Source organism: Photorhabdus noenieputensis (assembly GCF_018448935.1).
GTDB classification, from domain to species: domain Bacteria; phylum Pseudomonadota; class Gammaproteobacteria; order Enterobacterales; family Enterobacteriaceae; genus Photorhabdus; species Photorhabdus noenieputensis.
On record NZ_RCWC01000002.1, the window covers coordinates 57,672 to 109,643 of the forward strand.

The 51,972-nt window shown below is 42.6% G+C and carries 46 protein-coding genes and 1 pseudogene (1 of these 47 cut by a window edge); 12 read left to right on the top strand and 35 right to left on the bottom strand.

Annotated features, from left to right (window positions below; translation table 11 throughout):
- On the top strand, nucleotides 1-174 hold the 3' portion of the coding sequence (locus EAE91_RS02335) for a class I adenylate cyclase (RefSeq protein ID WP_214087084.1). The gene continues 2,403 nt to the left of window position 1, outside the view; the window shows 174 of its 2,577 coding nt (coding positions 2,404-2,577); the start codon falls outside the window, past its left edge; it ends in the stop codon at nucleotides 172-174.
- A 31-nt stretch (nucleotides 175-205) separates the two neighbouring features.
- Here the strand turns inward: EAE91_RS02335 and cyaY are convergent, their stop codons facing one another.
- The gene (gene cyaY / locus EAE91_RS02340; protein ID WP_214087085.1) at nucleotides 206-523 is read right to left on the bottom strand and encodes an iron donor protein CyaY; all 318 of its coding nucleotides are present in this window, start codon (nucleotides 521-523) and stop codon (nucleotides 206-208) included.
- A gap of 78 nt (nucleotides 524-601) precedes the next feature.
- Between cyaY and lptM the strand changes: the two genes are divergently transcribed.
- The 7 genes from lptM (at nucleotide 602) to corA (ending at nucleotide 7,296) form a co-directional block, all read left to right on the top strand.
- Nucleotides 602-787, top strand: a complete 186-nt coding sequence (gene lptM, locus EAE91_RS02345; RefSeq protein ID WP_214087086.1) for an LPS translocon maturation chaperone LptM — start codon at nucleotides 602-604, stop codon at nucleotides 785-787.
- Between the two features lie 48 nt (nucleotides 788-835).
- Nucleotides 836-1,660 (top strand): diaminopimelate epimerase, encoded by an 825-nt coding sequence (gene dapF, locus EAE91_RS02350; protein WP_214087087.1) that lies wholly within the window; start codon nucleotides 836-838, stop codon nucleotides 1,658-1,660.
- Nucleotides 1,661-1,692: 32 nt separating this feature from the next.
- On the top strand, nucleotides 1,693-2,397 hold the full coding sequence (locus EAE91_RS02355) for a DUF484 domain-containing protein (RefSeq protein ID WP_214087088.1): 705 nt from the start codon (nucleotides 1,693-1,695) through the stop codon (nucleotides 2,395-2,397).
- Nucleotides 2,397-3,305: a tyrosine recombinase XerC gene (gene xerC, locus EAE91_RS02360; protein WP_214087263.1), complete on the top strand. Its 909-nt coding sequence runs from the start codon at nucleotides 2,397-2,399 to the stop codon at nucleotides 3,303-3,305. The genes EAE91_RS02355 and xerC overlap by 1 nt, the downstream gene beginning before the upstream one ends.
- Nucleotides 3,305-4,021: a 5-amino-6-(5-phospho-D-ribitylamino)uracil phosphatase YigB gene (gene yigB / locus EAE91_RS02365; RefSeq protein ID WP_214087089.1), complete on the top strand. Its 717-nt coding sequence runs from the start codon at nucleotides 3,305-3,307 to the stop codon at nucleotides 4,019-4,021. The genes xerC and yigB overlap by 1 nt, the downstream gene beginning before the upstream one ends.
- Nucleotides 4,022-4,087: 66 nt before the next feature.
- A complete protein-coding gene (uvrD, locus tag EAE91_RS02370) occupies nucleotides 4,088-6,250 on the top strand; it encodes a DNA helicase II (protein ID WP_446676312.1) in 2,163 nt (720 codons plus the stop codon).
- Nucleotides 6,251-6,345: 95 nt separating this feature from the next.
- On the top strand, nucleotides 6,346-7,296 hold the full coding sequence (gene corA, locus EAE91_RS02375; protein ID WP_214087091.1) for a magnesium/cobalt transporter CorA: 951 nt from the start codon (nucleotides 6,346-6,348) through the stop codon (nucleotides 7,294-7,296).
- A 412-nt stretch (nucleotides 7,297-7,708) separates the two neighbouring features.
- Here the strand turns inward: corA and EAE91_RS02380 are convergent, their stop codons facing one another.
- The 13 genes from EAE91_RS02380 to EAE91_RS02440 all read right to left on the bottom strand — a co-directional run bounded on the left by EAE91_RS02380 (nucleotide 7,709) and on the right by EAE91_RS02440 (nucleotide 24,413).
- The gene (locus tag EAE91_RS02380; protein WP_214087092.1) at nucleotides 7,709-8,161 is read right to left on the bottom strand and encodes a GNAT family N-acetyltransferase; all 453 of its coding nucleotides are present in this window, start codon (nucleotides 8,159-8,161) and stop codon (nucleotides 7,709-7,711) included.
- 7 nt (nucleotides 8,162-8,168) lie between these two features.
- Nucleotides 8,169-9,059: an EamA family transporter RarD gene (gene rarD / locus EAE91_RS02385; protein ID WP_214087093.1), complete on the bottom strand. Its 891-nt coding sequence runs from the start codon at nucleotides 9,057-9,059 to the stop codon at nucleotides 8,169-8,171.
- A gap of 111 nt (nucleotides 9,060-9,170) precedes the next feature.
- A complete protein-coding gene (locus EAE91_RS02390; protein WP_214087094.1) occupies nucleotides 9,171-9,641 on the bottom strand; it encodes a thioesterase family protein in 471 nt (156 codons plus the stop codon).
- Between the two features lie 297 nt (nucleotides 9,642-9,938).
- Nucleotides 9,939-12,356, bottom strand: a complete 2,418-nt coding sequence (locus EAE91_RS02395) for a GNAT family N-acetyltransferase (protein ID WP_214087095.1) — start codon at nucleotides 12,354-12,356, stop codon at nucleotides 9,939-9,941.
- A complete protein-coding gene (locus EAE91_RS02400; RefSeq protein WP_214087096.1) occupies nucleotides 12,356-13,657 on the bottom strand; it encodes a lysine N(6)-hydroxylase/L-ornithine N(5)-oxygenase family protein in 1,302 nt (433 codons plus the stop codon). Before EAE91_RS02400 ends, EAE91_RS02395 begins: the two co-directional genes overlap by 1 nt.
- A 30-nt stretch (nucleotides 13,658-13,687) precedes the next feature.
- Nucleotides 13,688-15,232, bottom strand: coding sequence for a pyridoxal phosphate-dependent decarboxylase family protein (locus tag EAE91_RS02405; protein WP_214087097.1), 1,545 nt, complete (start codon nucleotides 15,230-15,232; stop codon nucleotides 13,688-13,690).
- Between the two features lie 176 nt (nucleotides 15,233-15,408).
- Entirely contained in the window at nucleotides 15,409-16,185 is a 777-nt protein-coding gene (fhuF, locus tag EAE91_RS02410) for a siderophore-iron reductase FhuF (RefSeq protein WP_214087098.1), read from the bottom strand.
- Nucleotides 16,186-16,364: 179 nt separating this feature from the next.
- On the bottom strand, nucleotides 16,365-17,177 hold the full coding sequence (locus tag EAE91_RS02415; protein ID WP_214087099.1) for an ABC transporter ATP-binding protein: 813 nt from the start codon (nucleotides 17,175-17,177) through the stop codon (nucleotides 16,365-16,367).
- Complete coding sequence (locus EAE91_RS02420; RefSeq protein ID WP_214087100.1) at nucleotides 17,177-18,220, bottom strand: FecCD family ABC transporter permease; 1,044 nt, start codon at nucleotides 18,218-18,220, stop codon at nucleotides 17,177-17,179. The genes EAE91_RS02415 and EAE91_RS02420 overlap by 1 nt, the downstream gene beginning before the upstream one ends.
- Nucleotides 18,207-19,220 (bottom strand): FecCD family ABC transporter permease, encoded by a 1,014-nt coding sequence (locus tag EAE91_RS02425; RefSeq protein WP_214087101.1) that lies wholly within the window; start codon nucleotides 19,218-19,220, stop codon nucleotides 18,207-18,209. The genes EAE91_RS02420 and EAE91_RS02425 overlap by 14 nt, the downstream gene beginning before the upstream one ends.
- Nucleotides 19,217-20,233 carry an iron-siderophore ABC transporter substrate-binding protein gene (locus EAE91_RS02430; protein ID WP_214087102.1) on the bottom strand — a complete coding sequence of 339 codons (1,017 nt, stop codon included), beginning with the start codon at nucleotides 20,231-20,233 and terminating at the stop codon, nucleotides 19,217-19,219. Before EAE91_RS02430 ends, EAE91_RS02425 begins: the two co-directional genes overlap by 4 nt.
- Nucleotides 20,234-20,301: 68 nt before the next feature.
- Entirely contained in the window at nucleotides 20,302-22,539 is a 2,238-nt protein-coding gene (locus EAE91_RS02435) for a TonB-dependent siderophore receptor (RefSeq protein ID WP_376744730.1), read from the bottom strand.
- 50 nt (nucleotides 22,540-22,589) lie between these two features.
- The gene (locus EAE91_RS02440; protein ID WP_214087103.1) at nucleotides 22,590-24,413 is read right to left on the bottom strand and encodes an IucA/IucC family protein; all 1,824 of its coding nucleotides are present in this window, start codon (nucleotides 24,411-24,413) and stop codon (nucleotides 22,590-22,592) included.
- A 449-nt stretch (nucleotides 24,414-24,862) separates the two neighbouring features.
- Between EAE91_RS02440 and recQ the strand changes: the two genes are divergently transcribed.
- The 3 genes from recQ to yigL are packed head-to-tail and all read left to right on the top strand — an operon-like array spanning nucleotide 24,863 to nucleotide 28,525.
- Nucleotides 24,863-26,689 (top strand): ATP-dependent DNA helicase RecQ, encoded by a 1,827-nt coding sequence (gene recQ, locus EAE91_RS02445; protein WP_214087104.1) that lies wholly within the window; start codon nucleotides 24,863-24,865, stop codon nucleotides 26,687-26,689.
- 14 nt (nucleotides 26,690-26,703) lie between these two features.
- Nucleotides 26,704-27,702 (top strand): lysophospholipase L2, encoded by a 999-nt coding sequence (gene pldB, locus EAE91_RS02450; RefSeq protein ID WP_214087105.1) that lies wholly within the window; start codon nucleotides 26,704-26,706, stop codon nucleotides 27,700-27,702.
- A 22-nt stretch (nucleotides 27,703-27,724) separates the two neighbouring features.
- Complete coding sequence (gene yigL, locus EAE91_RS02455) at nucleotides 27,725-28,525, top strand: sugar/pyridoxal phosphate phosphatase YigL (protein WP_214087106.1); 801 nt, start codon at nucleotides 27,725-27,727, stop codon at nucleotides 28,523-28,525.
- A gap of 42 nt (nucleotides 28,526-28,567) precedes the next feature.
- Here the strand turns inward: yigL and EAE91_RS02460 are convergent, their stop codons facing one another.
- Genes EAE91_RS02460 through EAE91_RS02550 form a run of 19 tightly spaced genes read right to left on the bottom strand, consistent with a single transcriptional unit; the run spans nucleotide 28,568 to nucleotide 51,043 of the window.
- Nucleotides 28,568-29,536: a hypothetical protein gene (locus EAE91_RS02460; RefSeq protein ID WP_214087107.1), complete on the bottom strand. Its 969-nt coding sequence runs from the start codon at nucleotides 29,534-29,536 to the stop codon at nucleotides 28,568-28,570.
- Complete coding sequence (locus tag EAE91_RS02465; RefSeq protein ID WP_214087108.1) at nucleotides 29,533-30,501, bottom strand: hypothetical protein; 969 nt, start codon at nucleotides 30,499-30,501, stop codon at nucleotides 29,533-29,535. The genes EAE91_RS02460 and EAE91_RS02465 overlap by 4 nt, the downstream gene beginning before the upstream one ends.
- A complete protein-coding gene (locus tag EAE91_RS02470) occupies nucleotides 30,498-31,466 on the bottom strand; it encodes a hypothetical protein (protein ID WP_214087109.1) in 969 nt (322 codons plus the stop codon). The genes EAE91_RS02465 and EAE91_RS02470 overlap by 4 nt, the downstream gene beginning before the upstream one ends.
- Nucleotides 31,463-32,431 carry a hypothetical protein gene (locus EAE91_RS02475; RefSeq protein WP_214087110.1) on the bottom strand — a complete coding sequence of 323 codons (969 nt, stop codon included), beginning with the start codon at nucleotides 32,429-32,431 and terminating at the stop codon, nucleotides 31,463-31,465. Before EAE91_RS02475 ends, EAE91_RS02470 begins: the two co-directional genes overlap by 4 nt.
- A complete protein-coding gene (locus tag EAE91_RS02480; RefSeq protein WP_214087111.1) occupies nucleotides 32,428-33,396 on the bottom strand; it encodes a hypothetical protein in 969 nt (322 codons plus the stop codon). The genes EAE91_RS02475 and EAE91_RS02480 overlap by 4 nt, the downstream gene beginning before the upstream one ends.
- Nucleotides 33,393-34,361: a hypothetical protein gene (locus EAE91_RS02485; protein ID WP_214087112.1), complete on the bottom strand. Its 969-nt coding sequence runs from the start codon at nucleotides 34,359-34,361 to the stop codon at nucleotides 33,393-33,395. Before EAE91_RS02485 ends, EAE91_RS02480 begins: the two co-directional genes overlap by 4 nt.
- Entirely contained in the window at nucleotides 34,358-35,326 is a 969-nt protein-coding gene (locus EAE91_RS02490) for a hypothetical protein (RefSeq protein ID WP_214087113.1), read from the bottom strand. Before EAE91_RS02490 ends, EAE91_RS02485 begins: the two co-directional genes overlap by 4 nt.
- Entirely contained in the window at nucleotides 35,323-36,291 is a 969-nt protein-coding gene (locus tag EAE91_RS02495) for a hypothetical protein (RefSeq protein WP_214087114.1), read from the bottom strand. The genes EAE91_RS02490 and EAE91_RS02495 overlap by 4 nt, the downstream gene beginning before the upstream one ends.
- Nucleotides 36,288-37,256: a hypothetical protein gene (locus EAE91_RS02500; RefSeq protein ID WP_214087115.1), complete on the bottom strand. Its 969-nt coding sequence runs from the start codon at nucleotides 37,254-37,256 to the stop codon at nucleotides 36,288-36,290. Before EAE91_RS02500 ends, EAE91_RS02495 begins: the two co-directional genes overlap by 4 nt.
- The gene (locus EAE91_RS02505; protein WP_214087116.1) at nucleotides 37,253-38,221 is read right to left on the bottom strand and encodes a hypothetical protein; all 969 of its coding nucleotides are present in this window, start codon (nucleotides 38,219-38,221) and stop codon (nucleotides 37,253-37,255) included. Before EAE91_RS02505 ends, EAE91_RS02500 begins: the two co-directional genes overlap by 4 nt.
- A complete protein-coding gene (locus tag EAE91_RS02510) occupies nucleotides 38,218-39,186 on the bottom strand; it encodes a hypothetical protein (RefSeq protein WP_214087117.1) in 969 nt (322 codons plus the stop codon). The genes EAE91_RS02505 and EAE91_RS02510 overlap by 4 nt, the downstream gene beginning before the upstream one ends.
- Nucleotides 39,183-40,151 (bottom strand): hypothetical protein, encoded by a 969-nt coding sequence (locus EAE91_RS02515; protein ID WP_214087118.1) that lies wholly within the window; start codon nucleotides 40,149-40,151, stop codon nucleotides 39,183-39,185. Before EAE91_RS02515 ends, EAE91_RS02510 begins: the two co-directional genes overlap by 4 nt.
- Nucleotides 40,148-41,116 carry a hypothetical protein gene (locus EAE91_RS02520; RefSeq protein WP_214087119.1) on the bottom strand — a complete coding sequence of 323 codons (969 nt, stop codon included), beginning with the start codon at nucleotides 41,114-41,116 and terminating at the stop codon, nucleotides 40,148-40,150. The genes EAE91_RS02515 and EAE91_RS02520 overlap by 4 nt, the downstream gene beginning before the upstream one ends.
- Nucleotides 41,113-42,081: a hypothetical protein gene (locus tag EAE91_RS02525; RefSeq protein ID WP_214087120.1), complete on the bottom strand. Its 969-nt coding sequence runs from the start codon at nucleotides 42,079-42,081 to the stop codon at nucleotides 41,113-41,115. The genes EAE91_RS02520 and EAE91_RS02525 overlap by 4 nt, the downstream gene beginning before the upstream one ends.
- Nucleotides 42,078-43,046, bottom strand: a complete 969-nt coding sequence (locus tag EAE91_RS02530) for a hypothetical protein (RefSeq protein ID WP_214087121.1) — start codon at nucleotides 43,044-43,046, stop codon at nucleotides 42,078-42,080. The genes EAE91_RS02525 and EAE91_RS02530 overlap by 4 nt, the downstream gene beginning before the upstream one ends.
- A complete protein-coding gene (locus tag EAE91_RS02535) occupies nucleotides 43,043-46,057 on the bottom strand; it encodes a toxin VasX (RefSeq protein ID WP_214087122.1) in 3,015 nt (1,004 codons plus the stop codon). The genes EAE91_RS02530 and EAE91_RS02535 overlap by 4 nt, the downstream gene beginning before the upstream one ends.
- Nucleotides 46,054-47,286, bottom strand: coding sequence for a DUF4123 domain-containing protein (locus EAE91_RS02540; protein ID WP_214087123.1), 1,233 nt, complete (start codon nucleotides 47,284-47,286; stop codon nucleotides 46,054-46,056). The genes EAE91_RS02535 and EAE91_RS02540 overlap by 4 nt, the downstream gene beginning before the upstream one ends.
- Nucleotides 47,283-49,295, bottom strand: a complete 2,013-nt coding sequence (locus EAE91_RS02545; RefSeq protein WP_214087124.1) for a type VI secretion system Vgr family protein — start codon at nucleotides 49,293-49,295, stop codon at nucleotides 47,283-47,285. Before EAE91_RS02545 ends, EAE91_RS02540 begins: the two co-directional genes overlap by 4 nt.
- Before the next feature lie 14 nt (nucleotides 49,296-49,309).
- The gene (locus EAE91_RS02550) at nucleotides 49,310-51,043 is read right to left on the bottom strand and encodes a type VI secretion system baseplate subunit TssF (protein ID WP_244868629.1); all 1,734 of its coding nucleotides are present in this window, start codon (nucleotides 51,041-51,043) and stop codon (nucleotides 49,310-49,312) included.
- 268 nt (nucleotides 51,044-51,311) lie between these two features.
- Between EAE91_RS02550 and EAE91_RS02555 the strand changes: the two genes are divergently transcribed.
- Nucleotides 51,312-51,575: a PAAR domain-containing protein gene (locus EAE91_RS02555; RefSeq protein ID WP_214052259.1), complete on the top strand. Its 264-nt coding sequence runs from the start codon at nucleotides 51,312-51,314 to the stop codon at nucleotides 51,573-51,575.
- Nucleotides 51,576-51,628: 53 nt separating this feature from the next.
- Here the strand turns inward: EAE91_RS02555 and EAE91_RS02560 are convergent, their stop codons facing one another.
- Both EAE91_RS02560 and EAE91_RS24880 read right to left on the bottom strand, forming a co-directional pair.
- Nucleotides 51,629-51,808, bottom strand: coding sequence for a PAAR domain-containing protein (locus EAE91_RS02560; RefSeq protein WP_214087126.1), 180 nt, complete (start codon nucleotides 51,806-51,808; stop codon nucleotides 51,629-51,631).
- A 2-nt stretch (nucleotides 51,809-51,810) separates the two neighbouring features.
- Nucleotides 51,811-51,972 (bottom strand): annotated as a pseudogene (locus EAE91_RS24880) (Imm52 family immunity protein); the annotation flags it as partial.

Below are 51,972 nucleotides of genomic sequence, written 5' to 3' on the forward strand. Positions count from 1 at the left end.
TCAAGTTTTATCAACTTTAATTTGCCGCAGTTTTATCAGATCGTCCAAATGGAAGGCCAGATTCAGGTTATTCCGTTTAGTGGCTCATCCTTCTCACATTTGTGTGTGGCTCATGATGGGGAAAATGGTGGAGAAGAACGCCCAGAATTTTATCGTTCTGTATCGCATTACTGATTTACCCCGCGATGCGGGGTAGGTTCAAGCATTAAAAGCTGAACTGTTCGCCGCTTTGCTCGGTGATGGCATGTGCTAGCATGGTTAAAAAATTGTCACCGCTGCGGTCACAAATCCACTGCTCTTCTTTATAGTCAAAATGATAACCACCGCCTTTGGTTGCCAGCCAGATTTGATGGAAAGGTTCCTGGCGATTAATAATAATTTTGCTGTCATTATCAAAGCTCAGGGTCATGACGCCGCCATTGGTTTCACAGTCGATATCGGCATTGCCATCATAATTATCCAACTGCCCTTCGATATAAAGCATCAATTGGTCGGCTAACTGGTGAAATTCACTGTCGTTCATCTTCATTTCCTATTTGCTTTTCGAGGTCTAACTGCGATTATAGAGAATATTGACGTATGAATTACAGGCATTAATGCAATGAAGAAAAAATTACGTGGATTTCTGGCTATCATAACCTTATTTATACTTTCTGGCTGTGGACTAAAAGGTCCCCTCTATTTTCCTCCAGAACAACCATCGACCGAGAAGGTGACAACTGCATCTCAGATTCCCGCGAATACTGAGCAGCAAGGGCAGAAAGTGGATAGTACCTCTCAGAAATAAGCGAGATAAGCCGATAGTCAGTGACTAGGGTTTACGGTGGAGCATTATATGCAGTTCTCCAAAATGCATGGTCTGGGTAATGACTTTATGGTCGTTGATGCTGTGACCCAAAATGTTTATTTCTCACCAGAGCTGATCTGCCGTTTGGCGGATAGGCATACCGGTGTGGGCTTTGATCAATTGTTAATTGTTGAAGCGCCCTATGATCCAGATATGGATTTTCACTATCGCATTTTTAATGCTGACGGTAGTGAAGTTGCACAGTGTGGCAATGGAGCGCGTTGTTTTGCCCGCTTTGTCCGTCTTAAAGGATTAATTAATAAGCGTGATATTAAAGTCAGCACGCAATCAGGGCGGATGATGTTGAGCATCACCAATGATGATCAGGTTTGCGTTAATATGGGGGAGCCTGAATTTGAGCCGCATCATGTACCATTTCGTGCGTTAAGGGCAGAGAAAACCTATATTTTACGGGTAGTAGAGAGAACTGTGCTTTGTGGTGTTGTCTCTATGGGGAATCCTCATTGTGTGATTCAAGTACCAGACGTGGAAACGGCCGAAGTAGAAATTTTGGGGCCAGCTTTGGAAAGCCACGAAAGATTTCCTGAACGGGCGAATATTGGTTTCATGCAGATTTTAAACTGTGGTCATATCCGCTTACGGGTTTATGAACGTGGCGTTGGGGAAACCCAAGCTTGTGGCAGTGGTGCTTGTGCAGCGGTAGCAGTAGGCATTCAGCAGCAATTGCTCGACAATCATGTTCAGGTAGATTTGCCGGGAGGTTCACTGTTTATCTGTTGGGACGGGCCGGGAAAACCGCTCTATATGACGGGACCGGCGACGCATGTTTATGATGGCACAATTCATCTGTAATCGATTCGGATTTGAGCTGCGGAGCATCGAAGATGGAGAAAAAAGAAGAGCAGTTGAACATCAATGACATACTTGATGATCAGACTGTCGTGGATTATTTGCTGGAAAACCCCAATTTCTTTATCCGTAATGCATGTGTCGTTGAACAGATGCGGGTTCCTCACCTGGTAAGAGAAACGGTTTCTTTGGTTGAATGGTACATGAATCGCCAGAGAACACGGATTGCTTATCTGGAAGAAGATATAACTTTGCTCATGGAACAGGCTAGAGTGAATGAACAACTGTTTGAGCAGTTGCTTAAATTACTTATTGATTTGGTTGCGGCAGAGAGTTTGCAAGATATGCTTAGTCGGTTAAGTTCATGGGCTAAGAATATGGGGCTAAATAGTGCCAGCATCCGTCTTTTCAATGATAAATGGCATATTGGCGCACCACTTGATGCACCTAACTTAGCGCTTTCTCGCAATGCTTTTGAGCCAATTCGGATTCAGCGTTTTGGTAATAAAAACCACTATCTCGGTATGCTAAATGGGCCGGAAATTTTATTGCTATTGCCGCAAGTTCGGCAAGTAGGTTCGGTTGCCGTCTCTTTACTGGGAACGAGGGGCGAGCTAGGAATGGTGATATTTAACAGTCGGAGCCATCAACATTATCAAGAAGGCATGGGAACTGACATGCTTGAGCATCTGGCTAAATTATTGCCGGATATACTGTCTCGTTGGATTAAACGCATATGATGCAGGAAATTGACCCGTTACTGGAGCCGATTGAGGCATTTTTGCGCTACCTCAGGGTAGAGCGTCGGTTAAGTCCAGTGACTATCACCAATTACCGTCGCCATCTTGCTACATTGGCTGAGATGGTTTTAGAAATGGGTGTCAGCCAATGGAAAGATCTTGATCCCGCCAAAGTGAGAATGTTGGTAACACGTAGTCGTCGGGCTGGTTTGCAGTCAGCTAACTTGGCGTTGCGTTTATCTTCCTTGCGCAGTTTTCTTGATTGGCAGGTGATTCAAGGCGAAATTTCCGTTAATCCGAGTAAAACCGTCAGTACGCCGGGAACTAAGCGTCATTTGCCGAAAAATATCGATGTGGATGAAGTGAACCAACTGCTGAATATCGATTTTAATGATCCATTATCAGTGCGTGACCGGACGATGTTGGAAGTGATGTATGGTGCTGGATTACGTTTGTCGGAGTTGGTGGGCCTTGATTGCCGGCATCTGGATCTTGAAAGTGGAGAAGTCTGGGTTTCAGGTAAAGGCAGTAAAGAGCGGAAGGTCCCTTTGGGACAGACCGCGGTTGAATGGCTTAATCGTTGGTTGGCGATGCGGGAGCTATTCGAGCCGGAGGATAATGCTGTTTTTGTCTCAAAGAGTGGGCGGCGAATATCAACCCGTAATGTACAAAAACGATTTGCGCAGTGGGGAATACGCCAGGGAATAAGCAGCCATATTCATCCTCATAAATTGCGCCACTCTTTTGCCACTCATATTCTGGAGTCCAGTGGTGATTTGCGCGCGGTTCAGGAATTACTGGGCCATGCCAGCTTATCCTCCACACAAATCTATACTCATTTGGATTTCCAGCATTTGACAAAAGTGTATGATGTAGCCCATCCCAGAGCCAAACGGGGGAAATCGTAATGCGTTTTTATCGGCCTCTTGCGCCAGTGTTAGCGATGACATTTGATCTGGATGATACACTGTATGATAATCATCCCGTCATGGATAAGGCAGAAGAGGAAGTACTGAATTTTGTACGGCAGTATGATTCTAGGTTGAGTCACCTTAATCATCAGGATCTATATGCTTTCCGTGAATTGACACTTGAGCAGTATCCTGAAATTTATCATGACATGACTTTATGGCGTTGGCACTCTTCAAAGTTGATGTTTTGCCATTACGGTTTTAACCGTGAAGACGCTGATCGGGGGGCAGATGATGTCATGGCGCATTTCACACTTTGGCGTAATCGAATTGATATTCCTGAATCAACACATAAAACTCTGGCGGCACTTGCTGAACAGATACCACTAGTCGCCATTACTAATGGCAATGCAGAACCTGCCGCTTGTGGTCTTGCCCCTTATTTTAAATTTGTGCTGCAAGCTGGCCCTGATGGGCGCGCAAAACCTTGCAGCGATATGTACTATTTGGCCGCGGATCGCTTGGGTTTACCGTTTGGGCAAATCTTACATGTCGGTGATGATTTGAATACCGATGTGGCAGGGGCGTTGGCTAGTGGTATGCAGGCTTGCTGGATGAATACCAAGAATAAAAAATTATTGCAGCCAATGGAAAGCCGCCTGCTGCCTCACATTGAGATTTACGATTTGGCTTCTTTGACAGCATTGATATAATCAAGAAATTATTCTGTATAAAAACACAGCAACCTCTGGTCGCTGTCTAATCAATTGATGGTAACTATGGACGTCTCCTATCTGCTCGAAAGTCTGAATGACAAACAACGGGAAGCTGTAGCTGCTCCGCGAACCAATATGTTGGTATTAGCTGGCGCAGGGAGTGGTAAAACCCGGGTTCTGGTACACCGAATTGCTTGGTTGTTGTCGGTGGAGAAGGCTTCGCCATTTTCCATTATGGCCGTGACCTTCACCAATAAAGCGGCTGCGGAGATGCGCCATCGGATTGAAAACTTGATCGGTACCAGCCAGGGTGGAATGTGGATTGGTACGTTCCACGGTTTGGCTCATCGGTTGTTACGAGCGCATCATCTGGATGCTAATTTGCCACAGGATTTTCAGATTCTTGACAGCGAAGATCAACATCGCCTGCTTAAACGCATTATTAAAGCGATGAATCTGGATGATAAACAATGGCCAGCTCGTCAAGGCATGTGGTACATCAATGGTAAAAAAGATGAGGGATTGCGGCCACAGCATATTGAAAGTTATGGCAATCCTGTTGAGGCGACATGGCAGAAAATTTATCAAGCTTATCAGGAGGCTTGTGATCGGGCCGGGTTGGTGGATTTTGCCGAGCTTTTACTGCGAGCCCATGAGTTGTGGTTGAATAAACCTCAGATTCTGCAACATTACCGTGGCCGTTTTACTAATATTCTGGTGGATGAGTTTCAGGACACTAACAGTATTCAATATGCCTGGATTCATCTGTTGGCAGGGGAAACAGGCAAAGTGATGATTGTCGGAGATGATGATCAATCTATTTACGGTTGGCGTGGTGCTCAAGTCGAGAATATTCAGCGTTTCCTGAAAGATTTTTCCGGTGCTGAAACTATCCGTTTGGAACAGAATTACCGCTCCACCAGTAATATTTTGAAAGTTGCCAATACATTGATTGCCAATAACAGTGATCGTCTGGGTAAAAATTTGTGGACTGATGGTGTAGAGGGTGAACCTATTTCCCTTTATTGTGCATTCAATGAACTGGATGAAGCCCGCTATGTGGTTAGCCGGATTAAAAACTGGCTTGAAAATGGTGGCGCTTTGAAAAATTGCGCCATACTTTACCGCAGCAACGCGCAGTCCCGTGTACTGGAAGAGGCGTTGTTACAGGCATCAATGCCATACCGTATTTATGGTGGTCAACGATTCTTTGAGCGTCAGGAAATTAAAGATGCACTGGCTTACTTGCGTCTGATCGCCAATCGTCATGATGACGCGGCGTTTGAACGTGTAGTGAATACGCCTACTCGTGGTATTGGTGACAGAACGTTAGATATTGTGCGCCAGGCGGCGCGTGAACGGCAGCAAACCTTGTGGGACTGTTGCCAAATATTGCTGCAAGAGAAAGTGCTGGCCGGGCGTGCCGCTGCGTCCTTGCAACGTTTTATTGAACTGATTGACGCGTTATCGACAGAAACTGAAGAGATGCCATTGCATGTTCAGACTGACAGGGTTATCCGAGATTCTGGCCTGCGAGCGATGTATCAGCAGGAGAAAGGTGAAAAAGCGCAGGCACGGATTGAAAACCTTGAAGAACTTGTTACCGCGACTCGCCAGTTTAGCTATCAGGAAGAAGATGAAGATTTGACGCCATTGCAGGCATTTCTTTCCCATGCCGCGCTGGAATCGGGAGAAGGGCAGGCCGATGCTTATCAGGATTCAGTGCAACTGATGACATTACATTCGGCTAAGGGACTGGAATTCCCACAGGTATTTATTGTTGGCATGGAAGAAGGCATGTTCCCAAGCCAGATGTCGATTGAAGAAGGCGGACGTCTGGAAGAGGAGCGTCGCTTGGCTTATGTGGGTTTGACGCGTGCAATGGAAAAATTGACCATCACTTATGCCGAAAGTCGTCGTTTATATGGCAAAGAGGTGTATCATCGACCATCTCGTTTTATTGGGGAACTGCCGTCAGAATGTATTGAAGAAGTGCGGTTACGTGCGACAATATCTCGTCCGGTTAGCCATAGTCGGTTGGGCACACCTATCAGTGCCAATGATAGCGGTTATGCTCTTGGACAACGTGTTCGTCATCCTAAATTTGGTGAAGGAACCATTGTCAATATGGAGGGGAGTGGTGAACATAGCCGATTGCAAATCGCGTTTCAAGGGGAAGGGATTAAGTGGCTGGTGGCTGCTTATGCCAGACTTGAAATGGTCTGAAAATAATATCCAGGTTGAATGTTGACAGGCTTTTTCTTCTAAGCGTAACATTCGCGCCTTACGATCACGTAGGGAGTAAAGGAGACTTATGATACATGCTGAGCGCATTTAAATTAGAGAATAATCGCCTGCTCCGTCTTGAGTTTGAAGAGGGAGAAAAGTTATCTGATTCCTTATGGGTCGATTTGGTTGAACCGGCAGAGCAAGACAGGCTGCAAGTTCAAAATGAATTAGGCCAAATTCTGGCTACCCGACCGGAGCTGGATGACATTGAGGCGTCGGCGCGTTTTTTTGAAGATGAAGACGGGATACACGTTCACTCATTTTTCTACTTTGAAGACGCGGAATACCATGCAGGCAACGCAACAGTTGCATTTACTATTCGTGATGGTCGTCTCTATACATTGCGAGAGCGGGAGCTCCCTGCGTTCCGATTGTATCGTATGCGTGCTCGTAATCAGACATTAGTTGATGGTAACGCTTATGAAGTGCTGATGGATCTGTTTGAAACCAAGATCGAACAGTTGGCTGATGTTATCGAAAATATTTACAGCGTGCTGGAATCCCTGAGCCGGGTCATTATGGAAGGGAAACAGGGTGATGAATTTGATATTGCCTTGTCCAGTCTTGCTGAACAGGAAGATATCGGCTGGAAGGTTCGCTTGTGTCTTATGGATACTCAGCGTGCGCTTAACTTCTTGGTGCGACGGGCTCGTTTGCCGGGAGCTCAACTAGAGCAGGCCCGTGAAATCTTGCGGGATATTGAATCGCTGCTGCCACATAATGAATCTCTGTTTCAGAAAGTTAATTTTTTGATGCAGGCGGCAATGGGCTTTATCAATATTGAACAGAGCAGAATTATCAAAATTTTCTCGGTTGTCTCTGTGGTATTCCTGCCGCCAACGCTGGTGGCTTCCAGTTATGGTATGAACTTTGATTTTATGCCGGAGTTACACTGGACATTTGGTTATCCGGGCGCAATTGGTTTAATGATTGCTGCCGGTCTTGCACCGTACCTCTATTTTAAGCGGAAGAATTGGCTTTAATATATAGCCGCTATAATAATTGTATTATGGCGGCTATAATAAAAATAATACGATAATAGTTTAATCATCTTTTTGTGGCGGCATTGGGTTTTATTATTATTTTAAAATATTGATTATTGAATTGAAATAATCTTAATGTTATTAAATGCTTATTCTATATGGTTTCTATAATCTCTGATTAGATATATAACTTGGAGTGCTTTTTGTTTTAAAAGAAGCTTTTATTATTTTCTATCTTTAATGTGATTAAGGTTTTAATTTTTTAATTGAAATATTATTAACCTTAATTCTACAGTTTTATATTAAATGTGAAAACAGGATGAGTTAAATTAAATTTTTTTAAAAAATAGTGTTTTATTATTAAAGATGTGACGATAAAGGGTATTAATATATAAAATAGAATTAGATTATTTTACAGGGTGTATTTAATCATACGAATTGCTGTTCCTAATTGAGTATATTCTTTTCCCAAATATTTAAAGCCAAGGGCAATATAAAACCCTTCTGCTTGCGGATTAGCCATCACTTGTAATGATGCTTTGCCTTTTATATGAAGATCATTTAATGCGATTTGCACCAATTGCTTGCCAATGCCTCGATGCCAAAAGGTTGGTTCAACAAATAATCCATCAAGTTCAGCATTTCCATCAGATTGAGGCAATACAACACTGAACCCTAGAATTACGCTAGCTTGTTCTGCAACATAAACATACCCTGCTTCAATATGCTCTATAGGCAGTTCTATCATGTGGGGATTTGCTAGTAATAATTCTCTATCTTCTTCCCACATAAGAGACGCCCGTAATTGCAGATCTTCAAGTGCGATCTGTTCGGTTGTATTAGCTAATCTGATGGTTATTTTCATTGTTTTGCTATCTCTGCGATCTACGCTGTGTATACACTGCGTTCAGTGTAAACAGCACTAATGCAGCCCAGATAAAGCCGAAAGTAATCAGACGGTCAATGCCTATTTGTTCACCATAAACCAAGGTTGCTAGCAAGAACATTAGCGTTGGGCCGACATACTGAAAGAATCCGAGTGTGGATAGACGTAGATGGGCAGCGGCTTCTGTGTATAACAGTAATGGCACAGTAGTAATAATGCCTGCGGCAATCAGAAATAAATTGAGAGTTGCTGAGTTATTACTTAAATCACTGGTTGGGGTGTTGGCAAAACCAAATAGGTAAATGGCGGCAACCGGCAGTAACCACAGTGTTTCAATCGTCATGCCTGTTTGAGCATCAACATTCATTTTCTTACGCAGCAGAGCATACAGAGCAAAAGTGACAGCCAAACTTAGTCCAATGACCGGTATAGAACCAAATTGCCATAGCTGGATTAATACGCCGGTGAAGGCCAGAATAACCGCAGCCCATTGTGTGCGGCGGAAACGCTCACTGAGAAACAACATACCAAACAACACGTTAACCAATGGGCTAATGAAATAACCTAAGCTGGCTTCCAGCATATGGCCGTGGTTCACCGCCCAGATATAAATCAGCCAGTTACAGGCAACGACAGTAGCCGTTACCGCCAGAAATAATACTTTTTTAGGTTGACGGAAAATTTTGGCTACCTGTGACCAGTGACGAGTTAATGTTAGTAGCAGCAACATAAAGAAAAATGACCAGATAATACGATGGGTCAAGATTTCGTCAGCAGGTACTTGCTGGATATGTTTAAAATAAACGGGTGCGATTCCCCAGATAAAACAGGCACCGAAGGCGTACAGTACTCCTTTGGTAGTTTGTGGCTTGTTCATATTGTCCTGATGTTAATAAAGGTGGAAAGAGTGTCATGGGTTTTTAGCCCGTTAACATGAAAATAATATGTCACCGGGCTGAATATTACGCAAGCGATTAAAATTATATTGTCATCCTACCAGATAGGTCGCCGTTACACTGGCGATATGGGCTCTCTGCTCATTATGTAGTTCTGCTCTGGCGACAGAGACTTTGTTGCCATTGCGGATAATGCTACTGGTGGCAGTAAATAATTCACCACGACCGGGACGTAGATAATCCACCCGCAAATCAATCGTTCCCATTATTGATAATCGTTTTTCTAATTCTTCTAATGATGCCGGTACCAGACGGGTCAAGGCGTTACCGATACAAACCAATCCACCACATACGTCTAGCACTGAGGCAATTACGCCACCATGTAAAATTTTCTGTGCGATATTACCGACTAATTTACTTTGGTTACGGAATTGTATTTCTACGTAATCTTGTTCAAATCGAATCAGTTCAAGTTCTAATAATTGGTTAAAAGGCATATCGTGAACAAAAGCATGACCAATCATTTGCCGGGCTTCTTCCAGGGTTAGTAGAGTTGTAGACATTTAATTTTATTCCTAAATAAAGATATATGTTACCAATGTGACTTTATATAGTTAATGGCTTGTTAATGTTATGCTTTTATTGCTAACCTTGCCAGCGTTAAGGAATGCTTGGCAATAATCTGAATAACATCATTATAGGTAAGTTGAAACGGGAAATAATATCGGTGCTGGAATTTAATCTATTGAAACTACGTATATAGGTAAATTATGTAAATAAAGAAGGCAGTACTGTAGCAGCACCGCCTTATATAGATCGTTAGCATGTTACCGATGTGACACCGTTTTCCATGCTCATTGTTACGAATGACCAAATTTGGCAATTGGGTTAATCAGATTATCAGCAAACTGTAAACTTTGAGCCGGATCAGCTAAATCGAGCATCTGACGGTTATTCGCTATTTGCAGACGATTTAAACAGCAGCGTTTAATCTCCGGTGTAAACAGATCGTAACGCACAAATTGTTCACTCAATTCAGGATGGTTGTGCTGATAGCTTAAAATACAATCTGCTACGGCCTGCCAGAACAGATCCTGTGAATAGTCACCCTGTTCATCCAGTATTGCAGCCAGATAGCGGAATATACCGTCAAACACATCAGATAAGATAGTCAGTGTTTTCATATCTTCCGGCATGTCTACTTTGACTCGACGCGCTTTTTCCGGTAAATCGGCGTCGGGATTCATGACCAGAATCTCTTCCGCTAAATCCTTCATAAAGATGTGCTGTGGAATATGGTTTTCCAATACCATGATGATATTTTCGCCGTGTGGCATAAACATCAGATCATAAGCGTACAAACAGTGTAACAGTGGTGCCAGATAACTCTCTAAATAGCGACGTAACCATTCCTGAGTAGATAGGCCGGATGCTGAAATTAACGCAGGCAGTAGGGCATTCCCTTGCTGATCACTGTGCAGTAACGCAGCCATCGTCATCACTTGCTGCCCAGATTCAATAAGTTGCAGAGGGTTTTCTCGCCATAGTGCCGCCATCATTTTTTTATAAGGCGTATCACTACTGATTGCTTGCTCGTAATAGCTGTTTTTGAATCCAACACTGGCGACTTCTCGTAAAATTTTAAAACGATAACGTTGCAAGATAGGATCTTGTGTTACTAAATCGAATAACCAGTCGTTAATGCCTGGCGTCGTCGCCATGTAATAAGGTGATAAACCGCGCATAAATCCCATGTTCAGAATGGATAACGCCATTTTCACGTAATATCGCTGAGGATGACTGCGATTGAATAAGGTACGGATTGACTGTTGTGCTTGGTAGGTATCAGCGCCAATACCAAGGTAGACCAGTTTCTGATTAGCGATATCGGGCGCAAACACGGATGCCAACTTGTTCTGCCATTGCCAAGGGTGAACAGGCATCAGTACGTAATCCTCTGGATTAAGGTTAAGCGCGATCAACCGCTGATCAAATTCAGCCATTGTGGTGGTGCCTAGTTCTTGTTCTAGTAACTGTTGATAATTGAGTTGCTCTATACAAGCAAAATGCGCTTTGCTCTTATGTGCGGCCAGCCATACTAAATGCATAGCAGAGGCGGCTTCGGGACTAAAGTTCTGGAAATCACCAATATCAAAACCAATCCGGCCATTGTTGGCGACGAAAGAGGGGTGCCCTTCCGTCATCTCCCCTTCCAGCGCCTGAAAATCAGTGTTCACGAGATCCATTGCACTGATACCGATTCTGTTATGCTTAAAAGCACTGCTATAAAGAGTACTGGTAATTTCTTCCAGATAGGTAGGCATTACAACGTCGCTGATACCAAGTTGTTGTTTAAACTCAATAATGAATAGTAAGGAATCGAGTTCTGCTATTTCCCCGTTGGCATGTTTTTGTAACGAATTGGCATCAATCAGCCAGTGATCCAGTGCCATACGTCGTGCCCGGAAAGTATAGCTGACCAGGTGATCAGCACTATTCAAACAGTAACTATCCAAACGGTAATGGTGATATCCGTCGCTATCCGTTTTTTCAGTTAACTGTTGAGGCGCGAGTAAACATTCATGTGAAAATTCAGAAATAGCTTTACACAAGTGCAGACGATTAACTTTTTGCCAGACGGCGGGTTGCAAATGTGTGGCATTTGTCACCAATGAACCCGGGGGAGTTGATGTTGTCGCTTGGTGTTCCCGCTGCAACGCAATCTGGTGCTGTTCTCTGGTGCAAAAGGCTAATTTGGCTGTTTTATTCGGTAATACCAATGCCTTCTGATAAACAAAACCAGCCCGTAGATTAAGCTTGTGAATTTTCTCATTACGTATATCAGGTTCAACCACAATTCGGGCCACAGTAGGATCACTAAAAATAAAGGCCATGATGGTTTGGAAAATTCCCCAGGTGAAATGCCTTATTTTTTCTTGCGGTGGGGCAACCAGAATATGCATCCCCATATCATCCGGGTGTGCTGGATAATATTTGCTAATCAGATCATCTTGTGCACGATAACACTCTAATAGGAAAGCAGGTTGATCCCGATAGATGCCAACAAATACACTACCCGGATGGCGGAATTCTAAATTATGATAAAATTCCCATGCTTGTTGTTCGGTATTATTTAGCATTCCCCAATAATGAGCATAATCTTGGTTAACCCAGTCAGTTAATATGGGAATATCCCGTTCCAGATCCAGTGGACGTAATGCAAAGCTGCCTATTTCAGGCAAGGATTTTTCAAACAGCGTAGGATTAAAGACGGACATTAGCATGCTCCTTCTGTGTCAACGCTGAACTGCTGGAAAGCGATACTTTTCTCAATCGGATAATGTTCAATACCGGTAATTTCATAAATCAGGCAGGAGTTGCGATAACAGGCCATTCCCAGATCCGGTGTGACGAAACCGTGGGTATGTAATTCCACATTCTGTATGAAGATGGTATTGTTCTGGTCGATACTGTAATTACGCTGTACGCCATAACGTCCTTTTTCATCCCAACGGATAAGGTGACGTATACCTTCAATAAAAGTTGGAGCTTGGTATTGATAGCCGGTTGCCAGAACGAGCCCTTCTGTATTGAGAGAAAATGCTTGCTCCTGCTCGTGTTGAAATAATGCCAATGTTAGATCACGGCCATTGTTAGCATGGCTAACTTGTTGTAATTCACTATTAGTATATAAATTAACGTTTAATTCACCGTTTAATCGTTTGGTGTACATTAAATCGAAAATATCATTGATTAATGAACTGTTGATACCTTTATAAAGCTGCTTGTGGGACAGATTTAATGCATCACGCTTTTCGCCCGGGAGATTATAGAAATAATCTACATATTCTGGAGAAGTCATTTCTAGTGTCAGCTTGGTATATTCCAGCGGGAAAAAACGTGGCGAACGAGTAAGCCAATTAAGTTGATAATCGAATTTGTCAATATCACCGAGCAAATCGTAGAAAATCTCCGCGGCACTTTGTCCACTACCCAGCACAGTAATAGATCGCTTTTGTTGTAAGGCTTTTTTGCTCTTCAAGTAATTACCGGATGTCACCATCTGATCAGCGAAGGGTTGGCAGCATTTTGGAATATAAGGTGCAGGCCCGGTACCCAATACTAATTTTTTACAAACAAATTGGTATTGTTGCCCAGTTAACGTATCTGAACAATGTAGTGTATATAGCGAAGCGTCTTCATCATAGCTGATACTATCAACGCATGTGTTAAAGCGTAAATTAGATAACTGTTCTGCCGCCCACTGGCAATATTGGTTGTATTCTTTACGCATCAGGAAAAAACTTTCCCGGATATAAAAAGAGTATATTCTCCCTTTTTGCTTAATGTAATTAAGGAAGCTAAGTGGATGCGTGGGTGATGCCAGGGTCACGAGATCTGACATAAAAGGGGTCTGCATAGTGGAATTTTCCAGCATCATTCCCGGATGCCAATCAAAGCCCGGTTTTTGATCGATAAACAGGCTATGAACATCTTTTAGTGGCTGAGTTAAACAAGCCAGTCCGAGATTAAAAGGACCTATTCCAATGGCAATAAAATCATAAGGGCGAGTTGTCATAATTTCTCCTGGTGAATAATATTAATATCATTAGTTGTTATTATGGGTTGCCAGAAAATCGTTTCCGTGCATTACGATGTTATGCACAATTTCTTGTAGATGCTGTTGGTTTGTTGCCGGGTTAAGGAAAGTGAATTTCAGATATTGTTTGCCATTGACTTTCGTACCCGCAATGACAGTATTGCCTTCACGGAATAGTGTTTTACGAATAGCGGCATTGATGGCGTCAATATCTGCATCGGGTAATCTTTGTTTAGGAATAAAACGGAAAACCAAAGTACTTAGCTCTGGATAATGAATAAGTTCAAAATAGGGATTCTGTGCCATTAATCGATAGGCATCCTGAGCTGTATCGACAACTTTATCGAAAGCTTGCCCAAGTCGTTTTGCTCCCATAATTCGTAATGTCAGCCACATTTTCAATGCATCAAAACGACGAGTTGTCTGGATACTTTTATTAACCAGATTGGGTGTACCTTCCTGTAACGCACTTAGCGGATTCAAATATTCGGCATGGTAGGTCAGATGGGATAAGTGTTTCTTATTTTTGACGAAGAAAGCACCGCAACTGACTGGCTGGAAAAATGACTTATGGTAATCCACAGTGACAGAATCGGCTAAATTGATGCCTTCCAGTAGATGAGCGCGACGAGGCGAAACCAGTAAGCCGCATCCGTATGCAGCATCTACATGTAGCCAGATGCCATACTGTTTGGCGATAGCCGCGATAGGGTGAAGTGGATCAATACTACCGAAATCTGTGGTACCGGTTGTCGCGACAATGGCAAAAGGAATATTGCCTTGTGCGATACACTGATTAATGTTTTGTTCCAGTGCTTGAGGGTCCATACGGAACTCACTGTCGTGAGGAACAGAGACCACGGCGTTGTACCCCAAGCCAAGGATAGCGGCGGCTTTTTGTGTACTGAAATGGCTGACTGTCGAGGTAAAAATACGCAGTTTATGGAAATCTGCTGGCAAACCGTGTAGCTGGTTTTTATGTTCAGGATCGCGCTGGTGACAAAAATGGTCTCGCGCAAGTAGCATTGCCATCAGATTTGATTGGGTGCCGCCACTAGTAAAGATCCCATCGGCATTTGTACCTAATGCCATTTTATCTCGTGTCCAGTCGAGAACTTTTTGCTCTATTAGTGTCCCACCAGCGCTTTGATCCCAGGTATCCAATGAAGAATTAATCGCGCCAATAATGGTTTCAGCCAGAACGGCGGGTAATACTAATGGACAATTGAGATGGGCGACATACTTTGGATGATGAAAATAAACAGCATCTTTAAGATAAAGTTGCTGCAACTCATCTAAAGCCTGGTTTAAAGACGTAAGCGGAAGATCTAAATTCACTTTAGAAAATAGTGGGGATAACTCATGGGGTAATATCCCACTGAAAGGCTTATCCACCTGCTGTAATATTTTCTTTATTCTGGTAATGACATTATAAGCGTCATCAAGATAGTCTCCAGCACTATGCATATTTAAGAAATATCTGGAAAAATCTTCGTCCGTTATATGACTATCTTTTGTAGGTGAATGGTCTAATAGCAGAGCTTCTCCGTACATTATATGTCCTTATTATTTCATGTATAGGTTGTGATTTGGTTATTGCCCAACATAGTTGATTTTATTATGTGTAGTATTTGGTTAGAATTAAATAACTGTTGAATAATAGCGCGATTAAATCATAATAATATCTTTTTGCCGGAACAGATAAGAATTAAAAATTATAGAATAGAATGTTAGTGCTTATTTTCTACCTTAGATTCCAAAGGGCAATCATGGCAATTACCGACGCCAGGTAGTTTATTTCTTTGGCAACAAGTGCGACGTTGCATATTGTTATGCCGTAAAATAACAGTACGATAAAGTGGGTTATCTCTACCGTCAGGTAATTGTGGCTCCATAAAAAGACCGTTTATAATTTCTTGATATAACTTGCTATTTATTCTTGTGCTGAATTCGGCAAGATACCAATGCATAATATAACCGATATTATTCCATAGGAGCCGTCCATTTATCCCATGATATGATTCGATCTTTTCACATACAGGAATAATATGGCGATCCAACAGAGAATAATGACGATGGAGTAGTGATAAAGGTGCTTCATTTAGCCAGGTTAAATGATAGTAAACAATATCTGGCCTGCCGCTGTCATGGAATTCAACCCGAAAAAGATTGTAATGAGTATCCACTGCTTGTGGATATTCCAGCAACATTAACATCATCGGGGGAATAACCAAACCAAAATACCATTGCGCCCATAGAGAATACAGGGCTTTTTGGTTTGGTTTTATATCATTGTCACCGTAGTATTCATCCTGATAGCGCTGGATTAATACCGGAAATTCTCTTATATCTGACCATTGGGAGAAACTCATGCTGGCAGCAGGGATATTGTCTGCATTTACTCTCATGGTGGCAGTAAAATGGCTAAACGTTTGTTCAAATAACTGGATGATATCTTCAATTACCACGCTGGTTAAAGGGATAATTGAATTGTTTGTATTTGACACCACCAACTCCCTGTTTACATGTTCATACTACCTGATTGTAGTATCTTACATATGACTAATCATTGTAAATATAATTATGATAATTATTATCATTATCATTGTTATTATCAAGTAGTGAACCTTTTGGGTACCTATATTGCTTGTTAATACAGCAAAACCATAGGCGGCTCATTCCCGGCTCAGACGGGATTATATTTCGGAATAATCAATGGTTTACCTGATTCTGGATCGCAAATAATACGGCAAGGGAGACCAAACACATCGGCGATACTCTGTTCGTTGATAATCTCTTCTGGTACCCCTTCGGCGTAAATTTTACCATTCTTCATCATAATTAAATGTGAAGCGTAACGTAGTGCCAGGTTAATATCGTGCAGTACCAGCACCAACGTTTTTCCCTGTAAATGTAGACGCTGACAGAGATCGAGCATTTCAATCTGATGAGTGATATCCAGATAAGTGGTTGGCTCATCTAACAGTACAATCGGTGTTTGCTGTGCCAGTGTCATAGCAAACCAAGCGCGCTGACGCTGACCACCGGAAAGTTCACTGACTAACCGTTGTGACATGTCTTGAAGTTCAACCGCATATAAAGCGTCGTTAACGACTTGTTCATCTTCTGCTGACCACTGCCGTAAAAAGGATTGATGAGCGTAACGCCCACGTGAAACCAAATCGTATACAGTCAACGCTTCGGTGATGATTGCTCCTTGTGTTAGCAGAGATAACTCACGTGCTACCGCTTTGGGTTTGTAATGTCGAATATTGCGCTCATCGAGCAGAATTTCACCGTACTGTGGGGTGATGCCTCGGCTAATGGCGCGTAGCAGGGTCGATTTTCCACAACCATTCGGGCCAATGATGACGCTGAATTCACCATCACGAATAGCAATATTTAAGTGCTCAATAATTGTTTTCTTGCCGTATGCCAGCGAAAGATCTTGAGCTGTCAATCGTGAAGCGCGAGTTGGGGAATTGATATCAAGTGACATTACTTGGTTCTCCTTAATTCAGCGTACAGCAAATACATCAAATAGATACCGCCTATCCCGGCGGTGATAATGCCTACTGGCAGACGTGCCGAAGTAGGGAGTAGCAAAGTAATTAAGTCGGAAGCGAGTAGTAGTAATGCTCCCACCAGTGCGGAGCAGAACAGAGCAGCACCTTTTGCCCGTACCAAGCGGCGGGCAATTTGTGGCGCAGAAAGCGCGATAAACGCCACGGGCCCGACAACCAGCACCGCCATCGAGGCCAGTAGTACCGCGAGTAACAAGCTCATGAGCTGAATGATACGGACTGGCACACCGAGCGTATTAGCAACTTCATAGCCGAGATTGACGTAGTTTAATTGCCGTCCTAACCAGAGTAGAAAGGGGACGAACAGTGATGTTCCATAAATTAACCCAACATCTTGCCAACCTCGGTTGGCGAGGCTACCGTGCAACAGAGAAGCGAGTTGCTGTGCTTGCTCAAGACGTACATTCGAAATAGCGAAATTAACAAATGCCATACAGAGGGCGGCGATAGCAATCCCGGAAATGACAATTTTGGTTGTCTGCATCTGTCCAGAGCGACTAATGTTTCCGGTGTATACCAACAGTACTGCAAAGCTGGCCCCTAGCAGCGCACCTACAGGGATCGGCAGTACGCCAGGCCAAATGGTCAGGGTGGCGACTATGCCAGCAGCAGCACCGGCATTAACGCCGATAATATCTGGGCTACCGAGTGCGTTGCGGGTTGTCAGTTGAAAAAGTGAACCTGAGAGTGCTAGGGTTGCACCGGCACCGATAGCCACTAATGCACGGGGTAAGCGTAGCTGTGTGAGAATAAATTCCTGATAAGGAGTTGAGGTTGCTAGCCACGGGTTATCGATACCTTGCTTACCCAGTGCCAGAGAGAGATAAAACAGCACTGCAAGTAGTAACAATATCAATAAGATTGCTCTTTGCGTCCGCTGTGGGGGCACAAGAAAAACAGCGGTTCCCAACATAAAGGTTCGAGTTTTTGTCGGTCTAGATAGGTTAATCCGCGACATAATTGACTCCACGATGGGTTTTAATAACCAGATAGAGCAACGGTCCGCCGATTCCCGCGGTGATAATTCCCACCATGATCTCCCCGGGTGCTATTACCAACCGTGCCAGTATATCGGAAGTCAGCAGTAGGCAAGGCCCGGCAAACAGGCAATAGGGCAGTAGCCAACGAAAATCGCTGCCAACTAAAGCCCGCATCAAGTGGGGGGCAGCTAAGCCAATAAAGGCAATAGGGCCTGCCATAGCGGTAGCCACTGCCGCCAGCATAGTGGCAGTAATAAGCGATAACACGCGGGTGCGGGCAACATTAGCGCCAAGCGAGCTGGCGATACCTTCACCAAACACCATCACATTTAGGGAGGAGCTGAGTGAAAGGGTCAATATTAAGGCAAATAACAGATAGGGTATCAGCGAACTCGCTTCTGCCAGAGACATTGCACTGAGCGATCCGATGGTCCAGAATCGGTAGTTATCCAACACATGGGCATTCATTAATACAACGCCTTGCACAAAAGCAAATAAGCAAGCGTTAATGGCGGCACCGGTTAATACCATGCGTGCTGGATTGCTATTACGTTGTCCTCCACTGAGCAGGTAGAACAGCAATGTAGCCAGACTAGCGCCAATAAATGCTGTCCAGAAGCGCGGAAGTTCATCCAGCATGGGGATGAAAGAGAAACTGACAACCACCGTAGCAGCTCCGGCGTTAACACCTAGTAAGCCCGGTTCGGCTAACGGATTACGCAGCAATCCCTGTGTTACGGCCCCGGAAAGCGCCAGTGCCGCGCCAGCCATGATGCCAATTAACGTGCGTGGTTTGCGGGCATTGATGACTAAATCGCTATAGCTGCCACTGTCGCCTAACCAATAGTGATGCCATATGGTTGATAGCGGTAATGTTTTTGCGCCCAGACTTAAACTGGCAATAATACAAATTAAGGTCAGTAATATCATGAGACCTAAGCCAAGCAGCAGTAGGAATCGGCGTTTAGGATTTGTCATGATGATTTAATTGCCTCTGCCAGAATTGGCATAAATTGTGATAAACCCCAGCGTAAACTAAGCGGTGTACCGTAAGACATGGCAACGACCAATGATTGGTCGGTTAGCGGGATATAACCGCCCTGATGTACAGCTCGGATGGATTGAAATAACGGCTGTGCTTCTACTGCTTTACGTTCTTGTTCATTATTGAACCAAGTTATTAAGATATCAGCACCATTAAGATAATCCGCATTTTCCAGTCCTATATTGGCGGCGAAACTGCCGAAAGGATCGGCCAGTGTGCTGACTGATGGCAGTAGCGTTAAACCAAGATGGACTAACGTATCGACGCGTGGATCGCCTTTGACATATACCGATAGCATATTACTGCTGATACCAGCCTTGATGTAGGCGAAGGTATAGCTGTTGATATGTGGAATGGTATTGCTTGCCTCACGTAATATGGCATTCAGCTCGGTGGTGAGTTTTTCTCCCTGCGACTGTTTATCTAGCGCACGAGCAATTAATTCAATCTGTTGTTGTGGTGTTGTAAGCCAGGGATGAGACGGATAAGCGATTACTGGGGCGAAGTGTGACAAATGGTCATAAATCTCTTGGGTGATGCCTGATTGAGTTGCCACGATCAGATCAGGCTTAAGGTTAATGACCTTCTCAATGTCCAACTCAGGATACATGTCTATTACGGTGGGTAAAGTTCCGCCACGCTGTTGCACCGCTTGTTTAAACCACGGCAGATAGCCTTGTTCATCTCCACCCCAACGATGGGATTCAATCCCGACAGGTACGATACCCAGATCCAGTACGATATCTTCCGCTCCCGCCCCGAGGGCGACAACACGCTGAGGTTGATGTGTAATCACCGCGGTACCCAATACGGTAGTAATTTGTTTGGGATAGCCGGATTTATCTGACGGTGCATTGTTTGTGTTGGCTGGCTTATCACAGCCAGCCAACAGACTGACCAACAGCATCAGCAGTACGGCAAACCCTTTGCAACGCTTCAATTTCATTGTTTGCTTTCCTTCAAATAAATAGAAACATAAGGTTTGCCGTCCGCAGTGTCATTATGACTTTAAACTCAGAACTTATAACGCAAGATCGCTTCAATGTTGCGAGGTGCGCCATAGTAATACTGAGAATATTGGCCGAACTGGGTGTAGTAGGTCTTATCAAAGACGTTATTCAGGTTAACCGTCAAAGAGAGATCCGGCGTGAATTGATAACGGCTCATCAGGTTCACCACAGCAAAGCTGTTTTGTTCCGCTTGCATTGAGGTCTTTCCAGGCCCATCAATGGTCAACCAGGTTTTATCCTGCCAGTTAACACCACCACCGATGGTCAGATTACTCATCGCACCTGGCAGGGTGTAGGTGGTAAACAGTTTAAACAACCTATTTGGCATATTGGAATTGATTCGTACACCATTAGGATCTGTTGCCCGGAATTGTGTGTAACCAGTATAAAGACGCCAATTATCTGTCAGTTGACCACTGATTTCTGCTTCAAACCCGCGAGTTTTGGTACCATCCACTGTATAACGAGGGATGGAGAGATCCGGTAGTTTCGGTGCATTGTTATCTACTAATGGCAGGTTATCTTGACGGATTTCAAAGACTGCCAGTGAGTAATCGAGGTTGTTATCAAAGGCAACACCTTTTAGGCCCACTTCATAGTTTTGTCCAGACACTGGGGCAAGTAATTTGTTATTGCGGTCACGGTGGCTTTCCGGGTTGAATATTTCGGTGTAACTGGTGTAAACCGACAAATCTTGAGTAATGTTGTAGATCAACCCACCGTAAGGAACAAATTCGTCACTGTAGCTGGCATTCTGTGCTGTACCAAAGTTATCACCGCGTGTTTGCCAACTGGTTACCCGGCCGCCGAGGATCAAGGTCAGCGGATCTGCCAGAGAAATTTGAGTGACGGCATAACTTGCGGTCTGTTCATTACGGCCTTTTGAGCCATAAGTTCGCGTATTACTCCACTCTGGTTCAGGATATTGCCAGCCAGGAGAGGTGAAGTCACCCAGTCCGGCGCAGTTGCGCTTGAGCATACAGGTTGCGCTGAAGTAATCGTTCTGGAAATCCTGTTGCTGATGGTTTAAGCCGAAGCTGACATGGTGAGTGCGGTTAAATAACTGGTAATCACCATTCACCTGTAGATCGTAGTTCTTCTGACGGCGACTGCCATCAATAAGTGTCATGTTACCTGGCACCATACCAATATTGGTGCTACGGTCAGGAAAACTTGTTGCCCACAGGACTTTTTGGTCTAGAGCGTTATTATCATAAGTAAAGGTGCCCTTTACACTCCAGCCGTTGTCAAAGTTATGTTGCAGGCTAGTAAAGGTGGAGAAGGTCCGAACTTTTGAAAAAGCCCAATCAGGAGCATAGCTGTCGCTGCGTTTATAGTCTGTTTTGCTGCCGTCGGCAAAGTAGATTGGCAAACCACCAAACATACCGCCACGGGTGTGGTTGCGTTGATGATCAACGCCTATAGTCAGCAAGGTATTTTCTGTCAAATCCGCTTCAAGGATGCCATAGAACGGGTATCTTTCGTGGTTATTGCGATCAAGAAAGGAGTTGGCCGCTTGATAGGCTGTAACGAAACGTCCGCGTAGGTTGCCACTGTCATTTAGCGGGCCGGAGAGATCAAGGCCAGTGCGCCATTTATCCCAAGAACCCGCTCCGACAGAGAATTCACCACGAAAATCACGGGTAGGACGTTTACGAATCAGATTAACGGCTGCCGAAGGATTGCCTGGGCCGACCATCAAACCAGCCGCTCCACGTACTACTTCAATACGATCAAACAGGTCAGTATCCAGAAGATTGTCACCATAGTTAAAGCGAGTGTCGTAGTAGGTCGCAACTCCATCACGCAGGATGTTATTGATGCTCATGCCACGAGAAGTAAACCCGAAACGATCGCTATCAAACTGGCGTACGCTCATACCGGTTGTGCTATCGATGACGCTATTAACACTGTCCAGATTTTCGTCAAGCATACGTTGTTTGGTCACGACACTGACTGTCTGTGGCGTTTCACGCGCCGAGAGGTTTAGACCGGTGGCGGTGACCATCGACGTGGTATTGTACATCCCGGTGTCTTCGGTCACCCCTTCATGTTCTGGTTGTGAAGCGGTGACGAGTATCTTGTCATTTTGGGCAGCGGATTTATCGCTTGTATTTTGCGCACTTGCCGTGATTGCATAACTATTTCCCATCAGTACTAACTGGATAGTCATTGCAAGAGTTGTTTTTTTAATCATGGAATCCTTTTGCAAAAACGGATACATCACTTTCTTATTATTCATTCCATCCCCAAATTAAATCTGCTGGTATTTATCTATGTTGATATTTTTATTTATTGCTGCTCTGCCTGATGAAGAGTAACCGAGTATTCATGGCGTAAAGCGTATAGTGGATTAACTAAAGTTCCGGCGAATTTGAGATTCTTTTCACGGTCGTCAAGATCGATCATCTGCTGATTATTTGCCATTTGCAGGCGGTTCAGGCAGGTACGAACAAATTCCCGCTTAAACAGATCGAACTTACGGAATTTTTCAATCTGATGCAGATGTTGTGATTGATAATTATGGACACAGCGTGCAACCAGTAACCAGAAACGCTCTTCTGGCAGATTGAGATCTTTTTGCAACAGTGGAATCAGGTAGCGGAAGAAACAATCGAAAATATCCAGGAAGATATAGTTAATTTTCATGTCGTCTTCGATAGTGACGTGCAGGAAATTAATCTCTTCAGGCAATTGGAGATCACCATTCAAAATAGCGATTTCTTCACCAATATCTTTCATCAACATGTTTGTCGGGCTGTTATTATCCAATACCAACATCAGGTTTTCGCCGTGTGGCATAAACACCAGATCATAGGTGAAGAAAGAGCGCAATAATGGAGAGAGGTAAGCATCGAGATAACGTGACACCCACTCTTCTGGATTTAAACCGGAATACTTTACTAAGGCGGCAATGACGGAATTACCTTGATGATCAACATGCAGCAACGAAGCCATTGTCATCAAGCGTTGGTTATCTTTCAACAACGTCATTGGGCTTTCACGCCACAGTGCAGACAACATTTTCTTATGTGGGCTATCTTTCTTAATGGCTGATTCAAAGTAGTTATTGAAATAACCGAGAGCAGCACGTTCCCGTAATACGTTAAAACCCTTCTGTTGGAAGAAACTGTCATTATGGACTAAGTTGCTGAGCCACTCATTGACTGATGGGGTTGTAACCATGCTGTGTGGATCGAGCCCCCGCATAAAGCCCATGTTCAGCACGGATAGGGCGGTTTTAACGTAGTTCTTCTTCGGTTGAGTAATGTTGAAGAAAGTACGGATAGATTGCTGTGCGAGGTAGCGATCATGGCCTTCTCCAAGATAAACAATATTATCATTGGCAATATCTGCCGCAAAGCTGATGGCGATACGGTGCTGCCATTGCCAGGGGTGGAGAGGCATCAAATAATAATCTGACGGGCATAATCCCAACATATTAAGGTGGCGTTCAAATTGGGCTGGCAGATATTTCCCCAATTCTTCTTCTATTAATTGTTGGTATGAAAGATCGGATAAGGCAGAAAAAATAGCTTTATTCTTATGTACCGCAATCCAGATTAAAGTCACCGGGCTGGCGCTTTCAGGTGCATAGCGCTGATAATCATCGGCATCAAAACCAATTCGGCCATTATTCGCAATAAAGACCGGATGGCCTTCACTCATTGCCGTTTCAACGACTTGATAATCAGCATGAGCTAAATCTTGGGCTGTAAGTCGGTTGTACTGATATTTAAAAGCGTGACCGTAGAGGGTGCTAGATATCTCATCGAGATAAATCGGTAGCATTTTTTCCGGGATTTCCAGTAGCGGATACAACTCAATAATCAGTTGAATGGCATCAAGTGGCTGAGATTGATTCTCCTTGAATTTGGTTACGGATGCGGCATCAATATCAATATGATCGAGCTGATAAGCCTCCGCTTGAAAATGGTATTGGTAGTCACCTATTGCCAGAGAGTACTGTTGCTGTCCATGATAGGTAGGATTAATTAATTTTTCGTGACACAGCTCACGAAATATTTTTGTCACCAGGTGGCGATTGGCATGGAGCCAGTTCTCTGCGTTGAGGTGCAGAGTGTGATTATCAGAGTTAATATGTAGTGAACTCATGGTGATAACAATCCCTATTCATAATCAAAAATCGTATCCAACATAGTCGCTATACACTGGAAACAAATCGGTACGCTTAATTTTGAAATTTTCGAATATAAGCATCCTTACTCCAGGTATTCATTCCGGTTCTCTTAGACAGGTGACTTTTGGGGTATTCAATTTTGATAACATTAATACAAATTATTATCATTAACAACTGTGTAAGTGTAAGGATTTACTCTAGTTTTGTTTAAATAGCAGGCGAAAATGTGGCGTTATGGCGCTGCATTGAGATGAGTAAGATGAATTGGGGGAGAATTTTTGATCGGCTATAACCTTTAACAAAACCTGCTTTTATACCGAGATGATGTTCAATGACATGCTGTAATTATTTCGAGAGTGAGATAGCATAATGCTCAGGCGTTTTGAATGGCGTCTGTGATTTTTTAATATGGTTGAGGAAAAGCGTGTCTACCGCAGAGGTCATTAATACGATATCACTGACGGAGCAGGTATTGCGGGAAACCTTTGGTTATTTGCAATTTCGGCCTGGTCAGCAACAAGTTATCAATACCATTCTTGAAGGGCGTGACTGTCTGGTCATTATGCCGACTGGTGGCGGTAAATCATTGTGTTACCAAATTCCGGCGCTGGTACAGGAAGGGGTAACTTTGGTTGTTTCCCCGTTGATATCTTTAATGAAAGATCAGGTGGATCAACTGCGGGCAAATGGCGTTGCGGCAGATTGTCTGAATTCAACTCAGGCCCGTGAACAGCAGATTGATGTGATCCGGCGTTGCCGTCAGGGAATGATTAAATTGTTGTATATCGCTCCTGAGCGTTTGATGATGGATAACTTCCTTGAACAACTTCTGGAATGGCAACCGGCAATGCTGGCTGTGGATGAAGCTCACTGTATTTCACAATGGGGCCATGATTTCCGGCCGGAATACCGGGCGTTGGGGCAGCTCAGGCAGCGCTTTCCTGCCTTACCCGTCATTGCGTTGACGGCCACCGCTGATGAAACTACCCGCAATGATATTGTCCGACTACTGAATCTTAATAATCCACTTATCCATATCAGCAGTTTTGACCGTCCCAATATCCGTTATACCTTGATAGAAAAATACAAACCATTAGATCAACTGTGGCTATTTATTCGCGGTCAAAAAGGTAAAAGCGGCATTGTTTACTGCAACAGTCGGAACAAAGTTGAAGAAATATCAGAACGCTTACAAAAACGCGGCTTGAGTGTCGCGCCATACCATGCCGGGTTGGATAACGGTCAACGTGCGCGAGTGCAGGATGCATTTCAGCGTGATGATTTACAGGTGGTGGTGGCAACCGTGGCGTTTGGTATGGGAATTAATAAACCCAATGTTCGGTTTGTGGTGCATTTTAATATTCCACGTAATATCGAATCCTATTATCAGGAAACGGGACGCGCTGGACGTGATGGTCTGCCGGCGGAAGCGGTGCTGTTTTATGATCCTGCGGATATGGTATGGCTTCGTCGTTGTCTGGAAGAGAAAGAGGCGGGTACACAGCAGGATATTGAACGGCACAAGCTCAATGCGATGGGGGCTTTTGCCGAAGCGCAAACTTGCCGCCGTCTGGTGTTATTGAACTACTTTGGTGAAAGCAAACAAACTCTTTGCGGCAACTGTGATATCTGTCTTGATCCACCAAAAAATTATGATGGTTTGGTGGATGCCCAAAAAGCGCTTTCTTGTATTTACCGGGTTGGGCAGCGCTTTGGTATCGGCTATATTGTTGAAGTGCTCCGAGGCGCGAATAATCAGCGTATCCGTGATATGAGACATGATCATTTGCCGGTTTACGGCATCGGTAAGGATCAGAGTCAGGAACACTGGATGAGTGTATTGCGGCAACTTATTCATTTAGGCTTTATCAGTCAAAACATTGCCAATTATTCTGCATTACAATTAACGGAAGCTGCGCGTCCGATATTGCGTGGTGAAGTTTCGCTAAAACTGGCTGTTCCACGAATACAGAATCTGAAAGGGCGTAGTCAGCAAAGTAAATCGTATAGTGGTAATTATGATCGCAAACTATTTGCCAAGCTGCGTAAATTACGGAAATCTATTGCTGACGAAGAAAATATCCCGCCTTTTGTTGTATTTAACGATGTCACGCTAATTGAAATGGCGGAGCAATGCCCGGTTACGGCTGATGAATTGTTATTAATCAATGGGGTAGGGCAACGGAAACTGGAACGTTTTGGTAACGTCTTTATGGCTTTAATTTGTGAACATCTAGAGGAGTTTGGATAGTCTGAGGACAGCTTATGACGCCGGAAATGTTGAAAGAAAGTTGGTTCAATCGTGAGATGCAGTTCTCTGCTTTTGCCAACGGGCCTTTATTAGATTTTTGGCAAGCTAGGGAAGAGTGTGAATTTATCGGTGTCGATAATGTACTGATACGTTATGTCCGTTTTTGTGCAGCGGTAAAAAATGACAGAGCGGTTGTTATCTTTCCTGGCCGTAGTGAAAGTTATGTTAAATACTCGGAAGTAGCATTTGATTTTTATCACCTTGGCTACGATGTTTTTATTATTGATCATCGTGGGCAGGGGCGATCCAGCAGGATGCTTGCAGATCCACAAAAAGGGCATGTAGAAAAATTTGATGATTATATTGATGACGTTGAAATATTAATAGAAAGAGAAATTCTTCCTCGTCATTATTCTCACTGTTATGCATTAGCTCATTCAATGGGGGCGGCAATATTAGGGGGATTTTTATTACGTCGCAGCCAGATATTTGATGCAGCAGCCCTTTGTGCTCCTATGTTTGGTATTAACTTTCCTATGCCACGTTGGTTGGCAACTTTTCTGGTGAACCGGGCTGAAAAGCGGCCAGATATGCGCAACCATTACGCGGTACTCACTGGGAAATGGCGTCCGTTGCCTTATTTGATAAACCTGCTGACACACAGTTATGAACGTTATAGCCGTTACCTCCGTTATTACGCGGATTATCCTGAATTACGTATCGGGGGGCCGACATATCGTTGGGTGCGGGAAAGTATCTGGATTGGCGATATGCTGATAGAAAAAGCCGGAGAAATTGAGACGCCATTGATAATTTTAAAAGCCAGTGAAGATAAGGTTGTTAATAATTGCCGATTACGGGCTTTTTGTGAATCACGTAATAAAGCGGGGGCTTTCATCAAAGAACGTTCACCTTTGATTATTCAAGGGGCGCATCATGAGATCCTGTTTGAAAAAGATAAATTACGTAGCCAGGCCCTCAACGCCATTTGTGATTTTTTTGACCAGAATTGATTCAATTATAGGAATGATAACTATGTATCACATTGTTGCTTCAGATTTAGATGGCACTTTGCTGTCTCCTGATCACAAATTAACTTCTTACACCAAGGAAACTCTTAATTTACTGACCAATAAAGGCATTCATTTTATTTTTGCTACTGGTCGTCATCATGTAGATGTTGCGCAAATCCGAGATGTTCTTGGTATTGATGCTTATATGATTACTTCCAATGGCGCTCGGGTACACAATGCTATGGGTGAACTGGTTTTCAGTCACAATGTTGATCCTGAGATCGTGCATGATTTGTGCCTAATGGAGTTTGATAACACTGATATTCTGACGAATTATTATTGTCATGATCACTGGTATATGAATCGTGAATGTCCTGAACAGAAAGAATTTTTTCAGGAATCAGTGTTTCATTATCAACTTTTTGAACGTGACAACTTTAAAATCGATGATGTATGTAAAGTTTATTTTACCTGCGGCGATCATGATCTATTGGTTACGTTGGAAGAGAAAATCAAAGCGCGTTGGGGTGATAGAGTCAATGTGAGTTTCTCGTTGCGCAATTGTCTGGAAGTTATGGCTGGTGGTGTTTCGAAAGGTCATGCACTTGAGCAAGTGGCTCAAGCTATGGGTTATAAACTGAGTGATTGTATTGCTTTTGGCGATGGCATGAATGACTTTGAAATGCTGGCGGTAGCAGGTAAGGGCTGTATTATGCAAGATGCTCACCAGCGCTTGAAAGATATCCTGCCAGAAATGGAAGTGATTGGCTCAAACGCTGATGATGCGGTTTCCCACTATTTGTGCAAAATGTATCAGGTTTAATTTATTATTCACTGTAATTGCAGCGCTATTGGCGCTGTTTTTTCATTTGTTTTCTTCATCATCAGGGGGACCTAAGCGATCCAATTCTGCCAAAATCAAAGGAATTTGAGCTTCTAAATCGGCAGGTCTTTTATCTTTACTCCACCAAATAAGCGGTTCACGGCGTTTATAATCCACTTTACTGACTGCCTCTTTGCCGTTTAATAAGAATTTCACCATAAAGGCGACCGCCAGAGCTTTATCATTGCCACTACTTAAAAAAGCAAAAGAATAACTGCTGACGTTAGGGATAAAACCCCGCCCGATAAGTTGATTGTTCTCGTTCAGGCCATAAACTTTGAGGAACAGAATATTAGTTTTTTCTGCCATGCCTACTTGTGGATAGCGAGCGGCATAGGCTTTGCCTTTATACCAAGTATAAAAGATCTGCCGTTCGCGATCGATAATTAATGGTGCTTGACGGCGTAAGAAAAAGATGGCCCAGACAAAAGGTGGGATAATTATTAGATAAAGGAGTATGAAGCCTATATCAATTTTGATAATCCGTGAACTACTAGGATAAAAGGTATAGCGATAGTGAAGATATTTTCTCAAAGATATCTCTTTATCGTTACCAATATAACGGGCATTTTCCATATAGCTGGGTAGATCACTGCGTAGATAAAATTCGTCACCGTATTCCTCTTTTACTAAATTGACCCACTGATGAATACCTTTCTCATCATTTTTACGATCTTTGATAAATCCATTAATATTTAGAATAAGGCTACTAATGATCCCTAATGTAACCGGGATTAGGGTAATACTCCGGGCGCGGCGTTGAGTGTTACGGATATGGCATTCCTTATTATCAAGGTAGTCTAATATTTCTACATGCTTAATTGTTTCCTCATCTTTAATATCCGGTGGTGCTGCCAGAAGTTCTTTTTCCCAGCGAGCCAGCCGTTGGGCTGGCAATGGATGGATAGTGGGAAACCATTTTTTGAGTAAGTTTTTTAATCGTTGTTTCATTCGGAAAGATCTTCATCAGGGGGACCTAAGCGATCCAATTCGGCCAGAATCAACGGAATTTGAGCTTCTAAATCGGCGGGTTTTTTATCTTTACTCCACCAAATAAGCGGCTCACGACGTTTATAATCCACCTTACTGACCGCCTCTTTACCATTTAATAAGAATTTCACCATAAAAGTCAGCGCCAGACCTTTATCATTACCACTGCTTAAGAAAGCAAAAGAATAACTGCTGACGTTAGGGATAAAACCACGCCCGACAAGGTTATTATTTTCGTCTAGGCCATAAACTTTGAAGAACAGAATATTAGTTTTTTCTGCCATGCCTACTTGTGGATAGCGAGCGACATAGGCTTTACCTTTATACCAAGTGTAAAAGATCTGCCGTTCACGGTCGATAATTAATGGTGCCTGACGGCGTAAGAAAAAGATGGCCCAGACAAAAGGAGGAATAATCAGTAGATAGAGTAGCAGAAAACCTATATCGACTTTAAAAAGGTAGTCGCTATATCGATAATAATTATATCGATAATGTAAGTACTTTCTCAGGGACAGATTTTTATCATCACCAATATAATTCATACCGTTCAAATAGTCAGGAAGGTCATCGCGTAGATAAAATTTCTCCCCATATTCTTTTTTAGCTACATCAACCCAATGATAAATTTCTGACTCATTACTCTTTCGTTCTTCTATGAAATCATTTGCCGTTAATAACATACTGGTAATTAGTCCCAGTGTTACAGGGATCAAAGTAATACTCCGGGCGCGGCGTTGAGTGTTACGGATATGGCATTCCTTATTATCAAGGTAGTCCAATATTTCCACGTGCTTAATGGTTTCTTCATCCTTAATATCTGGCGGTGCTGCCAGAATTTCTTTTTCCCAACGAACCAGCCGTTGGGCTGGCAATGGATGAATAGTAGGAAACCATTTTTTAAGTAAATGTTTTAATCGTTGTTTCATTCGGAAAGATCTTCATCAGGGGGACCTAAGCGATCCAATTCGGCCAGAATCAACGGAATTTGAGCTTCTAAATCGGCAGGTCTTTTATCTTTACTCCACCAGATAAGCGGTTCACGACGTTTATAATCCACCTTACTGACCGCTTCTTTGCCGTTTAATAAAAACTTCACCATAAAGGCGACTGCCAAAGCTTTATCATTGCCACTACTTAAGAAAGCAAAAGTATAACTGCTGACATTAGGGATAAAACCACGTCCGATAAGTTTATTATTTTCGTCTAGCCCATATATTTTGAGATACAAAATATTAGCTTTTTCCACCATGCCTAATTGTGGATAACGGGCGGCATAAGCTTTACCTTGGTACCAAGTGTAGAAAATCTGTCGTTCACGGTCAATAATTAATGGTGCCTGACTCTGCCAAAAAAATATACAATATACAAAGGGTGGAATAATCAATAGATAAAGTAGCAGGAAGCTTATATCAATTATGAGCAATCTAGTACTGCTTGGGTAAAAAGTATAACGATAATATAAATACTTCCTTAGTGATATTTCTTTATCATTACCAATATAACGGGCATTTTCCATATAGTCTGGTAAATCGTCACGCAGATAAAACTTTTCTCCATATTTTTCTTTTACTAGCTCTACCCAGGAATGAATATCTGATTCAGTATCCTTTCGTTCTTTCATAAAATCATTCACAGTTAATACTAGACTGGTAATTAGTCCTAGTGTAACAGGAATTAGAGTAATACTCCTAAAACGGCGTTGAGGATTGCGGATATGACACTCCTTATCATCAAGGTAGTCCAGTATTTCCACATGTTTAATGGTTTCTGCATCCTTAATATCTGGCGGTGCCGCCAGAATCTCTTTTTCCCAACAAACCAGCCGTTGGGCTGGCAAAGGATGAATAGTAGGAAACCATTTTTTAAGTAAATGTTTTAATCGCTGTTTCATTCGGAAAGATCTTCATCAGGGGGACCTAAGCGATCCAATTCGGCCAGAATCAACGGAATTTGAGCGTCTAAATCGGCAGGTCTTTTATCTTTACTCCACCAGATAAGCGGCTCACGGCGTTCATAATCCACCTTACTGACTGCCTCTTTGCCATTTAATAAGAATTTCACCATAAAAGCCAGCGCCAGACCTTTATCATTGCCACTGCTTAAAAAAGCAAAAGAATAACTGCTGACGTTAGGGATAAAACCACGCCCGATAAGTTTATTGTTCTCGTCTAGGCCATAAACTTTGAGGAACAGAATATTAGTTTTTTCTGCCATGCCTACTTGTGGATAGCGGGCGACATAAGCTTTGCCTTTATACCAGGTGTAAAAGATCTGTCGTTCGCGATCGATAATTAATGGTGCTTGTCGGAGAGAGAAAAACACACCCCAAACAAAAGGTGGAATAATCAGTAGGTAAAGTAGCAAAAATGCCATATCAGTTAAAAAAATATCATTACTATATTTATAATAATTATAGCGATAATGCAGATATTTTCTCAGAGAGATTTCTTTATCGTTACCAATATAACGGGCATCTTCCATATAATTGGGCAAATCATTGCGCAAATAAAACTCTTCGCCATATTTCCCCTTTACCAACTCTATCCAATCACGAAGATTAGATTCAGCAATTTTTCGCTCTTCTATAAAATCATTCACTGTTAATAACAGGCTAGTAATTAATCCTAGTGTTACCGGGATTAAGGTAATACTTCGGAAGCGACGCTGGGGATTTCTAACCCAGCATTCCTTATCGTTAAGGCTGTCCAGTATTTCCACGTGCTTAATGGTTTCTGCATCCTTAATATCTGGTGGTGCTGCCAGAAGTTCTTTTTCCCAGCGAGCTAGCCGTTGGACTGGCAATGGATGAATAGTGGGAAACCATTTTTTGAATAAGTTTTTTAATCGTTGTTTCATTCGGAAAGATCTTCATCAGGGGGACCTAAGCGATCCAATTCTGCCAGAATAAATGGAATTTGAGCGTCTAAATCGGCGGGTCTTTTATCTTTACTCCACCAGATAAGCGGCTCACGGCGTTTATAATTCACTTTACTGACTGCCTCTTTGCCATTTAATAAGAATTTCACCATAAAGGCGACTGCCAGAGCTTTATCATTGCCACTACTTAAGAAAGCAAAAGAATAACTGCTGACGTTAGGGATAAAACCACGCCCGATAAGTTGATTGTTTTCGTCCAGGCCATAAACTTTGAGGAACAGGATATTAGTTTTTTCTGCCATGCCTACTTGGGGATAGCGGGCGGCATAAGCTTTGCCTTTATACCAGGTGTAAAAAATTTGCCGTTCACGGTCGATAATTAATGGAGCTTGACGGCGTAAGAAAAAGATGGCCCAGACAAAAGGAGGTATAATCAGTAGATAGAGTAGCAGAAATGTTATATCAGTTACCAAAATATCATTACTATATCTATAATGGTTATAGCGATAATACAGGTATTTTCTTAAGGAAATTTCTTTATCATGGGCAATGTATTCATATTTTTTAAGAAAATTTGGTAGAGCAGGATCCAAATAAAACTTCTCACCATAATCTTTTTTTGCATCATTAACAGACCAAAGCAGGTTCTTTTCCGCTGCCCGCCATGTTTCAATAAAATCGTTAACGTTTAGTACTAGGCTACTAATAATCCCCAGTGTGACCGGGATCAAAGCAATACTCCGGGCACGGCGTTGGGTGTTGCGGATATGACATTCTTTATTATCAAGGTAGTCCAGTATTTCCACGTGCTTAATGGTTTCTGCATCCTTAATATCTGGTGGTGCTGCCAGAATTTCTTTTTCCCAGCGTGCCAGCCGTTGGGCTGGCAATGGATGAATAGTAGGAAACCATTTTTTGAGTAAGTTTTTTAATCGTTGTTTCATTCGGAAAGCTCTTCATCAGGGGGACCCAGGCGATCCAATTCGGCCAGAATAAATGGAATTTGAGCTTCTAAATCGGCGGGTCTTTTATCTTTACTCCACCAGATAAGCGGCTCACGGCGTTTATAATCCACCTTACTGACTGCCTCTTTGCCATTTAATAAGAATTTCACCATAAAAGCCAGCGCCAGACCTTTATCATTGCCACTACTTAAGAAAGCAAAAGAATAACTGCTGACATTAGGGATAAAACCACGCCCGATAAGTTGATTGTTCTCGTCCAGACCATAGACTTTGAGGAACAGAATATTAGTTTTTTCTGCCATGCCTACTTGTGGATAGCGGGCGACATAAGCTTTGCCTTTATACCAGGTGTAAAAGATCTGTCGTTCGCGATCGATAATTAATGGTGCCTGACGGCGTGAAAAAAACACTCCCCAGACAAAAGGAGGGATAATTAGCAGATAGAGCAGCAAGAAACCTATATCAATTTTGAGAAGTCTGGAACTACTTGGATAAAAGGTATATCGATAATATAAATATTTTCTTAGTGAAATTTCTTTATCATTGCCAATATAGCGTGTATCTTTCAGATAGCCCGGTAAATCATCGCGTAAGTAAAATTTCTCACCATATTCCTTTTTAGCTATATTAACCCACCGATAAATTTCTGATTCATTACTCTTTCGTTCTTCGATAAAATTGTTAACGTTTAATACAAAGCTGCTAATAATCCCCAGTGTTACTGGGATCAAGTTAATACTCCTGAAACGGCGCTGGGGATTTCTAACCCAGCACTCCTTATCATTAAGGCGATCCAGTATTTCCACATGTTTGATGGTTTCTGCATCCTTAATATCTGGTGGTGCCGCCAAAATTTCTTTTTCCCAGCGGGCCAGCCGTTGAACTGGCAATGGATGAATAGTAGGAAACCATTTTTTGATTAAATGTTTTAATCGTTGCTTCATTCGGAAAGATCTTCATCAGGGGGACCTAAGCGATCCAATTCTGCTAAAATCAAAGGAATTTGAGCTTCTAAATCGGCGGGTCTTTTATCTTTACTCCACCAAATAAGAGGCTCACGGCGTTTATAATTCACTTTACTGACTGCCTCTTTGCCATTTAATAAGAATTTCACCATAAAAGCCAGCGCCAGACCTTTATCATTGCCACTGCTTAAAAAAGCAAAAGAATAACTGCTGACGTTAGGGATAAAACCACGCCCGATAAGTTTATTGTTCTCGTCTAGGCCATAAACTTTGAGGAACAGAATATTAGTTTTTTCTGCCATGCCTACTTGTGGATAGCGAGCGGCATAGGCTTTACCTTTATACCAGGTGTAAAAAATCTGTCGTTCATGGTCGATAATTAATGGTGCCTGACGGCGTAAGAAAAAGATGGCCCAGACAAAAGGAGGAATAATCAGTAGATAGAGTAGCAGAAAACCTATATCAATTTTCAAAAAAGAGTCACTATGCCGATAATAGTTATAACGGTAATATAAATATTTTCTTAGGGAGATTTCTTTATCGTTACCAATATAACGAGCATTTTCCATATAATCGGGTAGATCATTGCGTAGATAAAATTCGTCACCATATTCCTCTTTTACTAAATTGACCCACTGATGAATACCTCTCTCATCAATTTTCCGTTCTTTGATAAATTCGTTAATATTTAGAATAAGACTACTAAGAATCCCTAATGTAACTGGGATCAAGGCAATACTCCGAGCGCGGCGTTGGGTATTGCGAATATGGCATTCTTTATTATCAAGGTAGTCCAATATCTCCACGTGCTTAATGGTTTCTGTATCCTTAATATCCGGTGGTGCTGCCAGAATTTCTTTTTCCCAGCGAGCCAGCCGTTGGGCTGGCAGTGGATGGATAGTGGGAAACCATTTTTTGAGTAAGTTTTTTAATCGTTGTTTCATTCGGAAAGATCTTCATCAGGGGGACCTAGGCGATCCAATTCTGCCAGAATCAACGGAATTTGAGCATCTAAATCGGCGGGTCTTTTATCTTTACTCCACCAGATAAGCGGCTCACGGCGTTTATAATCCACCTTACTGACCGCCTCTTTGCCGTTTAATAAGAATTTCACCATAAAGGCGACTGCCAGCGCTTTATCATTGCCACTACTTAAGAAGGCAAAAGAATAACTGCTGACGTTAGGGATAAAACCACGCCCGATAAGTTGATTGTTTTCGTCCAGGCCATAAACTTTGAGATAAAAAATATTAGTTTTTTCCCCCATGCCTACTTGTGGATAGCGGGCGGCATAGGCTTTGCCTTTGTACCAGGTGTAAAAAATTTGCCGTTCACGGTCGATAATTAATGGTGCTTGTCGGAGAGAGAAAAACACACCCCAAACAAAAGGTGGAATAATCAGTAGGTAAAGTAGCAAAAATGCCATATCAGTTAAAAAAATATCATTACTATATTTATAATAATTATAGCGATAATGCAGATATTTTCTCAGAGAGATTTCTTTATCGTTACCAATATAACGTGCATTTTCCATATAATCAGGTAAATCATTGCGTAGATAAAATTTATCACCATATTCCTCTTTGACTAAATTAACCCAACGGTGAATGCCTATTTCATTTTTTTTTCTCGATTCTATAAAATCATTAACATTTAACACTAGGCTGCTAATAATCCCTAATGTAACTGGGATCAAGGCAATACTTCGGGCGCGGCGTTGAGTATTATGAACATGACATTCCTTATTATCAAGGTAGTCTAGTATTTCCACATGTTTAATGGTTTCTGCATTCTTAATATCCTGTGGTACCGCCAGAATTTCTTTCTCCCAGCGTGCCAGCCGTTGGGCTGGCAATGGATGAATAGTGGGAAACCATTTTTTGAGTAAGTTTTTTAATCGTTGTTTCATTCGGAAAGATCTTCATCGGGGGGACCTAAGCGATCCAATTCGGCCAAAATCAACGGAATTTGAGCGTCTAAATCGGCAGGTCTTTTATCTTTACTCCACCAGATAAGCGGCTCACGGCGTTTATAATCCACTTTACTGACCGCCTCTTTGCCATTTAATAAGAATTTCACCATAAAAGCTAGCGCCAGACCTTTATCATTGCCACTGCTTAAAAGAGCAAAAGTATAACTGCTGACATTAGGGATAAAGACACGTTCGATAAGGTTATTATTTTCATCCAATCCGTAGACTTTGAGATACAGAATATTGGTTTTTTCCAGCATACCTAATTGTGGATAACGGGCAGCATAGGCTTTACCTTTATGCCAGGTATAGAAAATCTGTCGTTCACGGTCGATAATTAATGGTGCCTGACGGCTCCAGAAAAATATGCAATAAACAAAAGGTGGAATAACCAGTAGATAGAGCAATAAAAATGCCATATCAGTTATTAAAATATTACTGCTATATCTATAATGGTTATAGCGATAATACAGGTATTTTCTTAAGGAAATTTCTTTATCATGGGCAATGTATTCATATTTTTTAAGAAAATCTGGTAGAGCAGGATCCAAATAAAACTTCTCACCATAATCTTTTTTTGCATCATTAACAGACCAAAGCAGGTTCTTTTCCGCTGCCCGCCATGTTTCAATAAAATCGTTAACGTTTAACACCAGACTGCTAATAATCCCCAGAGTTACTGGGATCAAGTTAATACTCCTGAAGCGACGCTGGGGATTTCTAACCCAACACTCCTTATCATTAAGGCGATCCAGTATTTCCACATGTTTGATGGTTTCTGCATCCTTAATATATGGTGGTACTGCCAGAATTTCTTTTTCCCAGCGGACCAGCCGTTGGGCTGGCAGTGGATGGATAGTGGGAAACCATTTTTTGAGTAAGTTTTTTAATCGTTGTTTCATTCGGAAAGATCTTCATCAGGGGGACCCAGGCGATCCAATTCTGCCAAAATCAATGGAATTTGAGCTTCTAAATCGGCAGGTCTTTTATCTTTACTCCACCAAATAAGCGGTTCACGGCGTTTATAATCTACTTTACTGACCGCCTCTTTGCCGTTTAATAAGAATTTCACCATAAAGGCGACTGCCAGACCTTTATCATTGCCACTACTTAAGAAAGCAAAAGTATAGCTGCTGACATTAGGGATAAAGACACGTTCGATAAGGTTATTATTTTCATCCAATCCGTAGACTTTGAGATACAGAATATTGGTTTTTTCCAACATACCTAATTGTGGATAACGTGCAGCATAGGCTTTACCTTTATGCCAGGTGTAGAAAATCTGTCGTTCACGGTCGATAATTAATGGTGCCTGACGTCTCCAGAAAAATATGCAATAAACAAAAGGTGGAATAACCAGTAGATAGAGTAGTAGGAAGCCTATATCAATTTTCAAAAAAGAGTCGCTATGCCGATAGTAATTATAACGGTAATGTAAATATTTTCTCAGTGAAATTTCTTTATCATTACCAATATAGCGAGCATTTTCCATATAATCGGGTAAGTCATCACGTAGATAAAATTCGTCACCATATTCCTCTTTTACTAGATTGACCCACCGATGGATCCCAGCTTCATCATTTTTACGGTCTTCGATAAATCCGTTAATATTCAAAATAAGACTACTAATAATCCCTAATGTAACAGGGATTAGATTAATACTCCTAAAACGGCGTTGAGGATTGCGGATATGACACTCTTTATCATCAAGATAGTCCAGTATTTCCACATGTTTGATGGTTTCTGCATCCCTAATATCTGGTGGTGCTGCCAGAATCTCTTTTTCCCAGCATGCCAGCCGTTGGGCTGGCAATGGATGAATAGTGGGAAACCATTTTTTGAGTATATTTTTCAATCGTTGTTTCATTCGGAAAGATCTTCATCAGGGGGACCTAAGCGATCCAATTCTGCCAAAATCAATGGAATTTGAGCGTCTAAATCGGCGGGTCTTTTATCTTTACTCCACCAGATAAGCGGCTCACGACGTTTATAATCCACTTTACTGACTGCCTCTTTACCATTTAATAAGAATTTCACCATAAAGGCGACTGCCAGCGCTTTATCATTACCACTGCTTAAAAAAGCAAAAGTATAACTGCTGACATTAGGGATAAAGCCACGTCCTATAAGGTTATTATTTTCATCCAGTCCGTAGACTTTTAGGAAAAAAATATTAGTTTTTTCTGCCATACCGACTTGTGGATAACGAGCAACATAGGCTTTGCCTTTATACCAGGTATAAAAGATCTGCCGTTCGCGATCGATAATTAATGGTGCCTGGCGGCGTAAGAAAAAGATGGCCCAGACAAAAGGAGGAATAATCAGCAGATAGAGCAGAAGGAAACTTATATCAATTATGAGCAATCGGGTGCTACTTGGGTAAAAAGTATAACGATAATATAAATATTTCCTTAGTGAAATTTCTTTATCATTACCAATATAACGAGCATCTTCCATATAATCAGGTAAATCATTCCGTAGATAAAATTCTTCTCCATATTTTTTCTTCGCCAAGTTTACCCAACTATGAATCCACGTTTCATTCTTTTTTCGCGATTCTATAAAATCATTAACGTTTAATACCAGGCTACTGATGAGCCCCAGTGTAACCGGGATTAAAGCAATACTCCGAGCGCGGCGTTGAGTGTTACGAATACGGCATTCCTTATTATCAAGGTAGTCTAGTACTTCCACATGCTTAATAGTATCTTCATTCTTAATATCTGGTGGTACCGCCAGAATTTCTTTTTCCCAGCGTGCCAGCCGTTGGGCTGGCAATGGATGGATAGTGGGAAACCATTTTTTGAGTAAGTTTTTTAATCGCTGTTTCATTCGGAAAGATCTTCATCAGGGGGACCTAAGCGATCCAATTCTGCCAAAATCAAAGGAATTTGAGCGTCTAAATCGGCAGGTCTTTTATCTTTACTCCACCAGATAAGCGGCTCACGGCGTTTATAATCCACTTTACTGACCACCTCTTTGCCGTTTAATAAGAATTTTACCATAAAGGCGACTGCCAGCGCTTTATCATTGCCACTGCTTAAAAAAGCAAAAGTATAGCTGCTGACATTAGGGATAAAGACACGTTCGATAAGGTTGTTATTTTCATCCAGTCCGTAGACTTTGAGATACAGAATATTGGTTTTTTCCAACATACCTAATTGTGGATAACGGGCAGCATAGGCTTTACCTTTATGCCAAGTGTAGAAAATCTGTCGTTCACGGTCGATAATTAATGGTGCCTGACGTCTCCAGAAAAATATGCAATATACAAAGGGTGGAATAATCAGTAGGTAAAGTAGCAGGAAACTTATATCAATTATGAGTAGTTGAGAGCTACTTGGGAAAAAAGTATAACGATAATATAAATATTTCCTTAATGAAATTTCTTTATCGTTACCGATATAACGGACATCTTCCATATCAGCAGGTAGATCATTACGTAGATAAAATTTTTCGCCATAGTCTTTTTTTGCATAACCGACCCATCTATGAATAGCTTCCTCATTTTTTTTTCTTGATTCTATAAAATCGTTAACATTTAACACCAGACTACTAATAATCCCCAGAGTAACTGGAATTAGAACAATACTCCGATAACGACGCTGAGGATTCCTAACCCAGCACTCCTTATTATTAAGGTTATCTAATATCTCCACATGTTTAATGGTTTTTTCATCCTTAATATCCGGTGGTACCGCCAGAATTTCTTTTTCCCAGCGCGCCAGTCGTTTGGCTGGCAGTGGGTGAATAGTGGGAAACCATTTTTTGAGTAAGTTTTTTAATCGTTGTTTCATTCGGAAAGATCTTCATCAGGGGGACCTAAGCGATCCAATTCTGCCAAAATCAATGGAATTTGAGCATCTAAATCGGCGGGTCTTTTATCTTTACTCCACCAAATAAGCGGCTCACGGCGTTTATAATCCACCTTACTGACCGCCTCTTTGCCGTTTAATAAGAATTTCACCATAAAGGCGACTGCCAGACCTTTATCATTGCCACTGCTTAAAAAAGCAAAAGAATAACTGCTGACGTTAGGGATAAAACCACGCCCGATAAGTTGATTGTTTTCGTCCAGTCCATACACTTTGAGATAAAAAATATTAGTTTTTTCCCCCATGCCTACTTGTGGATAGCGGGCGGCATAGGCTTTACCTTTGTACCAGGTGTAAAAAATTTGCCATTCACGGTCGATAATTAATGGCGCTTGTCGGAGAGAAAAAAACACACCCCAAACAAAAGGTGGAATAATCAGTAGGTAAAGTAGTAAAAATGCCATATCGGTTAAAAAAATATCATCACTATATTTATAATAATTATAGCGATAATGCAGATATTTTCTCAGAGAGATTTCTTTATCGTTACCAATATAACGGGCATCTTCCATATAATTGGGCAAATCATTGCGAAAATAAAACTCTTCGCCATATTTTCCCTTTACCAACTCTATCCAATAACGAAGATTAGATTCAGCACTTTTTCGCTCTTCTATAAAATCATTCACTGTTAATAACAGGCTAGTAATTAATCCTAGTGTTACCGGGATTAAGGTAATACTTCGGAAGCGACGTTGGGGATTTCTAACCCAGCATTCCTTATCGTTAAGGCTATCCAGTATTTCCACGTGCTTAATGGTTTCCTCGTTCTTGATATCCGGTGGTGCCGCCAGAATCTCTTTTTCCCAACGAGCCAGCCGTTGGGCTGGCAAAGGATGAATAGTGGGAAACCATTTTTTAAGTAAGTTTTTTAATCGTTGCTTCATTCGGAAAGATCTTCATCAGGGGGACCTAAGCGATCCAATTCGGCCAAAATCAACGGAATTTGAGCTTCTAAATCGGCAGGTCTTTTATCTTTACTCCACCAGATAAGCGGCTCACGGCGTTTATAATCCACTTTACTGACCGCCTCTTTACCGTTTAATAAGAATTTCACCATAAAAGCGACTGCCAGAGCTTTATCATTGCCACTACTTAAGAAGGCAAAAGAATAACTGCTGACGTTAGGGATAAAACCACGCCCGATAAGTTGATTGTTCTCGTCTAGGCCGTAGACTTTGAGGAACAGAATATTAGTTTTTTCTGCCATGCCTACTTGTGGATAGCGGGCAGCATAAGCTTTGCCTTTATACCAGGTGTAAAAAATCTGTCGTTCACGGTCGATAATTAATGGAGCTTGTCGGCGTAAAAAAAAGATGGCCCAGACAAAAGGAGGAATAATCAGTAGGTAAAGCAATAAAAATGCCATATCAGTTATTAAAATATTATTGCTATATTCATAATGGTTATAGCGATAATATAGGTATTTTCTTAGGGAAATTTCTTTATCATAAGAAATATATTCATACTTTTTAAGAAAATCCGGTAGAGCAGGATCCAAATAAAATTTCTCACCATAATCTTTTTTTGCATCGTTAACAGACCAAAGCAGATTCTTTTCTGCTGCCCGCCATGTTTCAATAAAATCGTTAACGTTTAGTACTAGGCTACTAATAATCCCCAGTGTGACCGGGATCAAAGCAATACTCCGAGCGCGGCGTTGGGTGTTGCGAATATGACACTCCTTATCATCAAGATAGTCCAGTATTTCCACGTGCTTAATGGCTTCTGCATCCTTAATATCTGGTGGTGCTGCCAGAATTTCTTTTTCCCAGCGTGCCAGCCGTTGGGCTGGCAATGGATGGATAGTGGGAAACCATTTTTTGAGTAAGTTTTTTAATCGTTGTTTCATTCGGAAAGATCTTCATCAGGGGGACCTAAGCGATCCAATTCGGCCAGAATCAACGGAATTTGAGCTTCTAAATCGGCAGGTCTTTTATCTTTACTCCACCAGATAAGCGGTTCACGACGTTTATAATCCACCTTACTGACTGCCTCTTTGCCATTTAATAAGAATTTCACCATAAAAGCCAGCGCCAAACCTTTATCATTGCCACTGCTTAAAAAAGCAAAAGAATAACTGCTGACATTAGGGATAAAACCACGCCCGATAAGTTGATTGTTCTCGTCCAGACCGTAGACTTTGAGGAACAGAATATTAGTTTTTTCTGCCATGCCTACTTGTGGATAACGAGCGGCATAGGCTTTGCCTTTATACCAGGTGTAAAAAATTTGCCGTTCACGGTCGATAATTAATGGAGCTTGACGGCGTAAGAAAAAGATGGCCCAGACAAAAGGAGGAATAATCAGTAGATAGAGTAGCAGAAAACCTATATCAATTTTCAAAAAGGAGTCGCTGTGCAGATAATAGTTATAACGGTAATGTAAATATTTTTTTAGGGAGATTTCTTTATCGTTACCAATATAACGGGCATCTTCCATATAGTCTGGTAAATCGTTACGTAGATAAAATTCTTCACCATATTTCTTCTTTACCAATGCTACCCAACTATGGATACCTGCTTCATCATTTTTACGGTCTTCGATAAATCCGTTAATATTTAAAATAAGACTACTAATAATTCCTAATGTAACAGGAATCAAAGCAATACTCCGGGCACGGCGTTGAGTGTTACGGATATGGCATTCCTTATTATCAAGGTAGTCCAATATTTCTACATGCTTAGTTGTTTCCTCATCCTTAATATCCGGTGGTGCTGCCAGAAGTTCTTTTTCCCAGCGAGCTAGCCGTTTGGTTGGCAGTGGATGAATAGTAGGAAACCATTTTTTGAGTAAGTTTTTTAGGCGTTGCTTCATAGTGTACGTTCTCCATCAAAACTGCCCTTAATGGTATTTTCTGCTGTGGGTTCTTCTCCCCATAAATAACGCAGAGGGGCAATAACATTTTCTGATTGTTCATAGTACCAGTACAATTCGCTACTGCGAGGATAAACGCCTATTGTTTCTGGGAATACTATTTCTAGTGTTGCTGTATCGCCATTTAGGGTAAGTTTGGCTTGTTCCTGAGCTTCCTTGAATTTGGTATTGCGAAAAGCATCTAGGGTATATTTGCGACGGTTAATCTCAACATAATCGACGTCTTCTCCCCAGTAAGAGGTTTTAGGAGAAGTCACAAAGATTCCGCGAATATTTGAGAGGTTTATCTGAAAAGCAGGTAAGGTGAAACGATAGGTAGTGACGCCAAATCCCTCAATTATATTTAGGCTTGGCTGAATAAACAGATTTAAAAATTCTTGATTTTCGATAACGAAATGCTTTTGCGTGTCATTATTCATGCCTCTCGCTATTTCTAATTGATTGTATATAGTAGTAGGTCTTCCCTTTTTGCCCCAAAATGCATACTTATTTCCAGCTCCCCAAAAACAGTTGTTCAGTACTTTCTCCAAATCCGACCAGGCACTGCTAGCTTGTACAATACTGCCACCGATAAGCAAACTGGCCCCCACGATTATCGCAGTGAATACACCCGCAGTCAGGAAGGTACCTGCCGCCGCTCCGATCAAGACTGCTGTTGCTAAAATGGTAGAACCTGTTCCTATAGCAACTTGGCCATAACCTTCCATGTTATTACCCACTTTGAAAGCGTTACTGGCATCATAGAAGGAGACAATTGCGCCTAAATATCCCGCCACACTACCGGCAACACGGGAAAACTGGTTGACCATTGCGATATTAATAGCAGGCACTTTTAGCCCATTCATCAGTGCTTTCACTATGGGAGAGTTTACTTTGCTAGCCAACGTCGAACCGAGAGAGGTCAAATCAGCACTCATTCCAATCACCGCAGTACTAAAGCGCAACAGGTTCATATAGGAAGATCCGGGTTGTAACGGGTTGTTGCGGGCATATTCTGTTTGCATAATCACATCGGCCAGGGTGAATGCATTCAGGAACAGGCTGACACCGGTCAATGAAGAATCAAACAGTAAACCAATAGAGGTTTTATTAGCCCCTTCTAAGGTAAAAAGCTGAACTGGCGAGTCCACACTGGTCTTAACTTCCGGCAGAGTTATCACCGGTTTATTGCCAAGTGATTCCAGGCGTTTACTCCAGTTAATCATCCGTTCTCCGATAGCCTGTTGACGTACTGCCGGGTCAGGTCGATGGCGATTCGATTTCGATTCCAGCCGTTTCAGCACTTCCTGATAGCTCTGTTCACTGAGTGCCACTCTGCCATCCGGTTCAATCACCACCCCCAGCGTGGATAACAGGGCCGGAACCAGTTGTTGGGTTATCTGGTCAATCGCTTTCTGGGGAAGCTGCCGGACATAACTTGAACCCTGATAAATTGCCTGATTAGTATAGGCGCAGACGGTTGCCAGAAAGGTCCCCATCCCCAGCAGAATATTATCGACGCCACTAATAAACGGGCCCTTAAGCATCGGTGATTTTACTTTGTCGTTATTTAGTACGGTGACAACCCCGGTGGTAATGGTGCGCCAGAAGTTGCCATCCCCGTTGCCGTCTGACTCTTTGGCTGCAAGCTTCGCTAAAACCTGCTGGCCGGGCAAGGATGATTGCAGGTTGCCGAGCAGGCCGGAGAGGATTTCACTGAAAAACCGGAACTCCAGCGCATCCTCTTCTTCCAGCGTCTCCTTTTCATCTTGCAGTGAAAAGAAGTAGTGAAAGTAATTTTGCAGCCCGCCGACTTGATAACTGAGGTCCGGGTTATCCGCAAAGGCTTCAAACAATTTCATAAACATCGCCTGACGCGCTTCAAAATCTTCGGTGACTTTTTTCAATTTCGGCCAGTCGTTGTTCCAGCGGTCCTGATGAATACTGTCATCTATTTTCTTTTTCAGCTCCGGGTTTTTGGTGGCTTTGAGCTTTTCGACATAGAAACCGATAGTCAGTGGATAGATGTTGGAGGCGTTATAGCTCTGTTGCCACAAATTCAGGATAGAATAGGCTTCCACAATGTCCCGCTGACGGCCTACCGGGTCATGCAGGATCACAATCCGCGCCTGTTCATTGAAGTGCAGATAACTGTTGATTTCCTGGATAATCTTACCGGCGTCCATTTCGTAGCTGTCCTGAGTGGTCAGCGTATCAATACTGACGTCAGCCAAATCCAGTTCATTGATGTCTTTTTCAATGATGGCCTTGATGTTGGCAAACTGTTCCTGCCGGATTTTGTAATCGACAATCAGTTTTCGAAAATACTTGTTTGAGGCGTTAACCGCAAAGAGGGATTGCTTCTGTTCGAGATTGATGAACTGCATGGTTTTCTGCCGCAGTTCAAGACTGTTGTCAATCTTAGCCAGTACCGAGGAGTGCCACGGGTGTTCACTGTAGGCGATACTGATATTGATGACATCTTTGGCGACAAACAGGAATGGATGACCTTCGCCACGAATGCCCGGCTCAGGGATAAGCCCTTCACTGGCATCTCTGCGGTTGAGGAACATGTATTTTTTAAATTTCTCTACCCGCTGTTTTTTACCGTTAACTTCTTTCTCTGACACGCAGTATTTAAAGATGTGCAGATAGCCCCGGGCCTTGCTGCCGCGGGTGGTGAGCGGGTCTTCTTCCTTGATGTATATCCAGCCGGGACGCAGCAGGCGGGCGGCATAGCCTTTGGTTTGTTGGAGTGATGAAGAGAACATCAGGGTGTGGATATCCGGCGGTGCTTCTGGTTTTTCCAGCTCCTTGCCGAAAAAGTTCACATAAGCATAGCGAACCGGGTAAATCGGTTTAACATCGCAGTCACAGGGCTGAATATAAGTATCTGCTTCAAGATTTTGTGGGAACATTTCGTAAGCTTTTTCTATTAATTTGTCGAAACGTTCCTGAATGTCAGTGGTCATAATATTTCCTTGGTTGTCAGTGTGTCGCATTGTTTGAAAAGTGAATGTGCCCGTATTTCCTGCGTTTCTGTTTGCGAGCAGGCTGACTCCCAAAACTGTTGCCAGTGAACTTCATCATCGGGCATTAAACACCTGGCGGCAACATAATAGAGTATGGCCCGCTGTTGCGTTAGCCCTTGCAGATAAGCTTGATTCGTCTGCTGTAAAACAAAAGCAGGCAGGGTGTTTTTATTCACCTGACAGCGTTCAGCCAGGTTTTCCTGAATAAAATCAATGGTTTTAAATGTAAGGCGTTGTTGCGCTTGTTGATCAAACAGTTCGCACAAGCGGCGATTGAGCGTGACAGGCGTGGGTTTTGCCTGTCGGACGTTTTCGGTGATGGTGATAATGTGGCGGGTATCGGGTTTATCACCATAGAACCACATTGCGTTGATCCCTTGCATAAAATGGGCTAGTGGCCCGTCGGACAGGGTATTAAGCAGTGTTGTCAGTGTGTTGGGATGATAGAAACGGAAAAATGCCCACGTCTGAGTCAGCTCATTTTTTAAATAGGTGAACTTACGCAGATGATTCAGTAGCGTTTCAAAAGGTTGTTCGCTTTGGATAAACAAGCTCAACTCTGCCCGGTTATCGGCATTCATAATGTATCGCTGTAGCTCTGGCTGATTGCTACTGTCTTTATGCAGTTCAACCAGATAAGGGGCGCTATCTTCCAGTGAAACTTGAGTTTCTCCCTGAAATAATCCTTGCCAGCGTAAGGAGGAAGCGAGCAGATCAGGAATGATAAATCGTCCTGCCTGTTGGTATATTGCCGCATCAATGACCGCGTAGAGATGTTCGTTATCTCCATAAACAGGTATATCAGTGGCTTGTGTCAAGATTAGATCACCACGAGCGGCAGGCAGTGGAGAGTCAACATTTTCCTGTTCTACCAATATTACGGGGTGTTGATCGCTTATCTGTTGGATATGGCGTATTAACCGTAATTCGGGCAGAGTGCTTTCCATCAAATAGGTTTGTAAGGCAATAATGTCTTGGTATTGACCGTTTGCTATTCCGAAACCGATAACGTAATTGCACAGCTTTGTTAGTGCCTCGTATTCAGTCGGCGCATAGATTAATGCTTTGGCTGAATATTGTCCGGCAGGATGTTTTTCATTACCTATCGCTTGGTAGGTGCAATTGGCAACCCAGTAATAGGCTGAATTAAATGAGGATTGCGTTTTCACTCTGATGTTTCCTTCTGTGCATCGGCTTTTCCTTTGCAATCCTGAGCGATGGGCTGTCCTTCATTGGCTGCACCGGTCAATGTTGGCACGGTGCCTGCGCTTCCCCCTTGCACTACCACCGGGCCTTTCAGAAAGATGTTGCCGTTTAGTGTGATGCCTTGCGCATCCAGAGTGATGCTTCCTGCTTTACCTCTGAGGATCAATGTATCACTGGCTTGCAGGGTATGTATTTTGGTGTGTGAGTGAATGCCTTTAATGACATTTAATTGGTAATTGCCTTTGATATCACTCTGTTTGTTTTCACCAATTTGTTGGAAATGGGAGGCGTAGATCTCTTCCTTCCAGCTATTGTTGATCCGGGTAATTTTGTCTTTCTCAATGGTTTCGAACTGATTTTTATCCACCTGAATATGTTGTTCATTCATGATACGGATAAATTCATCATTGCCGATTTTATGCCGCCGATCATTCATGACCGTGTGGCTTTCGTCGTGCTCTATTTTTTGTGTCTTATCGTGGTTAATTTGGATCAGTTGATCACGTTGAGCGTGGATATAAATCTCTTCCCGTCCTTTTTCATCCTCAAAACGTAATTCGTTAAAGCCGTTACCTTTATGCGTTTTGGTTCTGAACGTGGTGCGCGTCTTTTCCGCGGGTAAATTCAGCGGCGGGCGGTTAAGGCCGTTGTAAGTACATCCGGTAATAATAGGCCGGTCAATATCGCCGTTGAGATAGGAGATAATCACTTCCTGACCTACTCGCGGTGTTGCCAGAAAACCAAATCCGTTGCCATTCCACCCTTGTGCAACCCGCACCCAGCAAGAAGCTTGGTCGTCAGGCGCATCATAACGGTTCCAGTGAAAATGAACGCGAACCGCGCCATCTTTGTTGACGTAAATTTCTTCAGTGCCGGGCCCGACAACCGTTGCAACTTCGTCGCCGTCGGCCAATGGTTTATAGCGGTATGGCGGACGCCAATCGTTGCGGCCTGGAATGAACTGGGTGTGTGAATTCAGGGTAGTGCCGGTTCCGTTATCGCCTAAAACGGCGGGGACATGCCCGGTATGTTGGGAAGAGACGACTTGCCAGCGGTCATTCATGGCGTCAATCGGGTGGTTGGTCAATGTAAAGATTCTGCCGGGCATTAACCGAATACAATTACTGTCCGCTTGCCCTGATTTGCTATCAACACGCAAAGCTTCCAGCCGGTATTGGGTAAACGGCATGCCCTCTTTGTCTTTCTGAAAACGGCCGTAACTTTCGAAAATATGAAATGGCGTGCCGTTCTCCGCTTCAAAATCCGTGGCGTTATGCTGTAAAGCGTAATTGGGGTTGTGATAATTTCTGTCTTTTTGATCGGTAGATTCCGGGCGCATGTAGGAGCCAAGAGACCATTTGTAGATAACATTTTCTTCTACTGCGCTGGTGACGTCCGGGTTATAAATCAACGTATCCGGCGCTCTCATGTTCAGGTAGCTATCACTCAGATAGAGCCCGTCATCGGCGAACCAGAAGAAAATCCCCTCCTCAGCCGCCAGACGGGTAAAGAAATCGTAGGATGATTCCCTTTTCATGGTGACGTATTCCCGCGTTGAGTGTGGGTTATTCAAATGCATATTGGCCCGGAGTTTCTTCTGTTTCAGGATGCTTTGTAAAATATCGGGGACACTGAGCTGGTGATAAATACGGCTGTCCTGATCGAGTGTCAGCAGCCACATTTCTGGTCTGACTGTCAGGTGATACTGAGTTTGATGCCGGTTTGTGGTGCCAACTACCGCACTTTCAACCAATCCTTTCACTTCACGTTGCAGAATATCGTCACGGGTGACGGTGAACCGCCCGGTTTGGAGCAGCAGGGTGTCTGTATCAATATCTGAACGGTTTGCCGCTAATGTGAGAGACAGGGTAAATAACGATGAAAGCGCTTCATCTAATGTAAAATTCACTACCGCAAAAGTCATGGGCGGCAGATTGCCGATGGTGCAGGAAAAGCGGAGTCCGGTTTTCATAATGTTTCCTTCAATTACATGATCTTCTGATGCCCAGGCATATTGTAAAATTCCCAACATTCATTGGTGCCGTTATTGATAACGGTTAATCTGTGAAAGCTGGTTTCAACAAAACAGAGGGAGAAAGCGGTGTGTAGTGTTTTGGCAAAAGCATACATTTCTCCTTCATGTTCATAATTTTCTGGTGTTATGCGCAGTGTGATGGCTTGGCCTCTCACGGGAATGCCCTTGTCAAAATGGTAGTATGGCTCAAGGTAGATAGCGTTGAGGCCATCGGCCATGCGCTGAATATGCCGACTACGCGGGGCGTCCAGATGCGCGAAGGTATCAAGTTGTTTGACCAGAGATCTGACTGATTCAATATGACTGAGAAAAAATGGCCCAATCGACAACAAAGATAGTATCGGCCAATGCTGATGACTGTTTACGACGGCAGGAAGATCTTTTGACGCCGACACGATATTCCTGGCCTGAATATGGCTGGGTATCTGCTCGCTGGGTATACAGATTTGTCCGATGCCCAATGTCCGTGCCTGCGTATGATATCTGTGATATTGGCAGTAAAATTCGCGATAGTGGTGTTCTGTTACGGGTTTTGCCTGATGATCATAAAACGTGAGATTAATTTGATTGCCACCAAATGGCGATTCTTCCCGTATATGGTTAAAAAGTAATATGTTGTCACCGGGTTCGGCAAAATGGCAGGCGGCCAGTTGCGCGCTATTGATAAGAGGAACGCTGTGAGCAGATCCGCCAGATGCTCCATCAGGATCGGATTGGAGTTTAATGTTATCAATACTAAAGATTTCATTCGCTGCTAATACATAACGCGATTTGCCCTTTTCAAATGTTATCGGTTTTGTTCTTGCCGGAGCCAGGTTAATAACGGGTACGCAATGGGGAATAAATGCGGGTGTAATGTCCTCGATGGGAATGTTACAGTCAAATTCTAGAATAATCGTAAATTGCTTATCTTCTCCCAAAGGGAGCTCAGCGATTTCTTCCGATAAATCAAATGACATAAAGTCATTAACATGTGGCAGATAGAGGTATTCGTATAACACCTGCAACGGCCAGAAATAGTCATGTGGTCTTGGCAGGACCAAATTTTCTTTCAGGCGTGGAGCGATCTCAATAGCCAGCCACATCTCCGTCTCTTTCAGGGATGTTTTCAGATAAGTGTTGTCCAGCGATTGATCCACGTATTTGGTCAGTAAAGACGCCAGTTTTTGATCTTCTCCCAGAAAAAGCGTGACTGGCCCTGTCTTCCAGTGGGTAGTTGGGCCATGATATTGAAAGGTCAGTGATATCAGGCTCTTGTTTTCGCTGTGTGTCAGCGTTTTATGGATCAAGGTAATAGGCTCAATATTGATATCTTGAGTGGTTCTGAATGTAATGGATTGATTCTGCTGTATGGCGGAAATTTCACTGCCTTTGGCAATGTTTGTGGTTTCAGTCATGCTGCCCGGTTGCATATCTAGCTGGACAATGCTGGTTGAAGGGATCGGATGTAAAGGTATCGGCCATACCTTTCGCAAAAGAGGGTTAATGACTTCTGGGAAGCCATCATCAATTTTCTGCTTAATACCGGCAGTTAGAAGCGCAAAACCTTCCAGTACTCGGAGAACATCCGGGTCACCAGATTCAGGGGTAAATGGGGCCAGGTGTGGGTGTTCTTGTGCTGCGTTACGCAGACCATGCTTTATTTGTGAAAGTGCTTCCCGATAGAAATCTTCAAAATTTTCCATATCTACCTTTGTCTTTTTTCCGATCAAACATTAATGTAAATTTATATTTTGAGCTGATGGATATCAAGGTTGATAATTTAAATATGTGTAATTCTTGGTTTAAAACAGTTAATAAGGTAAATTTTTTAGGTGTTCTATTAACATAATTATGTAATTTATTTCAATGAGTTTTATTTAGATAAGTTTTCTTTAATCAAGTGATGGCGTCATGATAGCCAGATGTTGGAAGCTGAAATTAATATTTAATCATTAGTTAATGGAGGGAAATATGTCACGTCCTATTATTTTGGTCGGTGATTCGACTTCGCATGGTGGCAAGGTGTTAGCCGGTGATGGAAGCTTTGATGTGTTAGGGAAGAAAGCGGCTCGGGTTGGGGATGCTGTATCCTGTCCAAAATGTGGCGGTAATCAAACCATTGTGGAAGGGACGCCTAAAATAATCAGCTCCAATGGACAAATGTACGCACTGGAGGGCATGAAAACCTCTTGTGGCGCGACATTAATTGCTTCGCAAAGCCTGTTTCAAGCATAGGATGGTGGTAAAAGGCCATAATCAGTGCTTTCACTATGGGATAATTTACTTTGCTAGCCAGTGTCGAACCGAGATTCCACAATAGGAAAAACCCCTTTGTGTTTAGGACAGCTTATTAAATCACCTTTGGCGGCAACAGGCATGCCTTGATACACGTAATTATCAATGGTGGTAATGACTTTACCACCATGATCGGTTAGGTCGTTTAATCGGATTACGGCTCTGTCTGTCATACTTATATCTCTGATATTAATGGTAGTATTTGTAAATCCCGCAAGCAGATTTCAATATCATTGGCTTTATTAATATGCTCTTGGTTTTCGATGTCAAAAATATCTTTTGTCGTAATAATCAATGGACCTTTTTTGTCATTTTTATCAGAAACAGGTATTATTTT

What these genes read in the sequence shown, in the direction of transcription:
- xerC (WP_214087263.1), top strand. Translation starts at nt 2,397, where the DNA reads ATGCAGGAAATTGACCCGTTACTGGAGCCGATTGAGGCATTTTTGCGC.
- EAE91_RS02560 (WP_214087126.1), bottom strand. Translation starts at nt 51,808, where the DNA reads ATGACAGACAGAGCCGTAATCCGATTAAACGACCTAACCGATCATGGT.
- dapF (WP_214087087.1), top strand. Translation starts at nt 836, where the DNA reads ATGCAGTTCTCCAAAATGCATGGTCTGGGTAATGACTTTATGGTCGTT.
- lptM (WP_214087086.1), top strand. Translation starts at nt 602, where the DNA reads ATGAAGAAAAAATTACGTGGATTTCTGGCTATCATAACCTTATTTATA.
- yigB (WP_214087089.1), top strand. Translation starts at nt 3,305, where the DNA reads ATGCGTTTTTATCGGCCTCTTGCGCCAGTGTTAGCGATGACATTTGAT.
- EAE91_RS02420 (WP_214087100.1), bottom strand. Translation starts at nt 18,220, where the DNA reads ATGTCGCGGATTAACCTATCTAGACCGACAAAAACTCGAACCTTTATG.
- EAE91_RS02485 (WP_214087112.1), bottom strand. Translation starts at nt 34,361, where the DNA reads ATGAAGCAACGATTAAAACATTTAATCAAAAAATGGTTTCCTACTATT.
- EAE91_RS02440 (WP_214087103.1), bottom strand. Translation starts at nt 24,413, where the DNA reads ATGAGTTCACTACATATTAACTCTGATAATCACACTCTGCACCTCAAC.
- rarD (WP_214087093.1), bottom strand. Translation starts at nt 9,059, where the DNA reads ATGAACAAGCCACAAACTACCAAAGGAGTACTGTACGCCTTCGGTGCC.
- EAE91_RS02475 (WP_214087110.1), bottom strand. Translation starts at nt 32,431, where the DNA reads ATGAAACAACGATTAAAAAACTTATTCAAAAAATGGTTTCCCACTATT.
- EAE91_RS02395 (WP_214087095.1), bottom strand. Translation starts at nt 12,356, where the DNA reads ATGTCCGTCTTTAATCCTACGCTGTTTGAAAAATCCTTGCCTGAAATA.
- EAE91_RS02435 (WP_376744730.1), bottom strand. Translation starts at nt 22,539, where the DNA reads ATGAATAATAAGAAAGTGATGTATCCGTTTTTGCAAAAGGATTCCATG.
- pldB (WP_214087105.1), top strand. Translation starts at nt 26,704, where the DNA reads ATGACGCCGGAAATGTTGAAAGAAAGTTGGTTCAATCGTGAGATGCAG.
- EAE91_RS02515 (WP_214087118.1), bottom strand. Translation starts at nt 40,151, where the DNA reads ATGAAACAACGATTAAAAAACTTACTCAAAAAATGGTTTCCCACTATT.
- EAE91_RS02530 (WP_214087121.1), bottom strand. Translation starts at nt 43,046, where the DNA reads ATGAAGCAACGCCTAAAAAACTTACTCAAAAAATGGTTTCCTACTATT.
- EAE91_RS02415 (WP_214087099.1), bottom strand. Translation starts at nt 17,177, where the DNA reads ATGTCACTTGATATCAATTCCCCAACTCGCGCTTCACGATTGACAGCT.
- EAE91_RS02525 (WP_214087120.1), bottom strand. Translation starts at nt 42,081, where the DNA reads ATGAAACAACGATTAAAAAACTTACTCAAAAAATGGTTTCCCACTATC.
- EAE91_RS02470 (WP_214087109.1), bottom strand. Translation starts at nt 31,466, where the DNA reads ATGAAACAGCGATTAAAACATTTACTTAAAAAATGGTTTCCTACTATT.
- EAE91_RS02535 (WP_214087122.1), bottom strand. Translation starts at nt 46,057, where the DNA reads ATGACCACTGACATTCAGGAACGTTTCGACAAATTAATAGAAAAAGCT.
- EAE91_RS02465 (WP_214087108.1), bottom strand. Translation starts at nt 30,501, where the DNA reads ATGAAACAACGATTAAAACATTTACTTAAAAAATGGTTTCCTACTATT.
- EAE91_RS02550 (WP_244868629.1), bottom strand. Translation starts at nt 51,043, where the DNA reads ATGGAAAATTTTGAAGATTTCTATCGGGAAGCACTTTCACAAATAAAG.
- EAE91_RS02400 (WP_214087096.1), bottom strand. Translation starts at nt 13,657, where the DNA reads ATGACAACTCGCCCTTATGATTTTATTGCCATTGGAATAGGTCCTTTT.
- EAE91_RS02380 (WP_214087092.1), bottom strand. Translation starts at nt 8,161, where the DNA reads ATGAAAATAACCATCAGATTAGCTAATACAACCGAACAGATCGCACTT.
- EAE91_RS02480 (WP_214087111.1), bottom strand. Translation starts at nt 33,396, where the DNA reads ATGAAACAACGATTAAAAAACTTACTCAAAAAATGGTTTCCTACTATT.
- EAE91_RS02505 (WP_214087116.1), bottom strand. Translation starts at nt 38,221, where the DNA reads ATGAAACAACGATTGAAAAATATACTCAAAAAATGGTTTCCCACTATT.
- EAE91_RS02510 (WP_214087117.1), bottom strand. Translation starts at nt 39,186, where the DNA reads ATGAAACAGCGATTAAAAAACTTACTCAAAAAATGGTTTCCCACTATC.
- EAE91_RS02390 (WP_214087094.1), bottom strand. Translation starts at nt 9,641, where the DNA reads ATGTCTACAACTCTACTAACCCTGGAAGAAGCCCGGCAAATGATTGGT.
- EAE91_RS02500 (WP_214087115.1), bottom strand. Translation starts at nt 37,256, where the DNA reads ATGAAACAACGATTAAAAAACTTACTCAAAAAATGGTTTCCCACTATC.
- EAE91_RS02405 (WP_214087097.1), bottom strand. Translation starts at nt 15,232, where the DNA reads ATGTACGGAGAAGCTCTGCTATTAGACCATTCACCTACAAAAGATAGT.
- EAE91_RS02555 (WP_214052259.1), top strand. Translation starts at nt 51,312, where the DNA reads ATGTCACGTCCTATTATTTTGGTCGGTGATTCGACTTCGCATGGTGGC.
- EAE91_RS02490 (WP_214087113.1), bottom strand. Translation starts at nt 35,326, where the DNA reads ATGAAACAACGATTAAAAAACTTACTCAAAAAATGGTTTCCCACTATC.
- cyaY (WP_214087085.1), bottom strand. Translation starts at nt 523, where the DNA reads ATGAACGACAGTGAATTTCACCAGTTAGCCGACCAATTGATGCTTTAT.
- EAE91_RS02520 (WP_214087119.1), bottom strand. Translation starts at nt 41,116, where the DNA reads ATGAAGCAACGATTAAAAAACTTACTTAAAAAATGGTTTCCCACTATT.
- EAE91_RS02355 (WP_214087088.1), top strand. Translation starts at nt 1,693, where the DNA reads ATGGAGAAAAAAGAAGAGCAGTTGAACATCAATGACATACTTGATGAT.
- EAE91_RS02545 (WP_214087124.1), bottom strand. Translation starts at nt 49,295, where the DNA reads ATGAAAACCGGACTCCGCTTTTCCTGCACCATCGGCAATCTGCCGCCC.
- corA (WP_214087091.1), top strand. Translation starts at nt 6,346, where the DNA reads ATGCTGAGCGCATTTAAATTAGAGAATAATCGCCTGCTCCGTCTTGAG.
- uvrD (WP_446676312.1), top strand. Translation starts at nt 4,088, where the DNA reads ATGGACGTCTCCTATCTGCTCGAAAGTCTGAATGACAAACAACGGGAA.
- yigL (WP_214087106.1), top strand. Translation starts at nt 27,725, where the DNA reads ATGTATCACATTGTTGCTTCAGATTTAGATGGCACTTTGCTGTCTCCT.
- EAE91_RS02430 (WP_214087102.1), bottom strand. Translation starts at nt 20,233, where the DNA reads ATGAAATTGAAGCGTTGCAAAGGGTTTGCCGTACTGCTGATGCTGTTG.
- EAE91_RS02495 (WP_214087114.1), bottom strand. Translation starts at nt 36,291, where the DNA reads ATGAAACAACGATTAAAAAACTTACTCAAAAAATGGTTTCCCACTATT.
- EAE91_RS02425 (WP_214087101.1), bottom strand. Translation starts at nt 19,220, where the DNA reads ATGACAAATCCTAAACGCCGATTCCTACTGCTGCTTGGCTTAGGTCTC.
- EAE91_RS02460 (WP_214087107.1), bottom strand. Translation starts at nt 29,536, where the DNA reads ATGAAACAACGATTAAAAAACTTACTCAAAAAATGGTTTCCCACTATC.